The 57671-nt window shown below is 41.6% G+C and carries 50 protein-coding genes and 1 CRISPR repeat array (1 of these 51 running past the window's edge); of the genes, 17 read left to right on the top strand and 33 right to left on the bottom strand.

The window, feature by feature from the left end; genetic code table 11:
* The 10 genes from ACM0OY_RS23655 to ACM0OY_RS23610 all read right to left on the bottom strand — a co-directional run.
* Positions 1 to 293, bottom strand: the 5' end (the start) of a protein-coding gene (locus tag ACM0OY_RS23655; protein WP_414571270.1) for a response regulator. Its footprint begins 1675 nt before the window's first position; 293 of the gene's 1968 nt are visible here — the first part of the coding sequence; it begins with the start codon at positions 291 to 293; its stop codon lies beyond the left edge, outside the window.
* The gene (locus tag ACM0OY_RS23650) at positions 293 to 769 is read right to left on the bottom strand and encodes a response regulator (protein ID WP_414571269.1); all 477 of its coding nucleotides are present in this window, start codon (positions 767 to 769) and stop codon (positions 293 to 295) included. The genes ACM0OY_RS23655 and ACM0OY_RS23650 overlap by 1 nt, the downstream gene beginning before the upstream one ends.
* Positions 766 to 2775: a PAS domain S-box protein gene (locus ACM0OY_RS23645; RefSeq protein ID WP_414571268.1), complete on the bottom strand. Its 2010-nt coding sequence runs from the start codon at positions 2773 to 2775 to the stop codon at positions 766 to 768. Before ACM0OY_RS23645 ends, ACM0OY_RS23650 begins: the two co-directional genes overlap by 4 nt.
* Entirely contained in the window at positions 2765 to 3019 is a 255-nt protein-coding gene (locus ACM0OY_RS23640) for a helix-turn-helix domain-containing protein (RefSeq protein WP_414571267.1), read from the bottom strand. Before ACM0OY_RS23640 ends, ACM0OY_RS23645 begins: the two co-directional genes overlap by 11 nt.
* A gap of 192 nt (positions 3020 to 3211) precedes the next feature.
* Positions 3212 to 3562 (bottom strand): hypothetical protein, encoded by a 351-nt coding sequence (locus ACM0OY_RS23635; protein ID WP_414571266.1) that lies wholly within the window; start codon positions 3560 to 3562, stop codon positions 3212 to 3214.
* Positions 3563 to 3829: 267 nt separating this feature from the next.
* Entirely contained in the window at positions 3830 to 5305 is a 1476-nt protein-coding gene (locus tag ACM0OY_RS23630; protein WP_414571265.1) for a pentapeptide repeat-containing protein, read from the bottom strand.
* A 203-nt stretch (positions 5306 to 5508) separates the two neighbouring features.
* Positions 5509 to 6252 carry a pentapeptide repeat-containing protein gene (locus tag ACM0OY_RS23625; RefSeq protein WP_414571264.1) on the bottom strand — a complete coding sequence of 248 codons (744 nt, stop codon included), beginning with the start codon at positions 6250 to 6252 and terminating at the stop codon, positions 5509 to 5511.
* Positions 6253 to 6995: 743 nt separating this feature from the next.
* Complete coding sequence (locus tag ACM0OY_RS23620) at positions 6996 to 8819, bottom strand: tetratricopeptide repeat protein (RefSeq protein ID WP_414571263.1); 1824 nt, start codon at positions 8817 to 8819, stop codon at positions 6996 to 6998.
* Positions 8820 to 9560: 741 nt separating this feature from the next.
* Complete coding sequence (locus ACM0OY_RS23615) at positions 9561 to 10151, bottom strand: thioredoxin family protein (RefSeq protein WP_414571262.1); 591 nt, start codon at positions 10149 to 10151, stop codon at positions 9561 to 9563.
* 433 nt (positions 10152 to 10584) lie between these two features.
* Positions 10585 to 11564: a CRISPR direct-repeat array (repeat unit 37 nt; unit sequence ATTGCAATTAATCAAAATCCCTATTAGGGATTGAAAC).
* A gap of 212 nt (positions 11565 to 11776) precedes the next feature.
* Positions 11777 to 13687 (bottom strand): acetate--CoA ligase family protein, encoded by a 1911-nt coding sequence (locus tag ACM0OY_RS23610; protein WP_414571261.1) that lies wholly within the window; start codon positions 13685 to 13687, stop codon positions 11777 to 11779.
* 399 nt (positions 13688 to 14086) lie between these two features.
* Here ACM0OY_RS23610 and ACM0OY_RS23605 point away from each other — a divergent pair, with 399 nt between their 5' ends.
* From ACM0OY_RS23605 to ACM0OY_RS23570, 8 genes are all read left to right on the top strand, one after another.
* The gene (locus ACM0OY_RS23605) at positions 14087 to 14290 is read left to right on the top strand and encodes a hypothetical protein (RefSeq protein WP_414571260.1); all 204 of its coding nucleotides are present in this window, start codon (positions 14087 to 14089) and stop codon (positions 14288 to 14290) included.
* A gap of 557 nt (positions 14291 to 14847) precedes the next feature.
* A complete protein-coding gene (locus tag ACM0OY_RS23600) occupies positions 14848 to 15690 on the top strand; it encodes a cyanophycinase (protein WP_414571259.1) in 843 nt (280 codons plus the stop codon).
* A 206-nt stretch (positions 15691 to 15896) separates the two neighbouring features.
* The gene (locus ACM0OY_RS23595) at positions 15897 to 16640 is read left to right on the top strand and encodes an NTP transferase domain-containing protein (protein WP_414571258.1); all 744 of its coding nucleotides are present in this window, start codon (positions 15897 to 15899) and stop codon (positions 16638 to 16640) included.
* 175 nt (positions 16641 to 16815) lie between these two features.
* Positions 16816 to 18471 carry a phosphoenolpyruvate mutase gene (gene aepX, locus ACM0OY_RS23590; RefSeq protein WP_414571257.1) on the top strand — a complete coding sequence of 552 codons (1656 nt, stop codon included), beginning with the start codon at positions 16816 to 16818 and terminating at the stop codon, positions 18469 to 18471.
* A gap of 335 nt (positions 18472 to 18806) precedes the next feature.
* Positions 18807 to 19184: a hypothetical protein gene (locus ACM0OY_RS23585; protein WP_414571256.1), complete on the top strand. Its 378-nt coding sequence runs from the start codon at positions 18807 to 18809 to the stop codon at positions 19182 to 19184.
* Between the two features lie 123 nt (positions 19185 to 19307).
* Positions 19308 to 19430 (top strand): hypothetical protein, encoded by a 123-nt coding sequence (locus ACM0OY_RS23580; RefSeq protein WP_414571255.1) that lies wholly within the window; start codon positions 19308 to 19310, stop codon positions 19428 to 19430.
* Between the two features lie 85 nt (positions 19431 to 19515).
* Positions 19516 to 20676: a phosphonopyruvate decarboxylase gene (gene aepY, locus ACM0OY_RS23575; RefSeq protein WP_414571254.1), complete on the top strand. Its 1161-nt coding sequence runs from the start codon at positions 19516 to 19518 to the stop codon at positions 20674 to 20676.
* A gap of 98 nt (positions 20677 to 20774) precedes the next feature.
* Positions 20775 to 21893: a 2-aminoethylphosphonate aminotransferase gene (locus tag ACM0OY_RS23570; RefSeq protein ID WP_414571253.1), complete on the top strand. Its 1119-nt coding sequence runs from the start codon at positions 20775 to 20777 to the stop codon at positions 21891 to 21893.
* Here ACM0OY_RS23570 and ACM0OY_RS23565 read toward each other — a convergent pair whose 3' ends face one another.
* The 8 genes from ACM0OY_RS23565 to ACM0OY_RS23530 all read right to left on the bottom strand — a co-directional run bounded on the left by ACM0OY_RS23565 (position 21894) and on the right by ACM0OY_RS23530 (position 30877).
* Entirely contained in the window at positions 21894 to 22445 is a 552-nt protein-coding gene (locus ACM0OY_RS23565; RefSeq protein WP_414571252.1) for an HD domain-containing protein, read from the bottom strand.
* A 103-nt stretch (positions 22446 to 22548) separates the two neighbouring features.
* A complete protein-coding gene (locus ACM0OY_RS23560; protein ID WP_414571251.1) occupies positions 22549 to 22902 on the bottom strand; it encodes a DUF5615 family PIN-like protein in 354 nt (117 codons plus the stop codon).
* A gap of 1 nt (position 22903) precedes the next feature.
* A complete protein-coding gene (locus tag ACM0OY_RS23555) occupies positions 22904 to 23242 on the bottom strand; it encodes a DUF433 domain-containing protein (protein ID WP_414571250.1) in 339 nt (112 codons plus the stop codon).
* Between the two features lie 193 nt (positions 23243 to 23435).
* Positions 23436 to 24455, bottom strand: coding sequence for an adenosyl-hopene transferase HpnH (hpnH, locus tag ACM0OY_RS23550; protein ID WP_414571249.1), 1020 nt, complete (start codon positions 24453 to 24455; stop codon positions 23436 to 23438).
* 64 nt (positions 24456 to 24519) lie between these two features.
* Complete coding sequence (gene hpnA, locus ACM0OY_RS23545) at positions 24520 to 25590, bottom strand: hopanoid-associated sugar epimerase (RefSeq protein WP_414571248.1); 1071 nt, start codon at positions 25588 to 25590, stop codon at positions 24520 to 24522.
* Between the two features lie 81 nt (positions 25591 to 25671).
* On the bottom strand, positions 25672 to 27528 hold the full coding sequence (locus ACM0OY_RS23540) for a hypothetical protein (protein WP_414571247.1): 1857 nt from the start codon (positions 27526 to 27528) through the stop codon (positions 25672 to 25674).
* A gap of 3 nt (positions 27529 to 27531) precedes the next feature.
* Positions 27532 to 28011: a hypothetical protein gene (locus ACM0OY_RS23535; protein WP_414571246.1), complete on the bottom strand. Its 480-nt coding sequence runs from the start codon at positions 28009 to 28011 to the stop codon at positions 27532 to 27534.
* 163 nt (positions 28012 to 28174) lie between these two features.
* Positions 28175 to 30877: an efflux RND transporter permease subunit gene (locus ACM0OY_RS23530; RefSeq protein ID WP_414571245.1), complete on the bottom strand. Its 2703-nt coding sequence runs from the start codon at positions 30875 to 30877 to the stop codon at positions 28175 to 28177.
* A 257-nt stretch (positions 30878 to 31134) separates the two neighbouring features.
* Here ACM0OY_RS23530 and ACM0OY_RS23525 point away from each other — a divergent pair, with 257 nt between their 5' ends.
* Genes ACM0OY_RS23525 through ACM0OY_RS23515 form a run of 3 tightly spaced genes read left to right on the top strand, consistent with a single transcriptional unit; the run spans position 31135 to position 32670 of the window.
* Positions 31135 to 31815: a ferritin-like domain-containing protein gene (locus tag ACM0OY_RS23525; protein WP_414571244.1), complete on the top strand. Its 681-nt coding sequence runs from the start codon at positions 31135 to 31137 to the stop codon at positions 31813 to 31815.
* A gap of 29 nt (positions 31816 to 31844) precedes the next feature.
* The gene (locus ACM0OY_RS23520; protein WP_414571243.1) at positions 31845 to 31988 is read left to right on the top strand and encodes a hypothetical protein; all 144 of its coding nucleotides are present in this window, start codon (positions 31845 to 31847) and stop codon (positions 31986 to 31988) included.
* Positions 31981 to 32670, top strand: coding sequence for a phosphorylase (locus ACM0OY_RS23515; protein WP_414571242.1), 690 nt, complete (start codon positions 31981 to 31983; stop codon positions 32668 to 32670). Before ACM0OY_RS23520 ends, ACM0OY_RS23515 begins: the two co-directional genes overlap by 8 nt.
* Positions 32671 to 32743: 73 nt before the next feature.
* On the opposite strand, the gene ACM0OY_RS23510 is transcribed toward ACM0OY_RS23515, so the two are convergent.
* The 3 genes from ACM0OY_RS23510 to ACM0OY_RS23500 all read right to left on the bottom strand — a co-directional run bounded on the left by ACM0OY_RS23510 (position 32744) and on the right by ACM0OY_RS23500 (position 36426).
* The gene (locus ACM0OY_RS23510) at positions 32744 to 33574 is read right to left on the bottom strand and encodes a CDP-diacylglycerol diphosphatase (RefSeq protein WP_414571241.1); all 831 of its coding nucleotides are present in this window, start codon (positions 33572 to 33574) and stop codon (positions 32744 to 32746) included.
* Positions 33575 to 33958: 384 nt separating this feature from the next.
* Positions 33959 to 35401: a hypothetical protein gene (locus ACM0OY_RS23505; protein WP_414571240.1), complete on the bottom strand. Its 1443-nt coding sequence runs from the start codon at positions 35399 to 35401 to the stop codon at positions 33959 to 33961.
* 803 nt (positions 35402 to 36204) lie between these two features.
* Complete coding sequence (locus ACM0OY_RS23500; protein ID WP_414571239.1) at positions 36205 to 36426, bottom strand: hypothetical protein; 222 nt, start codon at positions 36424 to 36426, stop codon at positions 36205 to 36207.
* A 192-nt stretch (positions 36427 to 36618) separates the two neighbouring features.
* On the opposite strand from ACM0OY_RS23500, the gene ACM0OY_RS23495 reads away from it, so the two are divergent.
* Positions 36619 to 37743 (top strand): site-2 protease family protein, encoded by a 1125-nt coding sequence (locus ACM0OY_RS23495; RefSeq protein WP_414571238.1) that lies wholly within the window; start codon positions 36619 to 36621, stop codon positions 37741 to 37743.
* A gap of 36 nt (positions 37744 to 37779) precedes the next feature.
* On the opposite strand, the gene ACM0OY_RS23490 is transcribed toward ACM0OY_RS23495, so the two are convergent.
* Together ACM0OY_RS23490 and chlP are read right to left on the bottom strand one after the other, a co-directional pair.
* Positions 37780 to 38502, bottom strand: coding sequence for a choice-of-anchor K domain-containing protein (locus tag ACM0OY_RS23490; protein WP_414571237.1), 723 nt, complete (start codon positions 38500 to 38502; stop codon positions 37780 to 37782).
* Between the two features lie 371 nt (positions 38503 to 38873).
* A complete protein-coding gene (gene chlP, locus ACM0OY_RS23485; RefSeq protein ID WP_414571236.1) occupies positions 38874 to 40094 on the bottom strand; it encodes a geranylgeranyl reductase in 1221 nt (406 codons plus the stop codon).
* 237 nt (positions 40095 to 40331) lie between these two features.
* Between chlP and ACM0OY_RS23480 the strand changes: the two genes are divergently transcribed.
* A complete protein-coding gene (locus ACM0OY_RS23480; protein WP_414571235.1) occupies positions 40332 to 41789 on the top strand; it encodes a transglutaminase domain-containing protein in 1458 nt (485 codons plus the stop codon).
* Positions 41790 to 41900: 111 nt separating this feature from the next.
* Entirely contained in the window at positions 41901 to 42917 is a 1017-nt protein-coding gene (locus ACM0OY_RS23475) for a sulfate/molybdate ABC transporter ATP-binding protein (RefSeq protein WP_414571234.1), read from the top strand.
* Positions 42918 to 43035: 118 nt separating this feature from the next.
* Here ACM0OY_RS23475 and ACM0OY_RS23470 read toward each other — a convergent pair whose 3' ends face one another.
* The 7 genes from ACM0OY_RS23470 to ACM0OY_RS23440 all read right to left on the bottom strand — a co-directional run bounded on the left by ACM0OY_RS23470 (position 43036) and on the right by ACM0OY_RS23440 (position 49172).
* Positions 43036 to 43617: a Uma2 family endonuclease gene (locus ACM0OY_RS23470; protein ID WP_414571233.1), complete on the bottom strand. Its 582-nt coding sequence runs from the start codon at positions 43615 to 43617 to the stop codon at positions 43036 to 43038.
* 588 nt (positions 43618 to 44205) lie between these two features.
* A complete protein-coding gene (locus ACM0OY_RS23465) occupies positions 44206 to 44940 on the bottom strand; it encodes an HAD family hydrolase (RefSeq protein ID WP_414571232.1) in 735 nt (244 codons plus the stop codon).
* 157 nt (positions 44941 to 45097) lie between these two features.
* The gene (locus ACM0OY_RS23460; protein ID WP_414571231.1) at positions 45098 to 46168 is read right to left on the bottom strand and encodes a 30S ribosomal protein S1; all 1071 of its coding nucleotides are present in this window, start codon (positions 46166 to 46168) and stop codon (positions 45098 to 45100) included.
* Positions 46169 to 46536: 368 nt separating this feature from the next.
* Positions 46537 to 46641 carry a photosystem II reaction center protein T gene (locus tag ACM0OY_RS23455; protein WP_073640261.1) on the bottom strand — a complete coding sequence of 35 codons (105 nt, stop codon included), beginning with the start codon at positions 46639 to 46641 and terminating at the stop codon, positions 46537 to 46539.
* 144 nt (positions 46642 to 46785) lie between these two features.
* Positions 46786 to 48315, bottom strand: a complete 1530-nt coding sequence (psbB, locus tag ACM0OY_RS23450; RefSeq protein ID WP_414571230.1) for a photosystem II chlorophyll-binding protein CP47 — start codon at positions 48313 to 48315, stop codon at positions 46786 to 46788.
* A 354-nt stretch (positions 48316 to 48669) separates the two neighbouring features.
* Positions 48670 to 48882 carry a hypothetical protein gene (locus ACM0OY_RS23445; protein ID WP_414571229.1) on the bottom strand — a complete coding sequence of 71 codons (213 nt, stop codon included), beginning with the start codon at positions 48880 to 48882 and terminating at the stop codon, positions 48670 to 48672.
* Positions 48846 to 49172, bottom strand: a complete 327-nt coding sequence (locus tag ACM0OY_RS23440; RefSeq protein ID WP_414571271.1) for a hypothetical protein — start codon at positions 49170 to 49172, stop codon at positions 48846 to 48848. The genes ACM0OY_RS23445 and ACM0OY_RS23440 overlap by 37 nt, the downstream gene beginning before the upstream one ends.
* 499 nt (positions 49173 to 49671) lie before the next feature.
* Here ACM0OY_RS23440 and ACM0OY_RS23435 point away from each other — a divergent pair, with 499 nt between their 5' ends.
* Both ACM0OY_RS23435 and ACM0OY_RS23430 read left to right on the top strand, forming a co-directional pair.
* Positions 49672 to 51324 (top strand): ABC transporter substrate-binding protein, encoded by a 1653-nt coding sequence (locus tag ACM0OY_RS23435; RefSeq protein ID WP_414571228.1) that lies wholly within the window; start codon positions 49672 to 49674, stop codon positions 51322 to 51324.
* Positions 51325 to 51485: 161 nt separating this feature from the next.
* Complete coding sequence (locus ACM0OY_RS23430; RefSeq protein WP_414571227.1) at positions 51486 to 52511, top strand: ABC transporter permease; 1026 nt, start codon at positions 51486 to 51488, stop codon at positions 52509 to 52511.
* Between the two features lie 402 nt (positions 52512 to 52913).
* On the opposite strand, the gene ACM0OY_RS23425 is transcribed toward ACM0OY_RS23430, so the two are convergent.
* From ACM0OY_RS23425 to ACM0OY_RS23415, 3 genes are all read right to left on the bottom strand, one after another.
* Positions 52914 to 53174 carry a hypothetical protein gene (locus ACM0OY_RS23425; RefSeq protein ID WP_414571226.1) on the bottom strand — a complete coding sequence of 87 codons (261 nt, stop codon included), beginning with the start codon at positions 53172 to 53174 and terminating at the stop codon, positions 52914 to 52916.
* A 42-nt stretch (positions 53175 to 53216) separates the two neighbouring features.
* Positions 53217 to 54332, bottom strand: coding sequence for an ABC transporter permease (locus ACM0OY_RS23420; protein ID WP_414571225.1), 1116 nt, complete (start codon positions 54330 to 54332; stop codon positions 53217 to 53219).
* Between the two features lie 118 nt (positions 54333 to 54450).
* Complete coding sequence (locus ACM0OY_RS23415; RefSeq protein ID WP_414571224.1) at positions 54451 to 55332, bottom strand: Npun_R2479 family HD domain-containing metalloprotein; 882 nt, start codon at positions 55330 to 55332, stop codon at positions 54451 to 54453.
* 772 nt (positions 55333 to 56104) lie between these two features.
* On the opposite strand from ACM0OY_RS23415, the gene ACM0OY_RS23410 reads away from it, so the two are divergent.
* Positions 56105 to 57562: an efflux RND transporter periplasmic adaptor subunit gene (locus tag ACM0OY_RS23410; RefSeq protein ID WP_414571223.1), complete on the top strand. Its 1458-nt coding sequence runs from the start codon at positions 56105 to 56107 to the stop codon at positions 57560 to 57562.
* The last annotated feature ends 109 nt before the right edge of the window (positions 57563 to 57671 follow it).

Raw genomic sequence — 57671 nt, 5'->3', positions numbered from 1 at the left:
TTCTTCAAAGCTTCGATCGCTAATTCTTCACCCAATGCGGCAGAAACAAAAATGAAAGGCACCTCTGGACATTTATTTCGAGCAATTTCCAACGCAGAAATGCCATCAAAAGATGGCAAGGCATAATCGGCAAGAATTAAATCGAAAGCCTCTGTGGTAATAGCAGCCAAAAAGTCAGCGCCGGTTTCGACTCTTACCAGTTCGCAATCAATTCCTGCTTCGGCTAGCATCGCTTCGGTAAGTTCTGCATCCAACAAACTATCTTCCAAAAGGAGAAAACGCAGGACATTCATCACTTGTTCTCCTGTTGACGATTTGGTGCAGGAGGTAAAGCGCCAAGGGGAGGCTGATTAATCACTGCCCAAAACAGTCCTACACCCTTAATGGCATCGGCAAACTCATGATAATCTACGGGCTTGACGACATAAGCATTAACCCCTAATTTGTAGCAGCGAACTAAATCTGGTTCCTCACGGGAAGAAGTTAGCACCACCACCGGAATCACTTGCATTACTGGGTCAGATTTGAGTTGTGCTAGCACTTCTAGTCCATCGATTTTAGGTAATTTCAAATCGAGTAGTACCACAACAGGATGCCCTTCCATCCGCAACCGGAAAAGTCCCCGGCGATAGAGATAATCTAGGGCTTCTTCTCCATCACGTACCACTACCACTTCGTTTGCCAGATGGTTCTCTGACAAAGCAGCCAATATTAATTCTGCATCATTAGCACTGTCTTCAATCAGCAGAATTCGCTTGAGTTCTTTCATTCCGTCTCCTTCTTCGACAACTTTGGTAGTGAGAAATAGAAGGTGGCTCCAGTGTCAACTTCACCCTCTGCCCAGACTCGACCATTATGCCGATGAATAATCCGCTGCACGTTTGCCAATCCAACACCTGTACCTTCAAATTCTGGATAGCTATGCAGGCGCTGAAATACTCCGAATAGCTTGTGAACATATTGCATGTTAAAGCCAACGCCGTTATCTTGCACAAAAAAGATTACTTCGTTTTCATTATCGCTACTGCCAACAGTGATTTCTGCGATGGTGCGAGTCTGAGTATATTTAACGGCATTGCCCATGAGGTTGTAAAGCACCAGCCGCAACATAGAGGGGTCGCCCTGCACTTGGGGTAATGACTGGATGTGCCAATGAATGACGCGTCCTTGGGCTTCTGTGAGTAAATCCCGTTTTACCTCTTGCACTAGCTGCTCAATATTGAGGATGATATAACGCATCTCAGTGCGCCCCATGCGGGAAAATGTCAGCAACTCATCAATTAGCACTCCTGCCTGTTTGGCGGTTTGGCTGATTATCCTCAAGTAGCGCTGACTGGTTTCGTCTAAGGTTGCGGAGCTAGGCTGCTTGGCAAGCAATTGTACAAATCCGGCGATGTGGCGAAATGGCGCTCGCAAGTCGTGAGAAACTGAATAGGAGAAGGATTCTAGTTCTTTGTTGGCGGCTTCTAACTGGGCTGTGCGCTCTTGAATCCGTTGCTCTAGGGTTTCGTTTAATTGTTGTAAGCTAGTTTCAGCTTGTTTGCGATCGCTAATGTCGCCAACTAGTCCCAGCATCCGCACTGCTTCTCCTTGATCGTTATAATAAACACGACCCCGCCCCCAAATCCAACGTAACTCTCCATCGGCGCGACGAATGCGGCACTCAAAATCCCAGATACCGTTATTAGTTAAGGCACTCAAAAATTTGGCTTCAATTAAAGGGCGGTCTTCAGGTAAGACGTGTTGGAGGAAGATTTCATAAGTCCATTCTGGTAAAAGAGACTCGTAGCCAAAGATTTGGTCGTGTCGCAGGGAACGCTGGGCAGTTTGATTGGTCAAGTCTAAATCCCAGTCACCCAACTCTGCTGATTGTAGGGCAAATCTCAGCCGTTCCTCGCTCTCGCGTAACGCTTCTTCTGCTAAAAAGCGATCGCGCAATGCTGCTTGCTTTTCGCTAATATCACTAATCAACACCGCAAAACCTTCAACGCTTCCCTGTCGATCTAATTGGGGAACGTAAATAGCATTAATGTAGCGTGTTCCAAGATTTTTATAAAAAATTTCAGTTTCAAAAGTAACCTGCTTTCCTGAAAGTACTTGTTCTACATAGGGACGCACTACTTCATAGGCAGATTCGCCCAAAACTTCCCAAAGATGCTTTCCATATACTTCTGCCGCCGGTTGCCCAAACCACTCTTCATAAGCTCGGTTGTTGAAGCGATAGCGCTGTTCTAAATCCACAAAGGAAATCAAAACTGGCAGTGTATCCGTAATTAAACGAAGTTCTGTTTCTCGTAGTCGCACTATTTCTTCGTTGGACTCTACAAAGCGATCGAACTCTGCCTGACTTTCGCGGAGAAACTTCAAGCTTTCTTCGGCTTTGCGTTGAGCTGTGCGACGTGATTCGTTGAGCGAGCTAATTAACCCCGCTGCCAGTATAAACACAGCTAAGGAAACTAAAATGTTCAAATTTGTAGTATTTGCTGGATGAAGCTGCTTCAATAACAAGTTGTAAAGTGTCAAAGTAGACAAAACAGTTGCGAATAATCCCGGCCCTAAGCCACCATACCAAGCAGTCACCATGACCGCAGCAAAAAGCAGCGCGGCAGGCGTCGCGCTCATATATCGATTGAGGAGGAGGGTGGCTCCCACTGCTAAGGAAACAGATAGGAAAGCAACAGCATAGTGTAGGAAATACTCCCGAATCAGTGCGCCTTTTTTTCTTTTAGCAACAAAGATGTTTTCGGGTTGAGAAACCCTCATCTTATGAGTCATAACCGGATTCTGTTTCTGGAAAATACTGATTTAGCAGTCTTTTGCCGGGTTCACCCATCTGGCGGATCGTGTCTTCTATGAGTTTTAGCGCTAACCGTGAGGGCACTGTATGGCCATTCTCCCAACGATTGACTGTTTTGAATGAGACTCCCAGTCTAACAGCAAACTGTTTCTGAGAAAGATTGAGTTGCTGCCGCAGTTCCCGAATTAAATCTAAAATTTCTAGTCGTTTTGTTACGGACATCTCCTTTTCCTATTCCTCCGGTATGACTAAAATAGGACACTTGTCCTATTGTTTGTCTCTTACTTAGGGAATATTTTCTAAGTTAAGGAATTCTAACAAATCAATCATGCAATTTTCTAGGATGGGCGTCTTGAGTGGGCGTTGATTTTTGATGGCGGGCAAGATGCTCGCCCCACAAGAATGATGATTATTTTATACAATGCTTATGTTTTGCTGTTTAACTGAAGTGTATTGCTTCGGAAGGTCAACGTTGAGGATAAAAGGCGCAATTTCGAGGATAAAAGGTGCAATGTTGAGAATAAAAGGCGCAATTTCGAGGATAAAAGGTGCAATTTCGAGGATAAAAGGCGCAATTTCGAGGATAAAAGGTGCAATGTTGAGGATAAAAGGCGCAATTTCGAGGATAAAAGGTGCAACGTTGAGGATAAAAGGCGCAATTTCGAGGATAAAAGGTGCAACGTTGAGGTTTAGAGGTTCAATGTTGGAGTCCAGAGGTTCACGTTTTAAGAAGATTTTTTTTTTAAGGAAGCGCAAAGGACGCATACTCCTACGGAGAAGCAAGCTACGCGTAGCATCTCGTAGAGAAGGACGCAAAGTAGAATAATTATAAAGAGTTTTTGCTATAGTGCGGTGAATTTTTCAAAAATTGAGATGTTGCGGGTAGAAACTATATCATTTTGTGAAACTGGTAGAATGCGCCTAGATAACTAATTGATGCTGAGGTAATCCCAATTTGATAAATGATTGCGGCAGATGGACTTAAACCAAAAAAGATGCACAAGGGATTCTAATCTAAAATCTTAAATCGTATTATCCTGATTGTCGCCAATGGGTCGGGGCTTCCATATGATCGGGTAGGCGAGTAGTGCGATCGCCAACTGCTTTTTTAATCTGCTGCAACTCTAAGTTTTTCGCTCCTGTCAAAATTGTCCCCTCAAGTTTCACATCACTCAGGTTCGCTTGGTAAAAGTTAGCTCCCATGAGATTTGCCTGAGTTAAGTTAGCTTGATGCAAAGTTGCTTTTTGGAGGTTAGCTCCGATGAGGTTTGCTTGATACAGGTCTGCTTCGGTTAAGCTGGCTTCGGAAAGGTTGGCAAAATAAACTTCTGTTTGCTGGAGTTTGGCTGCATTCAAGTTAGCCCCAGAAAGGTTAGCACCATTCAAGTTAGCCCCACAAAGGTTAGCACCAATCAAACCAGTCATGTGCAGGTTAGCTTTACCGAGTTTTGCTCCTTGCAAGTTAGCTAAAAACAGCTTTGCTCCTGAGAGGTTGGCAATTTTCAAAGTTGCTTGTTGCAGGTTGGCTTTATAGAGGTTTGTTCCTTGCAGATTTGCTGCACGCAGACTTGCGCCAACAAGACTAGCTGAACGCAGATTTGCACCGCAGAGGTTGGCGCGGTTGAGGTTAGCCCAAGATAGGTCGGCACCAATCAAGCTAGTTTTGAGCAATTTGGTTTCATAGAGAATAGACCGAACGAGCTTAGCACCGTTCAGGTCAGTCTCAGATAAATCTGCTCCCCGCAAATCAGCTCCACTCAAATCTGCTCCGCGGAGGTCAGCTTGTTGCAGGCTAGCTCCTACTAAATCTGCTCGCCTAATGTCAGTATTACGTAAATCAAGTTTCTGATCTTTTGGGTCTTCGAGTAAATTCCGTCTGGCGATGACAGTTAAGGCTGCTTGAATATCGGTGCGTAGTTTTGTTATTTCTTCATGGAAATTTGGATGCAACTGCTGTGTTGAACGCGACCCACCTTTGCGTCTATTTGAGTAGATTGCTGGTGAGTATTCTGGCTTTTGTGGTTCTGGTTTTACTTGCTGGATTGGTGTATTTTCTCGCACAAACGCAGTGAGGATTTCCATGATTGTCCAGTGTTCTTTGGGGAAATCTTGAGCAACTCTTTCTAATGCGTAAATTGCACCTGTACGAGTTTCAATTTTTTCGTGTCCAAGCTGGGAAATTGCTCCCATAAAGCGTTCTGCAATCAATCTGTCTTGATTGAGTTTTGCATTTTGAATGTCAATTTCTAAGTTTTTCTCAGCTGCGATCGCATTTTTCTGCAAAGCTTGGGTATGCTTTGCTGAATAATAAGCATTGAACATTGCTGCCGATGCCAGAAAAACGATTGCAGTGGTTGTTAATGCTTGGTTTCTATACTGGATTTTCTCCTGAATTGACAATTCCTTAACACTGGACAACGCGAAGAAAATGACAGTCAATGAACCAGCAAATATAACTGTTATAGTTATCAACCAATTCAACAGAGTGTCTGTCTTTTTAGAAGACATGGTAAAAATTTTCCTTACAACCTAGAATTATTACTTAGTTATTTGGACAAAATAGTATAGCATTTAGCAAAAAAATTATAATATGGTTACAAGAGTCATTTAACTTAGGAATGACATTGGATATACTAGTACATCACTTTCTAAATAAACCAGCCATTGTAAATCAGTGAAACCCTTGCAGTACCGGAATTATAAATTACAAATTACTCCGAAAATTTAGCTTCCCTGAAATTTGCTCCATCAAGTATGGCATCATTGAGAATTACCCCGTGCAGATTAGCTAGATAGAGGCTGGCACGATGCAGGTTCGCTTTTTGCAGGTTCGCCCTTTGCAGGTTGCAAGCACTGAGGATTGCACCTTTGAGGTTAGCTGAATATAGGTTAGCTCGCTCTAAATTTGCTGCACTGAGGATTGCTCCCTCTAAATTGGCTTCTGCTAGGTTAGCGCCAGCAAGATTAGCTTGATAAAGATTCATCTGTTCTAGGTTAGCTTTATTTAAGTTTGCTCCTCTGATGTCCGTATGACTCAAATCAAGCTGCTCGTTGTCAGGATCTTTGTTTACATCTCTTCGAGCGATAACGGTAAGAGCCGCTTGAATATCTCCCCGAACTTTTGCACCAGGGTTGCTGATAACTTGCTTTTGCGGTGTGTAAGCAGCATTTTTGCGAATAAAACTAGTGAGAATGTCCATGATTATCCAGTGGTACTGTGGATGATTATGGGCAATTTGTTCTAAATCACTAATTATAGCTACACTAGTTTCCATTGTGTGATTACCTAACTGTTCAATTGCTATTTGTAAACGCTGTTTTGGCGAGTGATACGGAATTTGTTTAAGCTGTTCCGGAAAATCATATATCTTGAGGAATATTTTTGAGAATAGGTTGTTATTTGTCGGTAAAATATTTCTCATGACATGAAAAGCATTAATAATTACTGTCAACATACAAAAATACTCGTCGTGGTTTTTAACAATTTACTTGTCTAAGGTATTGTTTCACGCATGGTCAATATTTGAATATGCTAACGCAACAAACAAAATAGATAATATAACTGTTTAGTAAATATTCAGTAACATACATACTGCCTGCTGTCATTAGTCATCAGTTGAACTCATGATTTTTCATTCTTCACTAACAATTGACCCCGGTCATGATAATTTTGTAAGAATTCACGAGTGAAAATTCAGGATTTAGATATAGTTATATCAAGTTCGATTTAATACTTGTAATTAGGAATGACGCTCACAACCTTAGGTTATATAGGACTAATATTTGATTTCTGAATAAATCTCCGTACTCTCATTTGTTCCCTTTTCCCTCTTCCTTCTTATATCATGTCCGCTAAATTGCTTATAAGCTGTCGCGTATTTAATAGACCTCTTGCAAAAGTTACTTTTGCAAGAGGGGGGAAAGGGAAAAGGTTAAAGGGAAAAGGGTTTTTATTAGCCCTTTCCCCTTTACCCCTTACCCTTTTCCCCACTTCTGCAAGAAGTCTAATGTATATAAAAAAATATAAATTTGATGTAGATGTAGTGGCGTGACAAGACTAAAATAGTGCATTAGAAAATTCGTATTTTCCTAAAAAATAAGTTTACCTCAATTATCTATCGCAACAATTTAGGCTTGACACGCTACTACATCTTCTTAAAAATTCTGACTTCTGAATTCTGCTCTCAACCCAAAATCTCTATTCTTGTTGAAGTTGTTCAATTAGCTGAATAATTTGTTGATAATACTGGATATTTCCTTCTTGATAATACAATTGTGCGGATTTCTGAAAATCGGCAATTGCTTGTTGTAAATTACCCAAATTTCGGTAGACATCTGCTCGCAGGATATAAGCTGAAGTCCAATGAGGTTGACGTTGTAAAGCTTCGTTTAAGTCTGCTAAAGCTGAGTTGAACTCTTGTAACAGAGAATAGCTACGCCCCCGATTGTACCAGTCTTCAGCAAAGCTGGGGTCGATCGCAATTGCCTGAGTGTAATCTTTAATCGCACCATGATAGTCTTCTATGGCGTAGCGAGCATTAGCCCGATCGCTGTAAAATGCAGCAGATTGAGGATTGATTTGCAAAGCTTGGGTGTAATCTGCGATCGCATTTTCATATTCTTCTAAAGCATAGCGGGTAGAAGCCCTGTTATAATAAGCTTCAATTAAATCGGGATTGATTTCTAAAGCTTTGTCATAATCTGCAATGGCTCCATGTTCATCCCCTAAAAGACGACGAGCATTGCCCCGATTGCAGTAAGCTTGGGAAAAGTCAGGAATCAACTCTATGGCTATTGTGTTATCATTAATTGCTCCTGGGAAATCTTGCAAAGCTTCACGGGCAATACCCCGGCCATAATAAGCTGCGGCTAAGTTATGATTAATCTGCAATGCTCGGTCATAATCTTTAATTGCTCCTTTATGATCTCCTATAGAACGACGAGCCGCAGCGCGATCGCAATATCCTTCCGCTAAATTAGGATTGAGTTGTAATAAGCGATTACTATCTTCAATTGCACTTTGATAGTTTCCTAATCGGCGAAGCGCATTCGCCCGAAAGCCGTATACTAAAGCTAGTGTCGGATTTTCTTGCAATGCTCGGTCATAATCTGCAATTGCACCTTCATAGTCTTCAAGGGTGCTACGCACCAGACCGCGTTCGCAATAAGCTTGCACATCATCAGGATTGAGTTTGAGTGCTTGGTTAAAATCCTCAATTGCGGCTTGATAATTTTGTAGATGAGACAGAACCAAACCCCGATTGTAATATGCACCGGCAAAGTTGGGGTTAATTTTTAAGGCGTGGTTGTAATCTGCGATCGCACTTTCATAGTCTGCTAGAGCATAGTAGGCATTACCTCGATTATGATAAGCCTCTGCCAAGTTAGGATCTAATTCTAATGCCCGATCGTGATCGGCCATCGCCTCGTGATAATTTCCTAACATCTGGTGAATATTACCCCGATTGCTGTAAGCTGCGGCAAAATGGGGATACCACTGTAAAGCTTCCTGAAAATCTGCGATCGCACCTTCAGAATCGCCGCGATCAAGACGAGCTACACCGCGATTATGATAGGCATTGGCGATATCAATATTGATGTTATCAGCTAATTGGGTGCTGATTTCGATGGTTTGGATATAATCGGCGATCGCTTTGTCATAGTCTGCTAAGGCAAAGTAGGCATTTCCCCGGCTGTGGTAGGATTGGGCGAGATTCGGGTCGATGGCTAAAGCTTGGTTATGGTCGGCGATGGCTTTTTCATAATCTCCTAAAAAGTAGCGTGCATTGGCGCGGTGATAGTAGGCTGTGGCAAAATTGGGGTTGATTTCTATGGCGCGATTGAAATTGGCGATCGCACTATGATAATCTGTGAGGCTACTTGAAATAATTCCTCGATTATGGTGAGCTTCGGCGTAATCAGGATTGAGTTTGATAGCTTGGGTGTAAGCTGTAATAGCTGCTTGATACTTCCCTTGTAAATTATTGTTGAATCCTTGGTTGAAAAAATCTTCAGCATTCATATAAATAATTTTTTTGTTTATGATATTCCCTAGCTTTTAAGCATGGGGGTTTTTAATGATATGAAAATCATTACAAGTACTATTGTGCCTGGTGTTGGGGTTTTTGGTTGCGATCAGGCGATCGGTTTTGATTTACAGCAGTTTTGATTTATTTAGATCGCCCTCTCTGCGTCTGTAGCGCCTCTGGGTTACCATTTCTTTGTGAGGCTGCGCCAAATTTTTTTAACTTCTTATTTGTTTCTTTCTTTGCGCCCTACCCTGCGGGAAGCCGCTCCGCGTCTATGCGTCCTTTGCGGTTTGTTTCTCATATATAGATGTTGATGGCAAACGTAAAATCGACTTTGCTTTCAATTAAATGAAACCCGGCGACGGGATTGAAACACAAATCGCACTTAGCAGCCCCGTACAGGAATTCTCTTTCAATTAAATGAAATCCGGCAACACGATTGAAACAATTGTCAACTATTTAAAGGCTAATGCTCAAATTCTAAGTCCGCAACAGTTAGCTGATGAAATTAAAAAAGAGTATGAGAAAGTATGGGAAAAATTTTGAAAAAGGGAGTGGGGGAGATGCGGTTCGGCTTCTCTGAGAGACGCTACGCGTAGCTTGCTTACCCGCAGGGGTACGCTCACCGACCGGGGGATGCGGTTCGGCTTTGCTCACCGACCAGGGGATGAGGGAGCAGGGGAGAAGTTGTAGCAATCTTTACCCTCTGCCCCTTCCCAGTGCCCAATGCCCTGCTAATTTACCACTTGGCTACCATGACTGCGGGGGTCATCTTGACTAGCTGTTGGTGCTACTGGAGCTGAGAATTTGGAAACTTGTCCGCTAGATTGACCATAGGGGAGAGACGAACCAGTAACTAAAGCCTCTAAGTTGCTAGCCATGATTGTCCGGGGTTGATCGCCGATCGCCTGAGCGATGGTTTCCCCACCCGGCTTCAAAAATACAAAATGCGGAATCCCATCCACGCGATATTTCAGCATTTCTGGTAACCACTTAGTATTATCCACATTCAGCATCACGAAATTTAGCTTCTGGGCATATTCTGTTTCCAGTTGAGCAATATCTGGTGCCATTTTTTGGCAGACAGTACACCAATCAGCATAAAACTCCACTAAAGATGGTTTACCGTTGGTCATTGCGACTTCTAGCGGTGTGGAGGCTTCACTTAATTTCGCTAGGGAAGCCGAAGTTGTTTCAGTTCGCAACCCTAAGAAAAAGGCTACGCTCAAGGCGATCGCTACGATCGCAACTAAGAAGTTTCTCAAACGCTTCCCTAAGGTAGATTCAGACTTTTCGGGAGAATTAACTGGTGAACCCGTACTCATAACAGAATTATTACAACTTATTAAATAGTCTATTTCACTCTAGCAATTTACAGGAGTCGGGAATAGTCAATTGCTAAGATCAAACTACCCCGTCAGAAATCCTGAATTTTTGCATTTCGCCTCTGTAGCGGGCAAAATCCTTGTTGCTTAATAATCAAGCTGCATATTTTGTCAACAGCGCCACTAATCAAACTAGTTTTTACCAAATGCGCGGATGGGTAGGTGTTGGCCAGAGAATGCCTACAAAAATGCCTGTATTGCCTTATATATAACCACTTGACGATGGAGTATCAGTAAACCAACCGCGCACCTTATCTAGACTAGCTTTCAGCGATTTACATCTAGCCAAATTACAAACCGTCATGTTATCATTCTTGCATTCGCGCAACCGAACCTTGAAAACCAAATAATACAAAGCTTTCGGATACCAGCAATTGCAATTAATCAAAATCCCTATTAGGGATTGAAACGGTTAAATCCTTCCAGACTGACAACTACGTCTCTTGGATTGCAATTAATCAAAATCCCTATTAGGGATTGAAACTAAACCAACTAACATCACTTGGGTAGAGGCGGAATTATTGCAATTAATCAAAATCCCTATTAGGGATTGAAACTAACTTAGGTTCACCCAATATGTCAACCCTGAAATTGCAATTAATCAAAATCCCTATTAGGGATTGAAACGGCGGGAAGGTGGTAGGCGCATTTCCAAAGCCAATATTGCAATTAATCAAAATCCCTATTAGGGATTGAAACCTTAAAGATAAAGACGGTGAATATAAGGTAATGAGATTGCAATTAATCAAAATCCCTATTAGGGATTGAAACAACAATAATCCCTTTCTTGCCGCTGCCGGGAATGTCAGATTGCAATTAATCAAAATCCCTATTAGGGATTGAAACTTATATGTTCCCGTTGCTTTACTTTCCGATCGTTTATTGCAATTAATCAAAATCCCTATTAGGGATTGAAACGCGAAGAAAATTATTGTGGAAATTATAGATACCCTGATTGCAATTAATCAAAATCCCTATTAGGGATTGAAACGAAACAACCTCTGTCACAGGCGCTACGACAATTAAAATTGCAATTAATCAAAATCCCTATTAGGGATTGAAACTGGTTAACCAAGTATGGCAACACAAAGGAGCTTGGATTGCAATTAATCAAAATCCCTATTAGGGATTGAAACCCCTTAGACGACGTTCTTTCTGTTGCCGTCTTTCTTCATTGCAATTAATCAAAATCTCTATTAGGGATTGAAACAGCCCGAACAGTAGCTCAAGAGTACGGGCAAGCTATTGCAATTAATCAAAATCCCTATTAGGGATTGAAACAACGATGCAGATTCGGGAGATGCTCTCCTGGAGAGATTGCAATTAATCAAAATCCCTATTAGGGATTGAAACCAAGACTAACTTAGTACAACATTTCATTAATTCATAGCGAATTCTCTGCGTCCCTTTGCGCTTACCTCTGCGCTCCTTTGCGTTTAAATTTCAACCCTCAATTCGCCACCATTTCACGCAAAGCTGCACTTAGGTATCTCAGCCATTTAGCAAAATTGCAATTAACCAGCCTATCCCCGACTTATCAAAGAAGTCGGGGATAGGCGCTTAACTCACAAAATCACTCCAGTTTCTTTCAAATAAACTCGTGTAAATGGTTCGTCTTGCCCCAAAGTGTAGTCCTCAATTAACCCTTTACGACGAATAGAGATATCGTTGCCTTTTTTAATCACCACAGTAGAACCGTCAAAGACATCCCGTGTCAACATCATCTCGGTTTCGGTGGGATTATCCAAAACTACGAGATTACTACGTTGGTAAAACATACCCTCTTGCTCTAGTATGTCTTCCGCATACTCAGCAATCAACAAATCAAGTTTGGGATGACGCAGCAAAGTTTGGACGTTGCTGTTGTAAGTTGTGCTTAATACTTTTTTCGAGCGATTCACAAAAACTGCATCACGACAAACAGCGCCAATTGTCCAGTCAGGATGTTGTAAAAGGATATGGTCAATTGTTGTTTGCAGTTCCTCAATTGAGATTTTGTTAAAGGTAATAATCGGTATCCTGGCATCTGTACCAGACTCAAAAAACGTTTCTAAAATATGAGAAGGCACATCAACGCTTTCACCTTCAGAAGGTTTCAAATGCATTAAAATTCCTGGTGCAGCGTTAATTTCCAAGATAGCGAAGTTACTCGATTTCCAAGATTCTGCAAGACTTTTGGTAATAACATCAATACCCAAACAAGTTAGCTGAAAGTGTTGGGCAATATCTTGAGCGAGGATAATATTGTCATCATGAACAGTATGCGTTGCATTGATGCTCATACCGCCGGCGGAAAGATTGGCGACTTTACGTAGGTAGACGGTGCGCCCTTTTTCAATCACACTGTCCAATGACAAACGCTGTTCGTCTAGGTAGAGTTCCATTGCATCATCCACCAGAATTTTGCTCATCGGCGAGGTGGGTGAATCTAAACGTGCAGGTTTGCGGTTCTCTTGACGAATTAATTGAGCGATAGTTAGATAGCCATCACCAACAACCGATGCAGGACGGCGTTCTGTGGCGGCGACGAATTTACCATCGACACACAACAAACGAAAATCCGATCCGGAAATGCTTTTCTCTACTATGATTCTGGGCAGCTGGTCTTCAGGAATCGCTGCTAGTGCCCTACTATAAGCAGATTCCAGTTCTTTTGAATCTTGCACGTCAGCCGTAACGCCAATTCCTTTATGACCTACCACTGGCTTAACTGCCACTGGGTAGCCAATTTGTCTAGCTACTGCTAAAGCTTCATTTTCAGAAAAGACGATATCGCCTTCAGGTACTGGAAAACCCAGAGTTTTCAAAAATGCCTTACAGTCATCTTTGCGGGTAGTAAATTCTGAATCTAGATGGCTATCACAGTTAAATGTTGTTGCTACCCCCCGGACATGTTTTTTTCCAAAACCGTATTGCATCAATCCTTCTTCCCACAAATAAAACGCGGGAATACCTTTTTCGTGAGCTGTTCGCAATAGCGCGTAGACTGTAGGGCCGCCATAGACAGATGCGCGGAATCTACTTTGCAGCCTCACTAGCTGATCTTCAAAGTCGAAGTCTTGGTCTTGGGTAATGGCTTCAAACCAATCCCAAACAAAGTAAATTACTTCTCTGGTTGTCCGTTCGTGTAGAGATTCGATGCTAATTCGCGTGAATTTTAGATATGGTTTGACACTCCAGCGATTGAGGTGCAAATCCATGTCCAATTTTCCGACTTCTGACGCCACTTGGGCCAATAGATGGGCGTAGGATTCGTAGCTTTGTTCACGCAGGTGGGGATAGCGATCGCCAATCCTTGAAATATAATTCTCAATAGGCAAAGGCTCTCTCAACTCAACTAGAGCAAAATCAAATACTAGTGCCCCTCTATCTAAATAAGGGTTAGCTCCAATGTAATGCTTGAAGTTGAAAATATCGAATACATCCGTTCTTCTAGCATTAATACGGACTAAATCACTGCTTTTTTGTTGAACCATTGATTATGAACCTTTGCTAAACACCCTGAAATTGAGATGCTGAGTTCGATTACTCAGACTTTTTGATTATTAGAATTCAGAAGTCAGAATACTTACGGAATCATTACACTGCCTCCTCCTGAATACTGAATTCTAACTATTGATTTACTTAATTTTGGGGAGTTATGGCTTTGTCATCGAATAGAACCGAACCTACCCTAACGATATTGCAAAGCACCTTCAACTATCTCAAGGCATAATTCAATTTTTATTCATCAGTAAATAAAAAATCACATTCAATTCATCCTGATGAATAATCAAAGATACGACCTTTGAAAGGTGCGATAGTTTCACAATAGCTTGTATAAATCTATATACGGTATCAACGAATTAAGATATTGAGTGAGGAAACAGCAAAGTATGAATGGCACACAAGCTGCTCTAAGAGATGAAGTTAGGCTACTGGCTGAGGAAGCTTTTCACCTGAAGCTAATTTCTGGGCATGGAGATGGGCCAGACATCAAAGAGTACCAAATTGTCTATCAAGGCAAACCCAGGCATCTCCCACTAGAACAAGCACGTTTTTTCTTGAGTAATTTGCTTTACAGAAGCCGGATTCATTAAATAATTTGCCAGGAAATTTTGGATTTTAGACTTCGGCTTCTCTACGAGACGCTAAGCTTTCTTTGTACTGAGCGGCTTGTACTGAGGAAAGCCGTTGGGGCAGCCTCTCGTAGAGAAGCAAGTCGAAGCAAGTCGAACGATTATAGATTTTGGATTGACCCTACCGATAAATTTCATTCTGAATTCTGATAGGTAATCAATTTTTTGAGTTGAGAATAAATTTTTTCACACAATTGCATAGCAATATTATTGCTAAAATTAGTATTAAATACACAATTTCCACTAAAAATTTGTTTGCGATCGCCAACTCTAATATCATCAATCATGCCTCTAGAAAATATCTCTAGAGGCTGTTGATGTAGTGAAGTATGTTTTATTTAGTAAACGACGATTAATTCTTGTGAAAATGATTTTTATTTAAATTAAAAAACCGTTTGGTCTAATTGCGATCGCAAATTTTCATACTAGTTTTTTCCAGTAACCTACCAAAAGGAAGATATTATAATTTCAATTGTCATGGTTTATTTAAATTTATCTCAATCAAATCAGGGGCTATTATGTTAGAAAGTAATCCTAAAAAACAATTAGTAATTATTGGCGGAGCCGAAGACAAAGATGGGGATTCCCAAATTTTGCGGGAATTTGTACGCCGTGCTGGAGGTACAAAAGCGATTATTGTGATTATGACAGCGGCGACAGAACTACCGAGAGAGGTGGGAGAAAATTATATTAGAGTGTTTGAACGATTAGGAGCCGAGAATGTCCGCATCATTGACACAGAAACTCGTGATGATGCGTCTTCATCAACCGCATTGCAAGCTATTGATAAAGCAACTGGCATATTTTTTACTGGAGGAGACCAAGCTCGTATCACCAGCATCCTCAAGGACACCGAAATCGATGCGGCGATTCACAAACGGTATGGTGAAGGTGCGGTTATTGCAGGTACCAGCGCCGGAGCAGCTGTAATGCCAGATAAAATGATCGTCGAAGGTGATTCCCAAACCAACCCACGGATCGAAACTGTGGAAATGGGTCCCGGTATGGGATTTCTCCCAGGAGTGGTAATCGATCAACATTTCTCTCAACGTGGAAGATTGGGACGCTTAATTTCCGCTTTAGTACTAGAGCCTGCTGTCTTGGGATTCGGTATTGATGAGAATACCGCAATGGTTGTGACAGATAATCAAATTGAAGTGATTGGTGAAGGTGCAGTCACAATTGTCGATGAATCAGATGCCACATATAACAATGTGGGTGAAATCTTGAAGGATGAACCGTTGGCGATTTGCGGAGCGAAGTTACATATTTTACCACATGGCTTCAAATTTGACCTCAAAACCCGCCAGCCTATTCTCAATAATGGCTCTGTGGCAAATGTCTCTGTAGGAGTTAGTTAATTTAGGACTAATTCTGTGGTTCATTTTCCTTGACCTGTGCGTTAGTCCTGTGGATAAAAATCGGCGATCGCGAGTTACTATTTCTTCTATGTTAAGAATTAGTTAATAAACGTTTAATTGAGCAAAATGCAGTCATTATAAAATACTGGGAAAATCGAAATAATTTCCCAGTTTTTTAGTATCTTAGCTCAGTTAGTAACTTGACGATGAAAGCCATTATATTAGCTGCTGGTGTTGGACAACGCTTGGGTAAAGATGGGCAAATTCAACCCAAATGCTTATTGAAGTTTAACGGCAAATCTTTATTAGAGCGCCATTTGAACTATCTTCGTTATTACCAAATAGACGAAGTAGTAATTGCCGTGGGTTACCAGGCAGAAAAAATTCAGGATGAAATCAAAGCATTGGGAGCCGAAAATTGGGTTAGTACAGTTTACAATCCTGACTATACCAAAGGTAGCATTATCAGCTTGTGGAGTTTACGTCAACATCTGGCTGCTGGTGAGGATTTATTGTTAATGGATGCAGATGTTTTGTACGATCGCCACATTATCGAACGACTATTAAAGACAGATATCTCCAATTGCTTCTTGTTGGATCGAGATTTTGAAGCAGGGGATGAACCAGTGAAGCTTTGTGTCAAGGACGGTTATTTAGTGGAGTTTCGCAAACAAGTGGCTCTTACCCTGTATGATTTTGCCGGTGAGTCTGTGGGATTCTTTCGCTTTGAAAATGCGATCGCTCGCCGTCTCGCCAGCCGCACAGAACAATATGTTGCTGACGGACTGCACGACCAACCTTATGAGGAAGTAATTCGGGATCTGCTGTTAGAAACTCCAGAATTATTTGGTTACGAAGACATCACTGGTTTACCTTGGATTGAAATCGATTTTCCCGAAGATATTCAACGTGCCCAAAACCAGACTTTACCCCAAATTGAAATAGCTTGAGAAGGCAGAAGGCAGAAGGCAGAAGGTTTTATTAAGAAGGGGATTCAGACCCCTGCTTAAGTAAGAGCGACCAAATTAAAAATTTGGTCGGGGTTTTAAACCCTTTAAAACTTAGATTTCTGGAATCCGTTATCTCAAAACATCATTATTTTAAAGGTTAAAACAAGCAAAATAGATGGATGAAATATTTACAACCGCTGTTAACACTGCAAAATTAAGTAAGTGTTCTCAACTGCGGGAATTATTGGAATCGCCTCAACTTGAATTCATCATGGAAGCTCACAATGGAATTAGTGCCCGCATTGTGGAAGAGGCTGGATTTAAAGGAATTTGGGCGAGTGGATTAGCTCTTTCGGCTCAATATGGCGTTCGAGACAATAACGAAGCCAGTTGGACTCAAGTTGTAGAAATGCTAGAGTTCATGTCTGATGTTACCAACATCCCCATTTTATTAGACGGCGATACAGGTTATGGCAACTTTAATAATATGCGTCGCTTGGTTAGGAAATTAGAACAGCGAGGTATTGCTGGAGTTTGCATTGAGGATAAACTTTTTCCCAAGACCAATAGCTTTATTAACGGTAGCCGTCAAGCACTGGCTGATATTGATGAATTCTGCGGCAAAATTAAAGCGGGTAAAGATAGCCAAACACATGCAGATTTCTGTATAGTCGCCCGACTCGAAGCCTTGATTGCCGGTTGGGATCTTTCAGAAGCATTGCGGCGAGCTGAAGCTTACCATGCAGCAGGAGCAGATGCCATCCTGATTCACAGCAAATCATCCCGTCCTCACCAAGTGCTAGCCTTTGCTAAAGAATGGGGGGGGCGCTCGCCATTAGTAATTATACCGACCAAATATTACAGCACTGCTACCGATGTATTTCGCAAAGCCGAAGTTAATTTGGTCATCTGGGCAAACCATATGATTCGAGCTGCTGTTGCTAGTATGCAAGCGATCGCCCGCGAAGTTCAAGCCAGCGAAACTTTAATCAATATTGAAGATGATATCGCGCCAGTAAAGGAAATTTTCCGCTTACAAGGAGCCGACGAACTTCTAGAAGCCGAAAAACGCTACTTTAGTAACGGACGCCACCATACTCAAGCGATCGTTTTAGCTGCTAGCAGAGGCCAAGAATTAGCAGGATTGACTTTAGATAAACCAAAAGTCATGTTACCCCTTGGAGGTAAACCCCTGCTGAGACTCTTGGTAGACAAATTCAAGAAACTTGCCATCAACGATATTACCGTTGTCGCAGGTTACAAAGCAGAAACTATTAACGTTGCAGGGACAAAAGTCATTCGGAACCCAGATTATGAAACAACTGGAGAACTAGCATCCTTAGCCTGCGCTCAAGCCAGCTTCGCCGATGAAATGCTGGTACTTTACGGCGATTTACTATTTAGAAGCTATATCTTGCGGGATTTATTAGAATGTCCCGGAGAAATTGTGGCTGTGGTTGATTCTGTAATCAACTCTAAATCAGTTAGCGGTTCCCCTGACTATGCTTATTGTTCAGTTTCAGACGATCTTTCCATCTTCGGACAAGACGTTAACCTCTTGCACATTTCCAAAGCAACCGAAACCCACTTGGGGAATTCCTGCGGACGCTGGATTGGAATGCTACGCTTACGAAGTCAAGGTAGACAATGGGTGAGTGAAGCGCTGAATGAATTGCAAACGCGATCGGAATTTAACAGTTTGGGTTTGCCAGAATTATGCAATTATTTAATCGAGCAAGGCAAACCAATCAAAGTGCTTTACATTCGCGGTAACTGGTTAGATGTTAATTCTTTAGATGACCTGGATTTGGCCTTTCAATTGAAACAATAGGGAATGGGGAGTAGGGAGTGGTGAGATGAGGGGGATGAGGGAGATGAGGGAGTTTGAGGTTTTGAGGCTCAACTTTGAACCTTTATTGCGTAGGCGTAGCCCGTCGTAGACATCGGCGATTTGTTCGATATAGCAATATAAAAATTTTATTAAGTATTTACTTAACTGTCTTAACTGTCTTAACTGTCCTTGTATTTTCATCAGAAAAGTAAGAGTATGTTTATGTGAGTTAACAGTATTTTTACTGTTATATCTAAATGCAATTGTAATAGTAAATACTAATACTCATACTTGCTTTCCTGAAAACTTAAATCTAAGTAAAGAGGATCTGTAAAATGAAAAAGATGATAATTGTCTTGTTAATCATGCTCGGCTTAAGCCTATCACTAGGTCAGGGGCCAGCGGTTGCTGCTAATGACTGCTTGAAAACGCTAAATACTGGTTCTTCTACTACCATCCCAGTTTTTTATGAAGATCAGGCTGCTTTCTACGGCTGGTCAGGAGGTGTGATTACTAATGATATGTACTACAACGCCTGCGGTCAAACTGTGACTGTTAAAATTAACTACACTGACTGGGATAGGCTTCGCAAAGAAGGAAAGCTAGATGGTATGCGATATATATACAAAACACCCAAGGAATCTAAAATTGGCGTTAGAAAGATTGTAGGAAGTGAACCCCAAGATGTAAAAATTGAAGATTTCTATAGCTAAGAAGACTAACACCTTCAGCAATTGACTGGTCTGCTTTTAGCTTGAAAGCTGACATCATCAGGTAATTTTTACTGAATTACCTGATGATGTGAATTGAAACTTGAAAATCTTTCAATTTCGTTGATGATTCAAAAATTACGGTTTTTTCCAAGCCTGGAAATTTTTGTGGAAAATGGAATTTTTCAATTCACATCAGGCGTAAATTTAGATAATGTATTAGGAATGGCGATCGCTCACTTAGTCTAACAGATGAGATGAGCGATCGCTTTTTAGGTAACTTGCAGAGATAAATGACTATAGTTAATTTTTGACTGTCAGCCCACAATTATTTATGATTGAAGCACAGGAATTTGTAGAAGCCGCTCGTAATTTTGGTTTTGATTGGTATACCGGCGTACCTTGTTCTTTTCTGACGCCTTTTATTAACTATGTTATTAACGACGCTCAACTGACTTATATTTCCGCAGCTAATGAGGGAGATGCTGTGGCGATCGCATCTGGAGCTACAATTGCTGGTAAACATGCAGTGGTGATGATGCAAAACTCCGGTTTGGGGAATGCAGTTAACCCGCTGACTTCGCTGAATTATATTTTTCGGATTCCACTGTTAGTTATTTGTACACTAAGAGGCGCTCGCAATTTGCAAGATGAACCCCAACATGAATTAATGGGGCAAATCACAGATAAATTACTGGAAACTATGACTATACCTTGGGAATTCTTCCCCACAGATGCAGCAGAAATAGAACCAGTCTTGCAAAGAGCCACAGCCTATATGAAACAAGAGCGTCGTCCCTATGCTCTAATAATGCGTAAGGGAACAATTGCGCCCCATGCACTCACCCGTTCTTCTATCCCCAAACGCGAAGATAATAATCAAGCTCATATTCAGCAAAGCTTTTTTCGGGGTAACCAAGAACAACGGATTTCCCGCAGCCAAGCTTTAGCTCAAATTGTGGAACTCATTGATGCTGAAAATACTGTCATAATTGCCACCACAGGATACACGGGACGGGAACTATTCGCCAGTAAAGATAGCGCCAATCATCTTTATATGGTTGGTTCGATGGGTTGCGCTTCCTCACTGGGATTGGGACTTTCTTTAGCACGAAAAGACCTCAAGGTGGTGGTCATTGATGGCGATGGTGCAGCATTAATGCGAATGGGTAATTTTGCGACTATCGGCACTTATGGCGGTGCTAATTTAATCCATATTCTTTTAGATAATGAAGTCCACGATTCCACAGGCGCACAGGCTACCGTCTCTTTCGGAATCTCCTTTGCCAAAATTGCCGAAGCCTGCGGTTACGGCGTCACATTAGCCGGAGACGATCCCACACTTTTAGATGCTTTATTCACCGCAGATACCAAAATCAGACCGAAATTTGCTCATCTCAAAATCCGTCCCGGAACCCTAGAAAAGCTACCTCGACCCAACCTGACCCCGGAAGCAGTTTTGCAACGCTTCATGAAACATATTAATAATCCGTAATTCGTAATTAATAAATTCAAAGTACAAACTCTTAATTTATTAATGACCAATGACCAATGACCAATGACTAATGACTAATGACTAATGACTAATGACTAATGACTAATAACAAAATGATTTTACTAAATCCTGGTCCTGTTAATTTGAGCGATCGCGTGAGAAATGCGCTCTTATGTCCCGATTTGTGTCATCGGGAAGTGGAGTTTTCCCAGTTACAAACCAGAATCCGCGAGCAATTACTTCAAGTTTACGATTTAGAAGGCGTACGCGTAGCCCAACCTAGGCATCGCTGGGCAGCAGTCCTACTCACGGGTTCTGGTACAGCAGCGATGGAAGCGATGGTTAGCACTCTAGTACCCAGGAATGGGAAATTGCTGGTAATTGAAAACGGCGTGTATGGCGAAAGAATATCCAAAATTGCCAAAATTCACGACATTGATTACATCACACTTTCCCATCCTTGGGAGGCTGAAATAGATATCAAAGGTTTAATTAAACTGTTAGATAAAAACGCCGACATCACCCACCTCGCTGTAGTCCATCACGAAACTACTACTGGTCGCCTCAATAACTTGGTAGAAATTGCCGCAATTTGTCAGCAACGCCACATTCAAATATTAGTAGACGCAGTCAGCAGCTTTGGTGCCGAGGAATTGAATTTTGAAGATTGGGGAATTACCGCTTGTGCTGCAACAGCGAATAAATGTCTGCATGGAGTCCCTGGAACGTCTTTTGTCATTGTGCGACGGGATGCACTGCCGTCATCAGATACAATCCCCCGCACCTTATATTTAGATTTAGCAACATATTGCCAACAGCAAGATAAAGGCGGTACGCCTTTTACTCAATCAGTGCAGACATTTTATGCTTTAGCAGAAGCTTTGCAAGAAATGGCAGAAGCAGGAGGATGGCGTGTTAGACACAGCTATTACAGCCAACTTGCAAACTTAGTCAGAGACGGGTTAGCGTCAATAGGAATTAAACCTTTACTTCCTTCGGGAAGTTCATCTGTAGTTTTGAATACTTATTATTTGCCAGATAATTTCAGCTATGAAGAATTTCACGACCAACTAAAAGCACACGATTACGTAATTTATTCTGGACAGGGAAATTTAGCTCAATCTATCTTTCGAGTATCAACAATGGGAGCTATTACCCAGGCTGACATGGAACGATTTATTAGTGTTGTTAAACAAATTATTTCAAAAAGATACTAATTAGACTTGTTCTGCCACTTGACTACGCAATAGTCTCGAATCACCGTCTGAAGCAATTGTCTCAAAGTAGGAATCCATTTCGACAAAAAACTCCCAATAGTCTTTGTTACATTGTTTCGCCAACCTCTTAATGACTAAATCCTCTAGTTGAGGATTGCGCTTGCCTTTCCAAACCGTATCCGCTAAGGCAACAAGTAACTCCTCAAGAGAACATTCCATTGTTTGCCATTGACCATGAGAACGACAACACCGAGCAAGATTTGGATTGACTCCGTTAGCGATTAGCAAGCTCTCACCATCATACTCGTGATTGTTTCCTTTTGCTGTTAACTCTTGTGGATGCAGAATTTTACCTGAATCATGGAGTGCAACGCCCAACCGGAAGAAACTTTCATCGAAGTGAATATCCAATTCATGCAATTTTGAGATCAACAACTCAGCCGCTTCACCAACTAGTTTGATATGGAGAATTAGCTTGGATGATGCTCCCAATTCCTGAAGAAACTGATAAGCATCATGCACTGTTTGAAAGGTTTTAACTTGGCTACTCATGCAGCGTTACTCTCGTGCAATACGCAATGATTTAATTATTCGCATTACTAGCTAATATCTCTTGCCCGTCGGCTCCAACGTTTTGTTAGACAAGACTGGGACTTTAACGTAGAGGGAGATATCGCACTTGTCCTTCCCATTCGCCCTCCAAACTTGCCTCTGCGATCAATAATATCTCTTCGATTGCTAACCCCACTGAGACGCTGCGATTAATCTCAAATACTCCTGGCATTTCTAACCCTGCCTGTACGCGCTCGTAAGCATATCGAGTTATTGTTTCTACATCATGAGTTAGTAGAACCCTACGTTGTTGTGCTGCCCATTCCAGAATTACTCGATCGTCCGTTTTAGATAAGCTCACATCCTGAACTCTAACAATATCAATCTCAGGTTTTCGTCGAAGAATACCTCGAACAATTTGATTGTTAAAGTTCTCATCTGCTAAAAAACGCAGCATTTCAACTCTGCTCTTCGTGGGTAAGTCTTGCCATCAGGCGTGAGCGTATCCCAATTGGATTGAAACGACACTCATTTTCTTGACGGACTTGGGCAGCACGCTCTTGTCGAATTTTTAGATAAGCATCAACTTCACTTTTGCGCCGGAGGTAATAGCCAATTACTGAGTACACATCTGCAAGTTGAAGAGATGGATATTGTTCCACAATTTCTTCTGCTGTAGCACCCTCCAAGAAGGCGGTAACCACAGTATCAAGGGTTACACGAGTGTTACTAACACGAACAACGCCATCAGAATCAGGTGATAAAGGTATAGGATCGGTTGCTACAGTAAGAAACATTTTAGGTTACGGCAGACTTGGGTTTATGCAATTAATTTAGCGCTTTTTCATCACTTTCAAGAAACACATCAATATTTATAGCGATCGCCAACTTCATCAATCAGCCTGGGAAATCGCTCAAAAATTTAAGAAGCGGAGCTGAAGAAGCTCCGCTCGATGTGATTTCCTAGCTTAAATGTTCGAATTGCTGCTTTTAATTCCTACCAAACACACTAGTCAGGGCACGCGCCATATTTTGTGGTTGCATCGCATCCATCGCGGCGGTGGGTTCGTAGCCGCAGTGAACCATGCAATCGGCGCACTTAGGATTACCACTCTTCTGGCCGTATTGACTCCAGTCAGTTTGGGCAAGTAATTCTTGGAAACTAGAGTAATAACCCTCGTTCAGCAAATAGCAAGGTTTTTGCCAACCGAGAACGCTATAACTTGGGCTACCCCAAGGTGTGCATTCGTAATCTTTCTCACCGACGAGAAAATCTAGGAACAGGGGATTGTGATTGAAGTTCCAGTTTTTTGCACCGCTTTTGTATGGAGCCAGAATTTCTCGGAACAGGGCGCGTGTTTGTTCTCGCTGGAGAAAATGATCTTGATCTGGTGCCCACTCGTAACTGTAGCCAGGAGAAATCATCATCCCGTCGGTATTGAGTGTTTCCAGAAAATCAAAGAACTCTTGCATATCTTTCGGGTCAGTACCCTCAAAGATAGTAGTATTAGTGGTGACACGAAAGCCTTTAGCTTTAGCGGCGCGAATGGCTTGGACGGCAATATCAAAAACACCTTTGCGATCGACACAGCGATCGTGCAACTCTCGCATCCCATCTAGATGCACGCTGAAAGTTAGATAAGGAGAAGGTTGAAACTTATCCAAGCTCTTTTCTAACAACAAACCATTGGTACACAAGTAAATGTACTTCTTGCGCTCAACTAATCCCCGCACAATCTCGTCAATTTGGGGATGTAGTAGAGGTTCTCCCCCAGGAATGGAGACAACCGGTGCGCCACACTCTTCTACTGCGGCGAAGCACTGTTCTGGGGTGAGATTTTGTTTTAATATTTCCTTTGGATGTTGGATTTTACCACAACCCGTACACGCTAGATTACACCGAAAAAGAGGTTCCAACATTAATACTAAAGGAAAGCGTTTGCGTCCCAACAGACGTTGAGTCACGAGGTACTTTCCGATATCTATAGCTTGTTGTAGGTTAACTGCCATAATTGCGATCGCTCCTCTTTAAAGATATAGAAACACCACTGTAGAGGCACAAAGCATTGCGCCCCTATTTGCGCTCATTGACTTTTGACTTTTGACTTTTGACTTCCCCGTTCGCGTAGCGTCTCGCAGAAAAGGGGCTGGCGTAACCTTGAGCAACAAACCAATCCACAGCATCCTGGAGTGCTGCCTTCAGTGAAGACTGAGGTAAACCCAATTCTCGCACTGCCTTTGTAGCATTGTAATACATAGGCTGTTTGGCCATGCGAACGCCATCTATGGGCACCGAAGGCAATTTCCCCAAGGGTGCGAGAATTTTTTCATCAAACCAAGCAACACTCAAAGGTAACCAAGCTGGTAAACTTCGTTGGGGTGCTGGCAAACCTGTAATCTCGGCGAGTTGTTCGAGTAGTTGTTTGAGACTGAGGTTTTGATGACCCAAGATATAGCGATCGCCAGATTTACCTCGTTGCAAGGCCAGTAAATGCCCCCATGCCACGTCCCGCACATCGATAAAATTCAAACCAGTATCCAAGTAAAAAGGCATTTGTCTCCGCAAAAACCGCAGTATTATATCACCTGTAGGGGTAGGTTTGATATCCAACGCTCCAATAGGGCTGCTGGGATTGACTATAACTACCTCCTGACCTTTAGCAGCCGCTTGTATAGCTTCTTGTTCGGCTAGATATTTAGACTTTTTGTAGTTACCCACCAACTTTTTTAAGGGACTCTGATGTGTTTCATCAACGACTTCACCAGGCGATCCCACCCCAATGGCCGCCACGGAACTGGTATAAACGGTGCGTTCAATCCCTGCTTTCTCGGCTGCTGCTAGCACATTACGAGTACCTAAAACATTGTGACGGTGGAGTAATTCGCGGTCTGTTTGCCACAGAGAATAATGGGCTGCCACGTGAAACAGGTATTGACAATCGCTCATCTGTTGCCAGAGATTTGCATCGTTCAAATCGCCTTTGACAATTTCCACCTCCAAATCGCGTAGATTTTGGAGATTGCTGCTAGGGCGTACCAGTGCTTTAACTTTGTATCCCTCTTGCAGTAGCAATCGCACCAAGTGGGCACCAATAAAACCTGTACCCCCCGTGACAAAAACTCTTTTAGATTTTGGATCGCTCAATTTGAAATTCGCCTCTTTTGGATTTTTTTGGATACAGAAGTCTAACCAAGCAACTGCACTAAGTTTTCTCGAACTCGAATTCTAAACATCAAACCCATATTTATCTTTTAAGAAAGCTTTCAGTTCATCATTAGGTTCTTCTCCATAACAAGAACCAATAACTTTTCCGTAATCCTCAATATTAATACTTTGATTTGATTCGAGTGTTTTTGTGAACTCCTGTTCTAAAGTGGGTCTTACATAAATGAAATAATATGCCCATCTACCGGTGCTATCTTTAGCTTTGAGTTTATGAATAAGATCGCCTCGTTCTGTAAAAAACTTATTTTCATGCATATGTCTATTATTTTTTTGCTTAAGCGCATCCACATTGCCTATGCCGATAAGTCCTAGAAAGCAACGTTCAGGTAAGTCATATTTATCTGTATTATCCTTCGGGCCATTTAATCCATAAGTGAGTGCAGAGACAACTTGAGAATTACCTGTAAACACTAGATAAACTAATGCTTCATCACGGTCATCACGAGAGTACATAGCATCCTGAAAAACTTGCAAGAGCGGGTCTATCATCTCGGGTATAAAGCATCCTAGCCGTCCTAGTGCAATAGCTGTCTGTCTTTTAGCTCTGCTCGGTAAATGTGAAAAGATTAAACTTTTTATCGCCTCAATATCTTTTGGACGATTGGGATATGATATTTTTGGTAAATTTTTTTGTGGCTTGCTTCCATCTGCCACAATAGCCCATTCGTAAATCCAGTCTGCTTGGGCAAATACAGTTTTTTCCGGACTACAGACACTCAAAATCAGGGCAGACCAACTTCGAGCAAAAGCATCATGTTTGTCATTGATAACAACTTGCCGTAGAATTTCAAGTTCTTCATCAGCAAAAGTATAGGGTGTATGAGAATAATAAGTTCTTGCGCTCGTTAGCCATGAAATAGCCCATATAGCTGTGGTTGACACTGCATAATTACTCCCCGTATCTTGTTGAACACAGGTAAGCAATACTTTGGCCACTTTACGTAAGAGTAAGTTCGGTAAAAAATCTATTCTTGTACTATTTTTTTGAACTTGTGGACGATAGAATGCTTCAACTAAGTGGAATGCTGCGTTAACACGCTCTTCAACAGAGCAGAAAATAGTTAATTTTTCTAACAATGGTGTTAATATTTGAGTAGCATTTCTGGCATTGAGGATTTCACTATTTGTGATTGCTATATTGGAAAAAATAGCACCAATCTTGTTTCGATTGGCATCACGATTTTGTATATAACTTTCTAATAATCGTTCATGCAATATCTGTCCAAAACTAGACTGCATCACTGAAGAAAACGCTTCGTCTATTAAAGTATGCGGCTTGTTCAAACCATCAAGTTCGTTGAGGTTCTCTATAGCTTTCTCTATTACTAAATGAACTGTCTCCTCCTTCAAGTCTGGCTGTGTTGCTAGACATTGCATAGCAAAACTAGACAACGCACGAGCTTCTTTCGGCGATCTATTGGCAGATAACAGCCTTAAAATCACGTCATCAGCAGTGACAAGACCTAAATACTCCGCTTGATTGTTTTTTTGACCTAATTTAGATATCCAAAGGCGCATAAATTCTTGCCAGTGAGCAGCGACCATCGGCTCACTTTTTTGACCCATATCAACAATTTCAATTGGTCTGTCTACAATTGGTATGTCATGCACCTTCTGAAACAAAGAATCCAAGATATCTAAATTTTTTTGTTGGTGCTCTTTTTTTATAGATTCTATATTCTTAGCTATTCTTGCTATTTCTTGCTCACATTCTTGAATTTTCTTTCGTAATGCAAATTTTTGATCTACACTACTAATCACAAGTTCTTTCTCTAGATAGGCACGTTTTTCTTCCCAGCTAGTCTTCGTTTCCTCTAGATCGCTTAAAATTCTATGTCGTCGATTATCTGCTGACATTCTCTATCTCCGAACAATTCTCTTAATTTTCTCCCAAGTTTTGTACATCAATCCCTGTGTTTCCATTTCCAGTTCGTAAGATACGATCGCAGGAATTAACGGCAAAACTACCTTCAATTTGGCTGAAGCTGCTTTATCTTGTTTTTGTAATTTGTCTCGAATCTCTTGCAGGAGAGAAACTAATTCTGAAGGATAAGTACTAGAAGATATCTGTTCGATAGATACAACTGCTTGTTCTACCTTAACCAGTTGGATTTCAGCTTCTTCATCAGAGATAATAGTTGCTTCTAGTGGGTAAAGTTCCCAGTATTCTGTTTCATATTTACGAATAGCAGGAAGAATCTCTCGCTTAATGCGCTGCTTCATTTCAAACTTCGTAGGTCTATGACTATTAGTCAATAACTCTTTTTCAAATTCCCCTAGTTGTTCGTAGAGTAAGTCTAAAATATCTTTTAAGTCATTGAGTCTATCGTAATCGCTCATAATTTTATATCAATTTGATTGAAGAAGTTAATCAAACTCAATTTAACGTGAGTCTCCAAGGCAGACGCACCAGCGATAAGATAGTTTCCATTGCTGAGACTATCTTTTGTTTTTGTTCTAATTCTAGTCTCAGCTTTTTTTGTGCCATTCTCAAGCCGTCGAACTAATGTTGAAATTTCTTGCGAGGAAACCAATCATCCAAAATGCTGTAGACCACAGGGACAACAATCAAGCTGAGGATAGTTGAAGTTATGAGTCCACCAGCGATCGCTACGGCCATTGGCGATCGCAATTCGGAACCAGCGCCAAAACCTAAGGCGATGGGTAGCATTCCTAAAAGCGTAGAAGCGGTGGTCATCATAATTGGTCTGAGCCGTACTGGTCCTGCCCTGAGAATTGCTTCTGTGCGGTCTAACCCGGATTGACGGAGTTGATTGATGTAATCTACCAATAAAATCGCATTTTTGTTTGCTAGCCCCAACAAAAACACAAACCCAATCAGCGAGATCATACCAAAGTCACTTTTAGTAAATAGTAAGGCCAGCATCGCCCCGACAATTGACAAGGGCAAAGAAACACCAATTACTAATGGGTCTATCCAGCTTTTGAACAGCAAAATCAGTACCACAACAATGCAGAGTGCTGATAATACCAAAGTACTGCCAAAACTAGCAAATACTTCACCTTGCCGGGCAGAATCTCCTCCTAAATCCAAAGTTACATCAGCAGGTAACACTGCTTTGGCTTCTGCTACTATTTGGTCTGTAGCCTTACCCAAAGACAAATCTTTGCCTAAATTACCACTGATGTAGGCTACTCTTTGATTGTTCAGCCGCTCAATTTGAAAAACCGCACCTTGGGAATTTGTGTCGCTTGTTACGGTCACATCAGCAAATCCCGGTAGTTTTTCGATGCGCTCTTTAATTGCCTGGGCTGCTTTGTTGAGGGTTTGGAGGTTATCGCCTCGTAGCGATACCTGTAGGGGTTTTTGACCACCAGTATCAACAAATTGAATATCTTCCACACTGGTAGTTACGCCGGGGAGATTGGGCAAAGATGAGCGTAATTGGTCTTGTACTTCCCCTGTTTTGATGTTGCGGTCTTCCTTGAGCTTCACATAAAGATTACCTTTATTTGGCTCACCCTCACGGGAACCAACAGTAGTAAACACTGTTTCCACTGCTGGGGATTTTCTCACCACATCTTCAAGTTTTTTGGCAACCTCAAGAGAATCGTTCAAGGGGTTGGGGATGGGGAATGACGCGGTGACAGGGAGACGCGGGGACGACGCGGGGAAAGAACTCTCCGTGTCCCCGCGTCTTTGTGTCGTGTCCCCTGAAGGGATTTTTGGCAAGGGGGCGGTGTAGGTAATGTTGAATTCGCCGCGATCTAATTTAGGAATAAATCCTTTGGGAATTAGTAGGCTGAGTGCCATACCTGCAACAAAGCTGAGGATGGCTAATGCAATGACTGTTTTGCGATGCCTTAAAGACCAGTTGAGTAAGTTTCTGTAAAGTTGGGTAAAATTCAACCAGATGTTTGTTTGTTGGCGTTGTCGGGAATTTGGGGTAGCAGGTTTTAGCCAGTAGGTAGCCAAGGCTGGTGAGAGTGTCCGAGCTACTAGTGTCGAAGCAATCATGGCTGCTGAAACCGTAATCCCAAATGGCTTGAAGAATTGACCGATTACTCCACCCATCAAACCAATGGGTAAGAAAACCGCTACAGCAGTAGCAGTGGTGGCGATGACTGTTAAGCCAATTTCATCTGTAGCTGAGTATGCGGCTTGACGAGGAGTTTCTCCTTCATCGATGTGCCGCATGATGTTTTCAACATCGATAATTGCATCATCAATCACACTGCCAATAACTAAGGCCAAAGCCAGCAAGGTAATGGTTTCAAGGTTGAAGCCAAAAATTGCCATGACGATAAACGTTGCCAACAAAGATGTTGGAATCGCCAAGGCAGAGATGAGAGTCGCCCGCCAATTCCATAAAAAAGGAAAAATTACCACTATCGACAAGACGACGGCTTCCATTAAAGCATCGATTGTTGATTGGGTGGCTTGGCGGATATATTTTGCTTGTGTGGCAGCTAAGGTGAGGTTGACATCTTTGAGTGTAGAGCGCAGCCTTTGGACTTCTTTTTCAACTAGACTCACCACTTCTAAGGTGTTGGCATTGCCGCGTTTAATTACCTGAAATGCAAGTGCATCTTGACCGTTAAACCGGACTAACGTAGATCCTTGTTGAGTAAGAGATGCTGCACTGAGTTTTGATGGATCTAAAGGAGTTGCACTTGCATCGCCCAGCAGTGAAACTTTGAGGACTCCTGGTAGTTTAGCGATCGCTGGTACAATTTGGTCTTTGGCCAACTTAGTCAAATCTGTGAGATTTCGTGTCGGACTCTCAATGGCATAGCTAATAGCGGCTGACTCGTTCAAGTTCAAGGGAATAATTTTAGAAGTCCCTCCCTCAGGTAGAGCCACCTGCTTGACGGCAGTTTCAACTTCTTTGGTTGATGTTTCTAGATTCGTACCAACAGCAAAAGACAGGGCAACGGCTGTTTGGCCAGGATAGGTAGATGAACGGATATTTTCCAGTCCTTCTAGGGAACGCAGGCGTTCTTCTAGGGGTTTTGTGAGCTTGGTCTCTGTATCTACCGCACTCGTCAGGGTGGCTGTAGCATTTACAACCACTACTGGGAAGGTAATATCTGGAAACAATGCATACTTCAGAGAACTGAAAGCAAGAACACCAGCTACCGTGACGGCAATCCAAAAACTCACGGTCAGCCACGAAAATCTAATCGCAAATTTGGAGATATTGAAGAGTTCTCGTGCGGATTTTGAGCTAGAAAGCTTTACCATCTTGGAAAATTATCGTGCAGGTGACACAATTATTTAGTCATGCTACATCAATCGCCTTCGGTTTGCGAGTTTTTGTCACCACCAAATGGCAATATTACTTATTGTCACTCAAATTATGACAAAGTTTTTAACAAGAAAGAATTCAGGAGTCAGTGGCTTCCCAAGCAACTGCCTGGATTTCCCTTAAATGCCCCGACTGATTGCATTCAGAATTCTGAATTCTAACTTCTCTTTGAACACAGCATGGAACTGTAACAATGAAACTTGGTTCTGTCGAGCATAAGGAATTATTCTGTCGCAGCTTTACCGAAAGCTACAGGGAATACGAGCCTGAGTATGTTCCCTGGCCAGATTTGGACGATGCAGGTTTGAGTTTCCTACGCAGTATTCCCTTTTGGGAGAAAGCTCTAGATACAGAGCGACAAGCCGGTGCAATAGTTAGTGGTTACGCACAAACGGTAAGCGATCGCATTTTACAAGCTGCGATCGCTCTCCAAGGTCAAGAAGAATTACGCCACGCTCGTCTGTTGAAAACATTAATTGACCGTTACGGCATCGAAATGCCAGAACGTCCCCCCGTTGAAGTTCCCCAAAATCTTGAGCCAATATTTACGCGCTTTGGCTTTGAAGAATGCCTGGATACTTTCTTTGCCTATGGGCTATTTGCGATCGCCCGTGAAGCTAATGTCTTTCCAGAATCAATCTTCACAATCTTCGATCCGATCATAGACGAAGAAACACGTCATATCGTGTTTTTTGTCAACTGGTTCACCTATACACAAATTCAGCGCGGCCAGGGATTTTTTCCACTGCGAAGTACCAAAACTCTCTGGCACTACGGCAAGGCACTCAGCAATCTGATTGCCGTCTTTGGCAATGATGACGCCAGCAGGACTGTTTTGCTGCTACCGGCACTAACATCTTTACTAAAGACCTGACACTAGAAAAATTTCTCGACATTTGCTTAGTGGAAAATCAGCGGCGGATGAGCAAGTACGATCCCCGACTGCTGCAACCCCAATTATTGCCCAGACTTGCTAATTTCGCCTTGGGCATCCTCCAGTTAATACCCAAACGCAAACTCCAGAATATCGAGAGTGCTAGTGCCTAATTTTTTACCCTACGACACAATTCTCGTGCCTCAGGGAGCAGAATATCAAGCTGTGTGTCGCGGATTACGCAATCTTACTGGCTCCATCCCAAGGGTATTACCCATACCTGTTGGGATGAAGCCATTACTTCAATACCTGCAACAATCCGCAGAAAGTGGGCAAATTCTGGCTGCAAAATCGAGAGTGCTGATTGTAGGTTTATGTGGTAGCTTGAGCGATCGCTATGGTGTTGGTGATATCGTGTTGTACGAAGATTGCGTTTATCAAGACAAACGGCAAGAATGCGATCGCTCTTTCACAGCACAGTTACATTCAGCATTCCCCACTCTCCACTTCCCAATCAAAGGGTTGACAAGCGATAGCGTCATTTGGTCTGCGACTGAAAAACGGCGTCTGGGTGAGACTTTGGCAGTTGATGTTGTTGATATGGAAGGATTTACTGCCTTAGAGTTTTTTAATGCAGCTGGGGTAGCGGTGGCAATGTTGCGAGTAGTCAGCGACGATTGTCAACACGATATTCCTGACCTGACATCAGCAATCAACTCTGATGGTTCGCTGCGTCCTTTGCCTTTAGCTATGGGAATGCTCCGGCGACCCCTTGCTGCTACTCGCCTAATTCGAGGTTCATTAATAGGACTAAAAGTGTTAGAGCAGGTTACAAATCAGTTTTTTTCTGGCTAATACCAAATTTACTCTTGATTATTTGCAACATAGCCTAAATACTTACAGGATAAGGATGAGGCTGCAACAACTATTATTGAGTGCTACAATCTTCGTCAAGTAACTTCTCAGCAGCAGCATTATAGCCTTTGCTAGCGTCACTTTCAGTTTTGAGAATGTAATATCCTCCCCTTCTTCTTCCCACTACAGCAATACTTTGGTCAGCCATCTTTTGTGACGATCCTAAAGATTTATTCACAAGGTAGAAAGGGTTATTATTATTTGCAAGTGAATTATTATCTAACCGCATTATGTTATATTGATTGTTCTCAAGTGTCAGAATAAAATTGTTAAAATTTCCAACAGGAATTTGATTGTCATCTGTCTCAAGCTGCATACTCACGCTTTGCTTAATACAAGACATATGAATGTGTAATTGATCCTGATTACGAGCTTGTTTTGAATTAATTGCTAATCCATATTGATTTCGGTATTGCACCTGCGGTTTTTGTGAAACTACATACTTTCGAGCTTGTTCCCATGCATACTGCCAATAAGGTATTGAGTTTGACTGCGATATATTAGGGTCTTCTATACCTTCAATTTTATCAGTTGGCAGTAATAAGTATTCAACTTGGTTACTTCCATTTGCCACAACATACCTGTTGTTAAGATCGACATACAAACATGGGTCTGGTTTAGGAGGCTGACCCTGCTGATTTGCAACACATTTCTGAACTTTTTGCCAAAGGAAATCTCTGTCACTCTGATCTAATGTTTGCGAACTTGCAAGATTAATGAAGCTCAGTTCAGTTAGAGAAGTTAACAAGATAGCAAATAAGTACTTAATTATGGAACTTCTATTATTCTTTAGCTTCAGATTATTACTCCCAAAACTTGATTGTAAAAATAAAAAATTTTTCATTTGTATTTCTCTCTAGTTATTCAGTAATTTTTGATGAATATAAAATGCATTAATCTTGGGTATTTACTCGTTTTATTTTCAATAATAAATAGTTCAAAAGTTAGTATAAGTTTTAAACCATTTATATTATTTGGTGACTCATTCAAAATTGTTCTAACTCAAATTTATTTTGTACTAATAAAATTGAAAAATCAAGTATTGAGAACTAAATATTTAGACATAAATATTGCTGATTTCATTGAAAAACAGCGAGTATTTGAGTCATTATTATTTCGACGCTTTTTCCAATGCCCTGGAAAGTTGATATACAATCTTAAATTTTGACCAGTATCTATGCTGAAATAACAGCATAAAATTTGACCTTACATAAATTTTTAATATCCTCTAAAACTGCACTGTATGATTGACATATATTTCAACTTCTTTCCCTGCTGGCAAAAACCAAAGGTTTGTTTTTTGTAGCATTTGGGTGATTGCTTGTTGATTGCGTTGTGCAATTTGGGGAACTAGATAATTTAAACCACCTTCTACAATTCCCGCTGCAATGTCGCGCTTGTTGTAGTTGGTAAGTATTTGAGGATTATTATTGTTATTAATATCACGATACTGGTATGTAGTATTACTAGGATTTAGTAACTCTGCGGCTTTATGAACACCTGCTATCATGAATAATCCTGCATCCATTGATACTATGGATGAAGCGGAATTGGAATATTTACTTGCTATCAGAGGTTTACCTTCAATACTATGAATAACAATTGCATTATTCGGTAAGCTTGTTTCTACTAATTTGCCATTATTATCGGAGATAAATTTGATTACATTTAGGTGCAATAATCCTTGTTCTGAAATCGAATCAATTTTAGTCAATAATTCGCTATTTGCAGGTAAGGCTATTGTACCATCTGTAGTTTTTAATGGTTCTTGTAAACGCACAATAAATATATTTTTATTCTCTTTACTTTGAGTATTAGTCTCCCCAAAGATAGTTGTTGTTATCACAGCTTTAGCAGTACTCCCTACTTTAACAAATTTTAGATTTTGGAGTTGTTGTGTTGGCTTAGGGTTACTATTAGGGTTAATTGACTGTGACGCCACATTGGTGTTTTCAGGCTGAGAACTAATAGGATTAACATCAACTTGAGCAGTAACATAAACTTCACCGTAGCTACCTAACTTTGCTAACTTAGCCCATTCCTGGAGAGGATCGGGTGGGGATGGTTTAGTATCTGTGTTCATGACTGACGGTGGGCGCGCTGGCGGAAAAGTAGATATAGAGTTTTGTGGACGAGTCACTCCTTGAGAGTAGGGGTTTTGAATTGGACGTGCAATTATCACTGTTCGAGGTACATAAACTGTTCGCACAGGTGTTGATATTCTGGCTTTAGAAGCAGTTGAATGTTTACTTGGTTGAACTTTAACCCTAGAAACAGGTGTTGCTCCAATTCTGAGGTTTTGTTGAGCTTTTTTTACCGCCTGTGCTTGTTCTGCAAGGGCTAATTTAGTTTTGAGAATCTCTATTTCTTCTTCTAAAATTTGTTGGCGAGATTGAGTTGGTTGTGATTGGACTGGAAAGTTAACTATTTTACTTCTTGGTTTTTGATTTTTGTAATTTATAAAGTGCGATAAAAAAATACCAACTAACACAACTATCAAGAAATTTATCCCACCTACTAAGGCTAACTTAGCAAAAGGATTAGATGAGAATGTTCGATCATTTCCAACTTGTTGTAATTCAGGAGAGTCTAATTGTAAGACAACTGAATCTTTTGCAATTACTCCAATATCAATAGTTTTTTCTTCTTCAAGTCCAACTAATCTTGCCATCTTAGATTCAAATTCCGAAGAATCTTCTGAAGAAGATGAATTAAAGTCCATAGTACAATGGCACTAAAATAAACGGCAAAGTGTATATTTTAATTAGGTTAAAGTTAATTTAAACTGAGATTTTAGTCAAAGATAAAAAGCTATTTTGTGATAATAATCGTAGGCTGATGATTATATATCATATATGTAAAAGCAAGTTTTAATATCCACCTTTTTAGACATAAATAATAGCTTTATGTCTAAAAGTATGCATTTAAGTAATTTTTGAATAACTAATACTAATTCTATATAGGAATCATATTTGATTTCTGAAAATATTTCAGTTATGCCGTAGGCTAACGCACCATCCGAATATTCTGGTGCGTTACGGAAGCCGTAACACACCCTACATATACTTAGATTTTTTCATAAATCAAATACTAGTCCTATATAAGCCTGCATATAATAACCAAAGTTGCGGATTATAAAATACAAATATACTATTTCAGGCGATCGCAGACTCCAAAGTAGTGATTGGGTCCAGTGAAATCACTAGTTTGACTAAGAGCAAAAGTACAGTATTTGCGAAAATTAAGTATTAAATAAAACTCATTTAATAAAAGCTTGTTGAAGTGTAAATGCAAAAATAAATGCTTCTAGCTTCAGTAAAAAGCCTGACATTGTACAAGCATGAATTGATCTTGAAAATATACAAGTAATGCTACTAAAAACTGTTTCAATATAATGCGTTGTATGCTGCTTAATATAATCATTCTAAGATTGGTCTTGACACTTGGAATTATTTTTAGGCATTACTTTTAATACTATTTGGCTACTTTGTTCGAGGTCATCTTCGGCAGTATAATCAGTGTATGCTGAATCACTATATACCTCGCAACAGGCGTGGTAATAGCACAAGATACTAGACAAGGCTCCTCAACAAGCGATCGCCAGAAAAGCTGGAAACTGGTGAAGCGACAGCCACAAATTGCATAAACCAACAACTTGAAACCTTGAGCATTAACCCAACCACGGCCACTTAACATACTGGAGTAGCAATGAAAGCACTTAAAGTCATGGCAACGATCTGGATAAACCAGCCTTTCCCAATAACCACACCTTTACAGACGGACACCACTACCATTACCAAGATTAAAATCTCTTAACCTTTCGTTACACTAAAGACATTGAGAGGAACAAAAGCAAACCTCTCGCAGTTGAAATCAAAGGTGAACGACATGAATGGCACAATTCGCGTTGGTAATCTCTTCGGAATTCCCTTCTACATCCATCCATCGTGGTTTTTAGTTCTGGGTTTGGTAACTTGGAGCTATAGCAGTGGACTGGCGGCGCAATTTCCCCAATTATCTGCGGGATTAGCTTTGCTATTGGGATTGATGACAGCGCTGATGTTGTTTGCCTCTGTCGTCGCCCATGAACTAGGACACAGTTTTGTTGCTATCCGTCAAGGAATTGATGTCAAATCCATCACACTGTTTATATTTGGTGGTTTGGCAAGCTTAGAAAAAGAATCGAAAACTCCTGGTGAAGCTTTTTGGGTAGCGATCGCCGGCCCTTTAGTTAGCTTACTACTCTTCGGGATCGTTACAGCCATCGGCTTTACTACGCCTGTATCTGGGCCGCTAGCTGCAATTCTCGGTGTTTTGGCTGCTGTAAACTTGGCATTAGCATTATTCAACCTGATTCCTGGCTTGCCTTTAGACGGCGGAAATATACTTAAAGCAATTGTTTGGAAGATTACAGGGAATCCTTATAAAGGTGTAACTTTTGCCAGTGCAGTTGGTCAAATCTTCGGTTGGGTAGCAGTTCTTTCAGGTATACTTCCGCTAATATTATTTGGCAGCTTCGGTAACTTCTGGAACTTGTTAGTCGGCTTCTTCTTGTTGCAAAATGCTGGTAATGCGGCTCAATTTGCTAGAGTGCAAGAAAAACTCACAGGTTTAACGGCTGAAGATGCTGTAACTGCTAATAGCCCAATTGTATCTGCCAATCTGACCCTGAGAGAGTTTGCTGATGAACAAGTCGTAAGTGGACAAAATTGGCATCGGTATTTAGTGACTGATGATGATGGACAATTAGTAGGTGCGATCGCAACTGATAACTTACGAACCATTCCTACAGCACTGTGGTCAGAAACTCAAGTTAAACAAGTCATGCGACCAATTACAGAATCAACCACAGTTCAATCAGATCAACCTCTACTAGAAGTTATGCAGCTACTGGAACAACAAAAGGTATCTGTGCTTCCTGTAATTCGTGACAACGGTGTGCTGGTTGGAATCTTAGAAAAGGCTGCAATTATCCGACTGTTGCAAAGCCAAACCCAACCTAACCCTGCATAGCTCTCTCAAAAAACAATATTCTCTCTTCAACTTCCCTCAGAATTTCTGAGGGACTTTTTTTTGCAAGGATTTTTTACGAGATATCAAGTATATTCCTAGCAAAGATAGACCCGCTATTGTTGTAGGTTCTGGTATTGTTTTAATTTTGGCATAAACAGCTGTTGTAGTTGTACCTCCTTCAAGGGCTTGAATACTGAACTGAGGAACATCTGGACTAAACCCTGTTAGTTCAAGTGTGTATTTATTACCTGCAAAAGTGAAAGTGTTATAGCTGAAGTTTGTGTCTATGAATACAAAATCTGCATTTTGTTCTTGCGGATTTGTTGCGGTATTGGGTGTATTCACCAAACGGAAGTTGAAGTCAAAAGCTTGGTTGATTCCAACGGGAGAGTTGAGAGATAGATTGAGATTTAAAGGTACAAATTCAACGCTTGTGCCTTTGAGTACTGTTTCGTTAAAGTACTTCAACTCACCTATTTTAAATACAGAGTCGGTGTTTCCTGAAAAGGAACTTCCATCAAAAATCAGTTTATTTGGAAATGTTGATGGTGGAGAAGGTTCACCCCAAGTAAATGTGTTGGTTCCCACACCTGTAAATATAGGGTTAGTATCAAGGCTTCCTGGAGTCGGTACTCCCCATGTACCGCTGGAGATACCAGAAAAAGAGAAAGCTTGTGCTTGACCAGAAAAGCCTAATGCTGTGGTCCCAGTCACAAAAAAACTAGATATGGCAGTCGCAACAACTAAACTTTGCTTCATAAACTTTGGTTTAAATTCTCACCCTGGAGCTTCTCTTAAGTAAGTCTCCTGTCTACCGTAGTAAATTTACGCAAAATGTGCCAATATCTTTTTGTAGTTTTCATGAAGTATTTATATCTTTTTTTTAATCTTATTGAGTAATTTATATTAATTAAACCTAGCTTATGTATTTTTCAAATATTTCATGACTTTGTAATTTTGATTACACGTTTTGTAATCAGCAACTAAATTGATTATCTTAACACTTGTCAAGTGAATATCAAGTTGATACTTCATAAAATATATAGTAGAGGAGCAGAGAATTCATAATTCACAATTATGAATTCTCTGCTCCTAATGTCATGACTCAGCACTCAGCACTCAGCACTCACTTAGGGTGCAAGGGCATTACCGCGAATCAAGCTAGCAATAGTTTTGGCAGTAATTTTTAATTGGGTGATGGGATTAGCTGGAACAACAGTTTTATACAGATAGCTATCGAATGTCAGCCGCTGTACATCAAGGTCGTCGCACATTTCCACAAAGGCTTCGCGGGTGGCGTCGGAACGATAGAAGACGGTTTGCAGAATATCCAGCACTTTGTAAGTGAGTCCGTATTTTTTATCCCAACGCTTCAAGTAAACCTTGAGGTCATCTTCAGTGGGAATACGGTTTCCACTGTTAGATGTTTCGACAATGGTTTCGGCACACATCCGCCCAGATTTAGCGGCAAAATAAATACCCTCGCCAGAGGACTTAGTAACATAACCAGCAGCATCTCCCACCAACGCAATGCGACCAACAACACGACGGGGACGGGGATGTTCAGGAATGGGGTGTGCTTCTACTTTAATGATTTTACCGCCTGCCAGTTTCTCAGAAGCACGGGCGCGGATGCCAGCTTGTAACTGTTTAATGCTGGCTTTGTTAACGTGCATTGTGCCAGTACCGACAGCTACGTGGTCGTATTTGGGGAAAACCCATGCGTAGAAGTCAGTGGAAACATCATTGCCGACATACATTTCAGCGAGGTCGTTGTAGTATGCCATTTTGTCTTCGGGTAAGCGGATTCGCTCTTGGAAAGCGATCGCATAATTATAATCCCCGGCATCCATTTCTTTGGCAACCCGAGAATTCGCCCCATCAGCCCCAATGATGGCATCCACTTTCAGGGTTTTGGCAATACCCTCTGCACCAGTTTCTGTATGGTCAACGTAATGGATGGTGTAGGGATCGGTATTGTTTGCTGGTATATCGAGTTTATGAACAGTGGCATTAATTAAATTTGCACCGAGTTTTGCCGCACGATTCCGCAAAAAGCCGTCTAGCACTTCCCGGCGGCACATTCCTATATATTCTTCTTCATTTACCAAATTGATATCAACCTCGCGGTTGGAAGGCGAAATCATTTTCATCTTCCGCACCCGGCGATCGATAATCTCTGGTGGTAGGTCAAATTCATCCACCATACACAGGGGAATTGCGCCCCCACAAGGCTTTGCATTGTCTAGCTTCCGCTCAAACAGGTAGGTTTCAATCCCAGCTTTTGCCAATGTTTCAGCGGCAGATGAACCAGCAGGGCCTGACCCAATAACAGCAACCCGTAGTGTCAAAGGTCTTTCTCCCAATCTTCACATTTACCGAGAGCATACTATCACGGTCTTTCGGCTGATTTGCCGCTTTACCTCCAGGTTTTGATTGAAATGCAATATTCCTTAACTTTTTGATACAAAAAGCGAAATTGGGAATGGAAAATCTTGGTTGAGGGAGATTTACTAGTATAATTTTTTGTAGCACAAATGAAATATTACTCTCAACCATTAATACATTATTTTTCCCAAAGGTCTTTTATGCCTGAAAGTCTTGAAAACCATTTTCTACAAGAAGTTCGTAAGCTGAAGCAGAAAAAGAGAAAACGCATCGTTCGCAAAGTTGCGGTGCTTTTGCTGCTTTTGGGTATCCTGAGTGGGTTTGTATATTTATTTTATCAAGGCAATGTTAGCTGGAAAATGGGCAATTCAGCTATTAGTAACACAAGATTTTTATTCAGCATTTTTTTTGTATTTATTTTAATTTGCAGCTTAATTGTTTTTGTTTTCAGAAAAAAATCATCTCTAGTTCGTTACCAATCTAATATAGAGTCTTTAAATTTTTGGGAAAATCTTACTCTTAAACGTATTAAACCTAAATATTTGTTAGGTTATACATTACTAATAATCGCATTAGTTTATCAAAGCAATCCGGATCTATTTACTAATACCATTAATGGTTTGGTTAATCATATAGTATATAAACCTACACCTCCTGTATTAAATTCACCTTGGCCGTGGAAAGATCGTGCAACGATCGCTCCAATTGTTGCCAATATGCCATCGAATGTAGAAACAAGTATTGAATCTGTTGCAAAATATATTGCTCAAAAGGAATCAGACCCATACTTACGCATTAAAGCTATACATGACTATGTTGTTAGTCGGGTTACTTATGATTTAGACGTGCTGAAAACGGGAATACGACCTGCTCAAGATGCTAAAACTGTTTTTTTAACTCACAAAGGGGTTTGCGAAGGCTATGCTAATTTATTCATGGCATTGGGACGAGCTATAGGTGCAGATGTTGTTTATATTAGAGGTAAAATTCGTCGAGACTTAGCGCCTGTTGAGTTAATTCCTAAGGTGGTTAGGCTGCTAAATTCAGATTATGATTGGACAAATCATGCTTGGAATGCAGTCAAAATTTTAGATAATTGGCAATTAGTTGATACAACCTGGGATGATAGAGATTCTAGCGAAATTGGATTTTCATATAGTGCAGAATATCTCACTCTTCCTCCGCAAGTAATGAGTATCAGTCATTTTCCTGACCAGTTAGATTGGCAACTGTTAACTCGTCGTGAAGATTACAATACTTTTGAAAATAAGCCACTTCTGACACCTCAATTTTTCATCGAAGACTTAACACTGATTTCACCAACTGAATATCAAACAAATACTCAAAAAGTCGGTACAATTAAAATTGCTAGTTCTCCAAATTACCACACCAAGATTGTTGCCTTCTTCACTAAAGTACAAAAATCTGAGTCTTCATTTTGGGACTTGCCAGGATCGGTAAATTTGCTAGAAGACAATCAAGATACCCAACGAAAACTACAAGATATCAAAAAATGCCAGAGTCAATCGAATGCAACCGGGGAAACTGAAATATCCTGTAAGTTTGCAGAACCAGGAGATTATGAAGTTTTTGTCTTAAGTGTTGGACAAAAGATTAGCCTCCTGGGTCAACTAAAATTTCATACTCTACTGCCCTAAAAGTCAGAATTACCTAAATCTTATTCATCTAAAAATAATTATGTATGGTATATGTAAGACACGGTAATCCTAGCAAGGAACTGTAGATTTAGTTGCAGAGGTACAGCGGCAGTGGGTATTGTAGTTGAGAACGTCTCCAAACAATTCGGAAGTTTCAAGGCAGTAGATCAAGTCAGTTTGGAAATTAAGAGTGGTTCGCTAGTTGCGTTGCTCGGGCCATCGGGATCGGGTAAATCTACTCTGCTGCGGTTAATAGCAGGTTTAGAAATGCCAGATAGTGGCAAAATCCTGCTGACTGGCAAGGATGCGACATATCAAAGTGTGCAACAGCGGAATATTGGATTTGTGTTTCAGCACTATGCTTTATTCAAGCATTTGACTGTTAGGCAGAATATTGCTTTTGGCTTAGAAATTCGCAAGGCACAGCCAAAGAAGATTAAAGGGCGTGTAGAACAGTTGCTAGAATTAGTGCAATTGAGTGGATTAGGCGATCGCTATCCATCACAACTTTCTGGTGGTCAAAGACAACGGGTAGCATTAGCAAGGGCACTTGCAGTAGAACCGGAAGTTTTATTGCTAGATGAACCCTTCGGCGCACTTGACGCTAAAGTCCGCAAAGATTTACGGGCATGGTTACGCAACCTTCATGATGAAGTGCATGTTACCACGGTTTTTGTTACCCACGACCAAGAGGAAGCTATGGAAGTCTCCGATGAAGTTGTGGTGATGAATAAAGGACAGGTGGAACAGGTAGGAACACCAGCACAAATTTATGATAATCCTGCCACTGCATTTGTGATGAGCTTCATCGGCCCAGTGAATGTATTGCCTAGCAACTCGAAGATTTTTCAAAGCAGTGGATTTGATACACCTCATCCCCAAGTATTTTTGCGTCCACAAGACGTAATTTTAGAAACTAGTGCCAACGGTGCCACTACACCTGCTATAGTCAGTCGCTTGATACACTTGGGTTGGGAAATTCAGGTAGAATTAACTTGCGATGACGGACAAGTAGTGACAGCACATTTAACACGCGATCGCTTTAATCAATTAGAGTTAGAACCAAAACAGCGGGTGTATGTAAAACCAAAGGATGCCAAGTCCTTCCCACTGTCTTATTCAATTTAGAATTTTGCCAATTTGTTAACGCTCAAAACCCCAGACTAATAGCTGAATTCCACAGTTATGATTCTGGGGTTTAATTTAATAAGAATTCGTAATTTGTAATTCGTAATTCATAACTCACTTATCCAGTTATAGGTGGTAACATTTCCAAAACTACAATGCTTAAATCAGGGAATTCTAAAGGTGAAATAGTTGCATCTTCTGCCAAAATAACTTCACTTTGATAGCCGTCTTGAGTTGGTTCTCGAAATACGTGCAATTGACGACTAACGACATCTAGTACCCAATAATCTCTAATCCCCGCTTGGGAGTAAGCTTTGGCTTTGGTTTCACAGTCTAGTTTCAGGCTGCTATCTGCTACTTCAATAATCAGATAAACTTCTGTTGGGGTGGGATGATGGTCTGCGTAGTCCAGGGGATCTACTTTTACCACAGCGATATCCGGTTCTGGTTCAGACCGTTCATTTAACTTTACTGGGTCTTGAATAGATACCCAAGCCCGATTGCCTAATCTATTTTTCAGTAAGTAATCTGTTCTACCCACTGCTGAGCGATGAGCTGTTCCTTTCGCAATCATCCAAATTATCTTTCCTTCCAGAAGTTCGACGCGTTCATCTGCACCAAAAATCCCAGCCTCAGCCATCCGGTGGTACTCTTCAACTGTCCACAAGCGAAGTTTCAACGTGGGTTCTGTATTCTGCATGGCTTGTTTGGCAATTGTGAGGAGTAGTTAGTATCCTAGCATTAGCCCTTTCAAGGTGACCAACCAAGATACTTTATTTCAGTGCTACCATCCTGAGTTCTACGCTCAGATTTTGGTTTTTTGAAGATTGAAATAACTAATCTTCGTTCCAAATTTCACCACCTTGAAAGGGCTAGTACTAGTTGTTTTTGCTAGCAGAATCGAAATGTCCAGAGTGTATAACGTTTGCAAACATGTTGAAGGTCAACTCAAAGCGATAGCTTAAGGTTCAATGACCCGCAGTTAGAGGAAGCTAGAACCCAAAGAAGTTCTTATAATATAAGCAATATTTCCTAATGGAGGTAGGTATTGTAGGTCCTACAATCTGGTTTTTGAATCGCGATTAGTAATGGGTGATTCCGACACCAATTCAGACATAAAACTTTGAATAAACTATTTTGATGTGTAAGTCATAAAATTAATCGGCGTTGGTGAATCAAGGGATGATTTTTGTAGGGTGGGCATCTTGCCCGCCCAAAAATACAAGGGACGGGCAAGATGCCCATCCCACAAAACCATCAAAATCATCCCATTAATCAGCAACGCCAATTAATCTTCTAAAATCTGAATTTCATCAAGTTGATTAATCACCACATCTGCACCTTTAACATTATCCAAATTACCCACCCAAGTGATTCCAATACAACCTGCGGCTTTAGCATCACGCGCCATTTGCATATCACCAACGGAATCACCTACCATCAACGTAGCGCTTGGTTCGACTCCTAAAGTTTGGCAAGCTTGCAAAAATAGCACTGGGTCTGGTTTACTCGGCCCCTCATCCACTCCCATTTGTAGCTGGACATAATCACTTAATTGATGATGGGCTACAAAGTGTTGTACTTCATCAGTTGTAGCGGCTGAGAGTATACCGAGTTTTATACCAGCTTCGTGTAGATATTTCAATATCTCCAAACTGCCTACAAACAGCGGCGAAGGAGTTTGTCCAACGTATTTTTCGGCTTCATCCAAAGCTTGACGAGCTATTTTTAAGCATTCAAACCATCCTTTTCCAGTTTCGGCAATGTAGGCCGCAGCTGCAACTTCTGTTTCGCGGCGACTTGCCACCGACACTATACCTGCTGGGTCGAGGATATTACCATTGACGCCAAATGCCATTAATAGCGGTTCCCCAACACCGGGAATTTGAGCGTCTATCAACCTCGCTGCCTTTTGTGCGATCGCTCGCAAGAATGTTTCTGAGTCTTCTAAAGTACCATTTTTGTCAAACAAAATTGCTTGAACATTATAAAAAGTGACGTTTCTACATTTAATAGTTGCCAAAATATTTCACTCCATTTAATTTAGTTATTTGTCCTTTGTCCTTTGCAAATGACCAATGACTAATGACCAATGACTAAATCCATAAAAAAAGAGGGGAAAACCCTCTTTAAAGAATGCTTTGATACTCTTAATTAAAGATAGTAAAACTATAAATGTATTACTCTTCAATAGCTGCGGGAATTTCTTCTTCAGTCTCCACTGCTGCGGGAATTTCTTCTTCAATTTCGGTAGCTGGTGGAATTTCCTCTTCAAGTTCCACTGCTGGTGGAATTTCTTCTTCCTCTGCTACAACTTCCACAACTCCAGCAGGCGCAGCAGTAATACCTTGCTGTTTAGCTAGCAGCTGCTCCCGATACTTAGCAGCCATTTCTTCTGCTTTATCATACACCAAATCCCGGTTTTTAATCATATCACCAGGTTCTGGTTCTAATTGCTTGGTAGATAGAGAAATCCGACCTCTTTCTGCGTCTAAATCAATGATCATAACTTTCACTTCATCATTGACATTGAACACGCTATGAGGTGTATCAATATGTTCGTGAGAAATCTCAGAAATGTGTAGTAGACCGCTGACGCCGCCGATATCAATGAAAGCACCGTAGGGTTTGATACCACGAACTGTACCTATTACTACTTCGCCAACTTCTAGGCGGTTCATCTTGCGCTCAACTAAGGCGCGACGGTGGGATAGAACTAAGCGGTTGCGTTCTTCGTCCACTTCTAAGAATTTCAGTGGTAGTTCTTCGCCTACCAATTCTTCTTTAGGTTTGCGGGTGCTGATGTGGGAACCGGGGATAAAACCACGTAATCCCTCAATTCTTACCAATGCACCACCGCGATTAGTAGCAAATACGCCAGAACGAACGGTAGCGTCTTCTGCTTGCAGTTGTCGCACGCGTTCCCAAGCCCGCATATATTCGATGCGGCGAATGGAAAGAGTTAACTGACCATCTTCATTCTCATCGGTGAGGATGAAGAATTCGCGTGTTTCGTTTGACTGTAAGACTTCTTCCGGGGCATCGACCCGGTTAATAGACATTTCTTGTATGGGTATATATGCTGCTGTTTTAGCACCAATGTCAATCAGAGCGCCGCGCGGCTCTATACTGAAAACGGTTCCTGGTACAATATCTCCAGGGCTAAAATGATAGTCGTATTTGTCAAGTAGAGCAGCGAAATCTTCGTGAGTGAATCCAATTTCTGTAGCGGTTAAATTCTGATTGACCATGCTGATTTAGTTCCTGGTTTTAGTCTCCGTAAAGGTTGTGCCACAAGCGCGATGTTCATGCAACTGTATTTAATCAGTCCGCACTTAACATCCTTTTTCATCCTAGCGCAGAAAAGCTAGTGTTAACACATATCAACTCCCAAGATTGGAAATTATATCACAATATTAAAATGATTGGGGAGATGGGGAGATGAGGAAATGAGGAGAATAACTCCTAATTCTTAACTCATCGCTCAGCACTGCCAATGACTAATGACTAATGACTAATGACTAATGACTAATGACAAACACAATAATATCCGTTACTACCATATTCAGCAGTAACGGATACTAACAGTGAATGCGCTTAAAGTTGTGGTAATAGCGACCTACTTCTCTTTTTTATCAAAGCGGGGGGGTTCGCGAAATGCGATCGCAAAAAAGAGAACACCTATACACAGGGTAAAAATTAAGATGTATGCAACGCTTTCCATTTTATGAGTTCCTGCCTATCCAGCTAGTAATTAGGGATTAGGGATTGGGTATTAGGGACTGGGTATTAGGGATTGGCTATTGAGTACTCAGAAAGTATTCCTAAATACTTCTTTCCTAGTCCCCAGTCCCCAGTCCCCAGTCCCTTAGAGGGCTTCTTTCCGGCGGGTTGACTTGTCACCCACTTTCTGGAATAGACCCCATTCAACTTGTTCTTCTAGATCCGCTTCAACACCGGCAAATACGTCTCTGTAGATTGTACGAGCGCCATGCCACAGGTGACCGAAGAAGAATAGCAGAGCAAACACAGCATGTCCAAAGGTAAACCAACCTCTAGGACTGGTGCGGAATACGCCGTCAGAGTTCAAGGTTTCTCGGTCAAATTCAAAGATTTCACCGCCTTGAGCCTTACGAGCATATTTCTTCACATCGGCTGGGTCTGTAAAGGTCTTGCCATTGAGGTCACCACCGTAGAAACTGACGGTGACACCAGATTGCTCGAAGCTATACTTAGATTCTGCCCGACGGAAGGGAATGTCAGCGCGGACAATTCCATCTGCGTCGGTCAAGACCACTGGGAAGGTTTCAAAGAAGTTGGGGAGACGACGCACGGTCAATTCGCGCCCTTCAGAATCTTTGAATACAGCGTGACCTTGCCAAGACTGAGCAATGCCATCACCCTTAACCATTGGTCCTGTACGGAATAGACCGCCTTTAGCAGGGCTATTGCCGACATAATCGTAGAAGGCCAGTTTTTCTGGAATCTGCGACCAAGCTTGCTCAAGGGTTGCACCTTCGCCAACGCTATTTTGGACGCGACGCTGAATTTCTTGACGGAAGTAGCCTTGATCCCATTGGTAACGGGTAGGCCCAAACAGTTCAATTGGGGTGGTAGCGTTACCGTACCACATAGTACCAGCTACCACGAAAGCAGCGAAGAATACTGCTGCGATACTGCTAGAAAGTACTGTTTCAATGTTCCCCATCCGTAGAGCTTTGTAGAGCCTTTCGGGGGGTCGGACTGTGAGGTGGAATAAGCCTGCAATAATACCAACAACACCAGCAGCAATGTGGTGAGCCACGATGCCGCCAGGGTTATATGGGTTAAAACCATCTGGGCCCCATTCTGGTGCTACTGCTTGGATGCTGCCTGTTACACCATAGGCGTCAGAAACCCACATCCCCGGTCCAAATAGTCCGGTGAGGTGAAAAGCACCAAAGCCAAAGCAAAGTAGACCAGATAAGAACAGGTGAATGCCAAACATTTTTGGCAAGTCTAAAGCGGGTTCACCTGTGCGGGGGTCTCTAAAGAGTTCCAAATCCCAGTAAACCCAGTGCCAAACAGCAGCTAGGAATAATAGACCAGAAAGAACGATGTGAGCCGCAGCAACGCCTTCAAATGACCAGAAGCCAGGATCGCCAGTTGAAGCACTGGTAACACTCCAACCACCCCAAGATTGGGTAACACCCAAACGTGCTAGGAAGGGCAGCACGAACATTCCTTGACGCCACATCGGGTTGAGAACCGGATCGCTTGGGTCAAAAGTAGCCAGTTCGTATAGTGCCATTGAACCAGCCCAGCCTGCTACTAAGGCAGTGTGCATCAGGTGTACAGAAATCAGTCGCCCTGGATCATTCAGAACGACTGTGTGTACTCGGTACCAGGGTAGTCCCATCGACTACGCTCCTCCTCGATGAGTTAGTTTACAAAGCAATTTTCTTACTGAGTTTCTGAGAAACGAAAACCGCCACTCAGAAAACTCTGTTTTGTTTTTTGTTATTGCCAGAGCCAGAGTTTGACCACAACTTAGTCTTATAAAGTCAGACAGCGTGGGTGGTTTGGCAATGCTTACTCGCTCCCTTGAGATTTACCCCGTAGGGTAGCCATCGCCAAGTAAAAATGAGAATGTTTTAAAAAGTGTAACTATTGATGGAACTGTTTGCAAGCGTGTAAATTAATGCGATCGCGTAGCATGTCCAAGTTTTTTCGCTACCAATCCTGTCGGGGATTAAATTTGCTTATCTTTTCTTTACCGAATGGAGAGTGGGGAACAGACGCGGGGACGCGGAGAGTGGGGAACAGACGCGGGGATGCGGAGAGTGGGGGACGCGGGGACGCGGAGAGTGAGAAACTTTTTGTCATAAATTTCCCATGTTATCTTTTGTAATCTTTCCCCGTGTCCCCGCGTCCCTGTGTCCTCTTCCTCTACTGAACCACCAACTGGATGTTTTGCAGGTGACACTTCGTTTCAGCAGTACCCAGGCGTTCGATTACTTGTTCGGCACTCATCAAACGCTTGAGTACTACTTGACCGATGGTTTGACTGGCGATTACTGGGGTTGTTGGCTTGACTTCTATGGTTAAAATGGCTTCTTCAACTCGATACAGCCATAGCAACTCGTTTTGTTCCACTAAACAAATATTCATTCGCTGAATATCTGGTTGGCGTCGCCATGCGGTTATTTGCCAGAGTCCGTCAGATGCCCAAACTCTAGCAACTGTCCATCCCTCAGATAGAAAGAAATACTTCACGGTCTTAGTCTCGCTATTAGACTTTAAATCTGCTGTTGGTGATATTGCGATCGCTTTTTTGGCTGATGTATAAACACTAGATTTGTTAGGAAAACCATGCAGCTGTTCTCTATGAAAAACCGCTCCACGGACATGTTTCCCCAAGCGGCAACAGGCTGAGTTTTAGTGTACGCCACTTGGGTTACTTTGAGAGCTTAACAAACCTACTTCCCTAGTAACTATAGAATTTACGACAAATTCAGTGAATGTTTAAAATCTTAATTAAATAAAAATTTTTCCTTGCTTAAGTAACTGTCGTTTGTGATTAGTTATTACTCATTTATGTTTACAAAGGATGAACGAATAATGACGGTCTTCACTGAAAATAGGGCAATATATAAGCTGATTTGTACGTATATACTTAGCTACAATCGTGGTCAAAATTCTTTGTAAAAATTAAGGCACAATAGTCACAAATGTAGTAAGATGGCTGACCGCTGATATCTAAAATCTTATTGCTATGACATGGTTTTCCTTGTCCGTGAAACGCTGGAGTAGGATTATACAATTCCTATCTTTGTTCTGTGTATGTTTATTTTTAGTTGTGAGTTGCGCTCCTCGTCCGCAGCCAACTACCCCGCCATCGGGTTCTGTAAATAGTCCTACAGGTGATGGTCGCATTACTATAGGTACAACAGCCAAACCTAGAACCCTCGATCCAGCTGATGCTTATGAGTTAGCAGCGCTCGGTTTAGTGTTTAATATGAGCGATCGCCTTTACACTTACGAACCAGGAAGCACAGAAATTAAACCCCAACTTGCCACAGCATTACCGAAAGTCAGTCAAGATGGCTTAACTTATACCATCCCCTTACGGCAAGGAGTAGTTTTTCACGATGGGACTCCCTTCAACGCCCAAGCAATGGCATTTACTATCCAGCGGTTTATTGAAAATAAAGGAAAACCCTCTTTCTTACTAGGCGATATAGTAGATTCGGTGAAAACCACAGGCGATTATGAGTTAAGCATTAAGCTGAAAAAGCCCTTTGCAGCCTTTCCCTCACTACTAGCCTTTCCTGGAGTATGTGCAGTTTCGCCCAAAGCTTACGAAGTCGGTGCGGGTAAATTCAAACCGAATATTTTTGTGGGGACTGGCCCTTACAAGTTAGCCCAGTATGGTACTGATTCGCTGCGATTTGATACGTTTGATAAGTATTGGGGCGAAAAACCAGTTAATAACGGTGTTAACGTTCAAATTCAGACTAGTCCAGTTAACTTGTTTAATGCTTTCCGCACAGGTGCAATTGATGTCGCTTATTTATCCTTACAACCAGACCAAACTCGGAGCTTAGAAGAAGGTGGTAAAAAAGGGGATTGGCAAGCGATCGCTGCTCAGGGTAGCGTAGTCAGTTATATGGTATTAAATAGGAATCAAAAGCCTTTAGATAAAGCAGAAGTTAGACAAGCGATCGCTTCAATAGTTGACCGTCCACTAATCAATGAACGAGTGTTACTTGGTCAAGCAGATCCGCTTTATAGCATGATTCCCACCACATTTAATGTTTCTCAACCATTATTTAAAGATAAATATGGCGATGCTAATTTTAATCAAGCCAAACAATTATTAACAACCGCTGGTTTTTCCAAAGAAAATCCTGCAAAAGTTCAAATTTGGTATCCTTCTAGTTCACCTACTCGGAGTTTGGCAGCACAGACACTTAAATCGCTTGTCGATGCCAAAATGGATGGAATTCTGCAATTTGAAGTCAGCGTTGCTGAAGGCCCTGCTTTCTTTAAAGACATTTCTAGAGGGTTGTATCCAGCAGCTTTACTTGATTGGTATCCAGACTTTTTAGATCCAGATAATTACGTACAGCCATTTTTGTATTGTGATAAAGGTTCAGTTGCTAAAGGATGTGAAGATGGGGCAAGTCAAACTCAGGGTTCGTTCTACTATAGCGAAGTCATGAATAAATTGATTGACCAGCAACGTAAAGAACTAAACCCACAAGCGCGGCAGAAAATTTTTACAGATATTCAAAACCAAGTAAATACAGATGTACCTTACGTTCCACTATGGCAAAACAAAGACTATGTATTTGCCCGCAATGGTGTTAGTAACGTACAACTTAATCCAACCCAAATTTTGGTTTACCAGACAATTAAAAAATAAGTCGTAAGTCGTAATTCGTAATTCGTAATTGAATTTATTGAGGTCTAAATTCTCAAAAGCTAAAAGCCCCAAAATTGACAATTTGGTGTGGTTAAAAGCCCAAAAATTACGAATTACGAATCACAAATTATGAATCACAAATTACGAATTACGAATTACTTATGTCTCGTTCTAAAGCTTTACAATATTACATTGTTTCCCGGTTGCTGTTAGCACCACTCCAGCTATTAACTATCATCACTATTGTATTTCTCTTACTCAGAGCAACACCAGGAGATCCCGCAGATGCAATTCTCGGTGGACGTGCGCCAGAAGCAGCTAAAGAAGAATTGCGAAAACAACTCGGTTTAAATCTGCCTTTATGGCTACAGTATCTCAATTATTTGGGAAATCTGTTGCGCTTTGATTTAGGAACTTCTTTGCTAAGTCGGGGAGAGAATGTTTGGAACATCATTGCCCAATATTTCCCGGCGACGGTGGAGTTAGCAGTATGTAGTATGGCGGTTGCACTCACGGTGGGAATTTTAGTTGGTACTCTTTCGGCTTCCCGCCCTGGGACATATTTTGATATCAGTGGCCGGTTGTTTGGTATTATCACCTACGCACTCCCCATGTTTTGGGCGGGAATGCTTTTGCAGTTAATTTTTTCAGTACAACTCGGTTGGTTTCCCAATTCTAACCGCTTTCCGCCCAACCTTCCCGCCCCCACACCTATCACAGGATTGTATACAATTGATAGCTTATTAGCTGGAAACTTCACTCAGTTTTTTACATCTTTGCATCATCTTGCTTTACCGAGTCTGACTTTGGGAATTTTGCTCAGTGGGATTTTTGAGCGCATTGTGCGAGTGAATTTAAAGCAAACCCTACAAGCAGATTATGTAGAAGCAGCTAGAGCCAGAGGTATTAAGGAAAATAAGATTTTAGTCTCCCATGCGTTAAAAAATGCTTTAATTCCGGTAATTACAGTTCTGGGATTAACCTTTGCGTCTTTATTGGGTGGAGCGATTTTGACAGAGGTAACATTTTCTTGGCCTGGCTTAGCTAATCGATTGTATCAAGCCATTAGCGATCGCGATTATCCCACAGTCCAGGGAGTATTGGTATTTTTTGGAGCGATCGTTGTTAGTGCCAGCATTTTAATTGACATTTTAAATGCTTATGTAGACCCGCGAATTCGGTATTAAGCTGTTTGGCATTTTGCTAATCTTCTTGAGAAAGACCACTCGCTAAAATCGCTGTAAGGCATAAAACTATTACTCCGTTTCACTTTTAAACAAGCAACTCAAATTACTTCATGTAGAGACGCGATTTATCGCGTCTGATAGACCAACACGTTCACAAGACGCGATAAATCGCCGTCTCTACAGAGAATCTACTCGTCAATTATTCCTTGACAGACTACTCTTTCCGACTTGTGTGTACACCGTAGCCGATCCTTGGGGGTTAGGGGGGATCTAAAATCTAGGTGGTACATCGAAAATTTTTGAAATGCTTATCAGACTTCGCTTTCACGTTAAGTTGACACCAATGCAACATGTTGTGCCCCTACAACCGATTAATTTGTTGCAAAGATTTTTAGAAGTAGTTTAGGCGACAGCATTTGCTAGTTCGGACACTACATTTGCAAGTTCGGACACTACATTTGCAAGTTCGGACACTACATTTGCTAGTCCGGGCACTACATTTGCTAGTCCGGGCACTACATTTGCAAGTTCGGGCACTACATTTGCTAGTTCGGACACTACATTTGCTAGTTTGGGCACTACATTTGCTAGTTCGGACACTACATTTGCTAGTTCGGGCACTACATTTGCTAGTTCGGGCACTACATTTGCTAGTTCGGGCACTACATTTGCTAGTTCGGCGACAACATTTGCTATTCTTACAACTTATCTTCGTAAACTGCGCGGGTCTAATGCATCTCGCAAACCATCACCGAGTAAGTTGAACGCTAAGACTGTGAGAATAATCAACACAGCTGGCGGCCAAATTAACCAAGGTTGCAAAACCATAATCGAAGCATTACTAGCCAGAGAAAGCATATTGCCCCAAGAAGGGTCTGGTTGTTGAATACCCAAGCCAATCAAACTTAGTATCGCTTCTGCACCAATAAAGCTGGGAACTGCCAGAGTAGCAGAGATAATTACATAGGTAGCTGTTTGGGGCAAAACATGGCGGATAATAATATAAAGTGGGTTGCCGCCCATTGCCCGTGAGGCTTGGACAAATTCCCGCTCTTTAATTGATAGTACCTGTCCGCGAATTACCCGTGCTAATCCAGCCCAGCCAATAACCGAAGTAATCACCACAATCAACAAAAAGCGCTGGGTACTGCTTAAACCAGGTGGCAAAACTGCCCCCAAGGTAACTAAAAGATAAATACTAGGAAAAGTCATTAACACTTCTGCCAAGCGCATGATGATGCTATCTGTCCAACCTCCGAAGTAGCCGGAAATTCCACCTATCAGCAAACCGAGAGGGAAGGAAATAGCAACACCAAAAATCCCGATAAACATACTGATGCGGCCGCCATACAACAAGCGACTGAGTTGGTCGCGGCCTTGGTCATCAGTACCCAAAACGTTAAATTTTACCCCATTTGTTGTGCCAAATAAATGCCAATTCAAGGGGATACCGGGAAAGATTGTAACTTCATCCCATTTGGGGGGTAGTGGCAAACTTAGCTGCAACAATCTGTATTCTGCACCAGAAACAAATAGACGCAAGGGTGAGGGTTTTTTAAAGTCTACAATCAGTTCGCGATCGCCTGTTTCTAAATTCGTCTCTCCTTGAATCGTCGGATAAACATGAGGCCCAATAAACTGCCCTGATTGAGAAACCCAATATACCTTAGTTGGTGGCAGCAATGAACCATTAGGCTGTGAGGCATAGGGGTCATAAGGTGCAATGAAATCGGCTGCAATTACCGCTATGTAGAAAATTAACAGCAAAATTGCCCCAAATCGTGCCAAAGGATTTTTCTTCAGTCGTCGCCACCAATCCATAGTAGTTAGGAGTTATGAGTTAGGAGTTATGAGTTGTGAATTTTGAATTATCAAACTTTTATGTTCATCATAATTCATCATTAATAACTCTTAACTCCCCATTCTCCACTCCCTACGTCTAACTCTTAACTCCCAACTCCTCTAAATACCGCTGCTGTTCTTCTTGTTGTCTTTCGTGTTCCACAACAAACACATTCGAGTAGAGATTAGCCAGAATTTGTTTTCCCTGTTGTGTCAGTGACAGATAATGCAGTCCTTCTTGGATATAGGGATATACCCCATTCCAGTAAAACTTCGCGTAATTCTTACGTAAATCAGCAGGAGTTTTATAGCCCAAGACTTTATTCATACCAGTTTCTTCAAACTCGTAGAATAAAGAGTTAATTTTCTTTAAGTAACGCGGGTCGCTTAATTGCCCAATCAAATCAGCAGCACGTACTAACCCCGCAAAGCATTTTGTATCTTGCTGATCCTCTGCCGCAGGCACCGGAAATCGAGTCAATTCAATATTGCTTTTAATCGCATCCGCATCTATTAATTTGTGACCACCAAAACGCTCATCAATAAACAGCTTTGCTCTATCGACATGATACGGTGTGAGGCTGGCATCAGAAGCCCCAGGAGCCAAAGAAATCATTCTGCCATTTTTACCTGTAGCATATAAGCCTGCTATTTCTCTATCTTGTCGGCACACTCCTTTAACGTAGCCAATATCATGGCTGACTAGGGAGATGATGAAATGTAGCCAATCTTCACTGGAAACACCACCTTCTCTGATGTGTTTGCCACGCAAGATTTCTTGCCCTACCAGGGTAACTAAGACAGTGTGTTCAACATTATGGTAAAGGGCATCGCTATTGGCAATGTTTTCCAAAGCCATGCTACCAGCCCACGCAATAATGTCCTGATAATCATTTTTGAAGCAGCCATAGGTGCGACGGTAACCTTCTCGAATTTGATTTACAAAGGCATCAATTAAAATTTCAGTGGCATTGAACATATCTGTTGGCTCTGGTATGTACTTAGTTATCGATTTTATTGAGGGATTGGGGACTGGGGACAAGGGGGCAGAGGGGCAGAGGAGAAGTTGCAGTAATTTTTTACCCTTGTCCCCAATTCTCCTTGTCCCTTTGTCCTCTTCCCATGCCCAATACTTTGGTGTAATTTCGGACAATGCAGTTTGCTCTTTTTTAACTCAGGTGTAGGTGTAGACGCTACCTTGACCTATACTGCATTCCAGGATAAGCTTTGGATTTCTAACAGTACCAACGCTTTAGAGGGATTATAGACTGCGTTGTAAAATAATTATCTGGTATAGTAAAGTACATTAACTTTTTTAAGTTTAATTTAGATAAATCTACATTAGCTTTAACTATTAATTTTTCATTTCTAACTCGTGATTGACAGTGATCTAAATACATCTACTGTGTGACCTAATACTTGACTAAGCGGAAACTAACAGGTTAAGACTGACACAAAGATGAAGGAATAGGGGATATGGAGAATTTGCAATTTTGGAAATTTGCCTTTTTAAACTAGTACAGTGAATAGATGAAATAACATTAATTTGTATCTTGATTTACATTTTAATTGTATGTGCTTTACTAGTAATTACTCTGGTTTAAAGATATTATTTTGTCATTTTATATACTCTATACCCAAAACACCTTCGCTGAAAAATACGCCATTTTTGATATAAAGTAAATAAATTTCAAGTTTTCTTAAGAAAGTATTAACAGTGGTAGACATACACAGAAAGTGGAGGTGGCACTGTGAGCGATGAAAGTGTTTCAGAAGTTGAGGTGGAAAAACCTGTAACGTCTGAAGATGCAACCTTGGCAAACAAATCAAACCAAAAACAAACCAGAGTATGGTTGAAGCCATTATTCTTGGGTGCTGGTTTAGGAATAGCGATCGCCTTTGGTGGTATGGCTATATTGAGTCGTTTGCCATCCAATCAACAAAGCGCAGTCGGAGATCAAAAAGTTAACCCAGCGATGACAGTCACCATCGCCACAGTGGAAAACGCCCGTGTTGTGCGTACCCTGAAAACAACCGGTACTGTAGCAGCCCGCGATCTAATTCCAGTGCTACCCCAGACAAACGGATTACAAATCAAAAGTATCCCTGAAGATGTCAAAGAAGGAGCTTTTGTCAAAAAAGGTCAAGTTTTAGCGGTATTGGATGATTCCGTAGTCCAAAACCAAATTAGCCAAGCAAAAGCAGATGTGGAATCAAAACAAGCAGATCTGGCATCCCGACAAGCAGATCTGGCATCTAGGCAGGCAGATTTAGCATCAACTCAGGCAATAGTCCAGCAAAAACAAGCAGATTTAGCCCAAGCCCAGGCAAGATTAGAGGAAGCAGCCAAGAATTATCAGCGATATCAACAACTTGCTGACTCTGGAACCATTAGCAAACAAGAACTCGACACTCGTTCCTACGCTGTGAAAACTGCCATAGAAGTTGTGAATCTTGGCCGAGAAAATATCCGTAGTGCCCAAGCTAGTGTCAAAAGTGCCCAATCGAACATTAACAACGCCCAAGCCAGCATCAATAAAGCCAAAGCTGATGTCAAAAGTAGTACTGCTAGGGTGCAACAACTCCAAACTCAGTTAGGACAAACTGTAGTGCGTGCGCCAGTTTCTGGAATCATCGCCGAGAAACTTGCTAGGGTTGGTGATGTCACTGGGGTGCCGCCGCAAACCCAAGTGGGAACTGTGGTTGGTGGTACACAAAAGCTATTTTCTATTATCCGAGATGAAAAACTAGAACTTCAAGCGAAAGTGCCTGAAACTCAACTCATGCAGGTAAAAGTTGGTGCATCCGTGCAAATTACTTCTGATGCCGATCGCCGCGTGCGATCGCAAGGACGAATCAGGGAAATACAACCACAAATCAACGATCAAAGGCGTGAAGCTATAGTAAAAATTGACTTGCCACCAACAACTTCACTCAAACCAGGGATGTTTGCCCGTGCTGCAATTACCACCAACTCCGCCATCAGCATGGTAGTACCGCAAAAAGCAGTGCAGTCCCAAGCAGACTCAAGTGTAATTGTATTTATCCTCTCGGGTGAGGATACAGTCCGCACCCAAAAGGTAGAGTTAGGAGACCCTGCTAATGGTGACAAAGTAGAAATCAAAAGTGGCTTGCAGTTAGGTGAACGTGTAATAGTTGATGGTGCACCATATCTCAAAGATGGTGACAAAGTGCGAATTGCAAAGTAAAAGGGAATGGGGCATTGGGCATGGCAGATGAGAGAGAAATCACCAATGACTAATCGCAAATTTCTCACAAACAATAAAAAATCAATTCACATCGCTTGATGTAAGACAT

Origin of the sequence: Nostoc sp. CCY 9925, from assembly GCF_963920935.1 — a bacterium.
Classification (GTDB): domain Bacteria; phylum Cyanobacteriota; class Cyanobacteriia; order Cyanobacteriales; family Nostocaceae; genus Nostoc.
This window is presented reverse-complemented; position numbering and strand designations above follow the sequence as displayed.

What these genes read in the sequence shown, in the direction of transcription:
- ACM0OY_RS23605 (WP_414571260.1), top strand. Translation starts at nt 14,087, where the DNA reads ATGAATGGCACACAAGCTGCTCTAAGAGATGAAGTTAGGCTACTGGCT.
- ACM0OY_RS23555 (WP_414571250.1), bottom strand. Translation starts at nt 23,242, where the DNA reads ATGTTTCTTACTGTAGCAACCGATCCTATACCTTTATCACCTGATTCT.
- ACM0OY_RS23455 (WP_073640261.1), bottom strand. Translation starts at nt 46,641, where the DNA reads ATGGAAAGCGTTGCATACATCTTAATTTTTACCCTGTGTATAGGTGTT.
- ACM0OY_RS23635 (WP_414571266.1), bottom strand. Translation starts at nt 3,562, where the DNA reads ATGCGTCCTTTGCGCTTCCTTAAAAAAAAAATCTTCTTAAAACGTGAA.
- ACM0OY_RS23645 (WP_414571268.1), bottom strand. Translation starts at nt 2,775, where the DNA reads ATGACTCATAAGATGAGGGTTTCTCAACCCGAAAACATCTTTGTTGCT.
- ACM0OY_RS23490 (WP_414571237.1), bottom strand. Translation starts at nt 38,502, where the DNA reads ATGAAGCAAAGTTTAGTTGTTGCGACTGCCATATCTAGTTTTTTTGTG.
- ACM0OY_RS23505 (WP_414571240.1), bottom strand. Translation starts at nt 35,401, where the DNA reads ATGGCAAGATTAGTTGGACTTGAAGAAGAAAAAACTATTGATATTGGA.
- ACM0OY_RS23610 (WP_414571261.1), bottom strand. Translation starts at nt 13,687, where the DNA reads ATGGTTCAACAAAAAAGCAGTGATTTAGTCCGTATTAATGCTAGAAGA.
- ACM0OY_RS23500 (WP_414571239.1), bottom strand. Translation starts at nt 36,426, where the DNA reads ATGTTAAGTGGCCGTGGTTGGGTTAATGCTCAAGGTTTCAAGTTGTTG.
- ACM0OY_RS23595 (WP_414571258.1), top strand. Translation starts at nt 15,897, where the DNA reads ATGAAAGCCATTATATTAGCTGCTGGTGTTGGACAACGCTTGGGTAAA.
- ACM0OY_RS23650 (WP_414571269.1), bottom strand. Translation starts at nt 769, where the DNA reads ATGAAAGAACTCAAGCGAATTCTGCTGATTGAAGACAGTGCTAATGAT.
- ACM0OY_RS23470 (WP_414571233.1), bottom strand. Translation starts at nt 43,617, where the DNA reads ATGCAGAATACAGAACCCACGTTGAAACTTCGCTTGTGGACAGTTGAA.
- ACM0OY_RS23460 (WP_414571231.1), bottom strand. Translation starts at nt 46,168, where the DNA reads ATGGTCAATCAGAATTTAACCGCTACAGAAATTGGATTCACTCACGAA.
- ACM0OY_RS23435 (WP_414571228.1), top strand. Translation starts at nt 49,672, where the DNA reads ATGACATGGTTTTCCTTGTCCGTGAAACGCTGGAGTAGGATTATACAA.
- ACM0OY_RS23430 (WP_414571227.1), top strand. Translation starts at nt 51,486, where the DNA reads ATGTCTCGTTCTAAAGCTTTACAATATTACATTGTTTCCCGGTTGCTG.
- ACM0OY_RS23420 (WP_414571225.1), bottom strand. Translation starts at nt 54,332, where the DNA reads ATGGATTGGTGGCGACGACTGAAGAAAAATCCTTTGGCACGATTTGGG.
- ACM0OY_RS23580 (WP_414571255.1), top strand. Translation starts at nt 19,308, where the DNA reads ATGATTCAAAAATTACGGTTTTTTCCAAGCCTGGAAATTTTTGTGGAA.
- ACM0OY_RS23620 (WP_414571263.1), bottom strand. Translation starts at nt 8,819, where the DNA reads ATGAATGCTGAAGATTTTTTCAACCAAGGATTCAACAATAATTTACAA.
- ACM0OY_RS23625 (WP_414571264.1), bottom strand. Translation starts at nt 6,252, where the DNA reads ATGTTGACAGTAATTATTAATGCTTTTCATGTCATGAGAAATATTTTA.
- ACM0OY_RS23565 (WP_414571252.1), bottom strand. Translation starts at nt 22,445, where the DNA reads ATGAGTAGCCAAGTTAAAACCTTTCAAACAGTGCATGATGCTTATCAG.
- ACM0OY_RS23585 (WP_414571256.1), top strand. Translation starts at nt 18,807, where the DNA reads ATGAAAAAGATGATAATTGTCTTGTTAATCATGCTCGGCTTAAGCCTA.
- psbB (WP_414571230.1), bottom strand. Translation starts at nt 48,315, where the DNA reads ATGGGACTACCCTGGTACCGAGTACACACAGTCGTTCTGAATGATCCA.
- ACM0OY_RS23415 (WP_414571224.1), bottom strand. Translation starts at nt 55,332, where the DNA reads ATGTTCAATGCCACTGAAATTTTAATTGATGCCTTTGTAAATCAAATT.
- ACM0OY_RS23640 (WP_414571267.1), bottom strand. Translation starts at nt 3,019, where the DNA reads ATGTCCGTAACAAAACGACTAGAAATTTTAGATTTAATTCGGGAACTG.
- ACM0OY_RS23560 (WP_414571251.1), bottom strand. Translation starts at nt 22,902, where the DNA reads ATGCTGCGTTTTTTAGCAGATGAGAACTTTAACAATCAAATTGTTCGA.
- ACM0OY_RS23495 (WP_414571238.1), top strand. Translation starts at nt 36,619, where the DNA reads ATGAATGGCACAATTCGCGTTGGTAATCTCTTCGGAATTCCCTTCTAC.
- ACM0OY_RS23600 (WP_414571259.1), top strand. Translation starts at nt 14,848, where the DNA reads ATGTTAGAAAGTAATCCTAAAAAACAATTAGTAATTATTGGCGGAGCC.
- ACM0OY_RS23525 (WP_414571244.1), top strand. Translation starts at nt 31,135, where the DNA reads ATGAAACTTGGTTCTGTCGAGCATAAGGAATTATTCTGTCGCAGCTTT.
- ACM0OY_RS23540 (WP_414571247.1), bottom strand. Translation starts at nt 27,528, where the DNA reads ATGTCAGCAGATAATCGACGACATAGAATTTTAAGCGATCTAGAGGAA.
- hpnH (WP_414571249.1), bottom strand. Translation starts at nt 24,455, where the DNA reads ATGGCAGTTAACCTACAACAAGCTATAGATATCGGAAAGTACCTCGTG.
- ACM0OY_RS23535 (WP_414571246.1), bottom strand. Translation starts at nt 28,011, where the DNA reads ATGAGCGATTACGATAGACTCAATGACTTAAAAGATATTTTAGACTTA.
- ACM0OY_RS23510 (WP_414571241.1), bottom strand. Translation starts at nt 33,574, where the DNA reads ATGAAAAATTTTTTATTTTTACAATCAAGTTTTGGGAGTAATAATCTG.
- ACM0OY_RS23570 (WP_414571253.1), top strand. Translation starts at nt 20,775, where the DNA reads ATGACTAATAACAAAATGATTTTACTAAATCCTGGTCCTGTTAATTTG.
- aepX (WP_414571257.1), top strand. Translation starts at nt 16,816, where the DNA reads ATGGATGAAATATTTACAACCGCTGTTAACACTGCAAAATTAAGTAAG.
- ACM0OY_RS23530 (WP_414571245.1), bottom strand. Translation starts at nt 30,877, where the DNA reads ATGGTAAAGCTTTCTAGCTCAAAATCCGCACGAGAACTCTTCAATATC.
- ACM0OY_RS23615 (WP_414571262.1), bottom strand. Translation starts at nt 10,151, where the DNA reads ATGAGTACGGGTTCACCAGTTAATTCTCCCGAAAAGTCTGAATCTACC.
- ACM0OY_RS23630 (WP_414571265.1), bottom strand. Translation starts at nt 5,305, where the DNA reads ATGTCTTCTAAAAAGACAGACACTCTGTTGAATTGGTTGATAACTATA.
- ACM0OY_RS23480 (WP_414571235.1), top strand. Translation starts at nt 40,332, where the DNA reads ATGCCTGAAAGTCTTGAAAACCATTTTCTACAAGAAGTTCGTAAGCTG.
- aepY (WP_414571254.1), top strand. Translation starts at nt 19,516, where the DNA reads ATGATTGAAGCACAGGAATTTGTAGAAGCCGCTCGTAATTTTGGTTTT.